57 protein-coding genes and 1 tRNA gene (1 of these 58 running past the window's edge) are annotated in these 57671 nt (G+C 27.9%); 28 read left to right on the top strand and 30 right to left on the bottom strand.

Annotated features, from left to right (window positions below; translation table 11 throughout):
- Window positions 1-1665: the 5' portion of a gliding motility-associated C-terminal domain-containing protein gene (locus WC223_00960; GenBank protein ID MFA6922798.1), read on the bottom strand. 1593 nt of this gene lie to the left of the window's left edge; only the first 1665 of its 3258 coding nucleotides appear in the window; it begins with the start codon at window positions 1663-1665; its stop codon lies off the left edge, out of view.
- Between the two features lie 350 nt (window positions 1666-2015).
- Between WC223_00960 and WC223_00955 the strand changes: the two genes are divergently transcribed.
- Window positions 2016-2597, top strand: a complete 582-nt coding sequence (locus tag WC223_00955; GenBank protein ID MFA6922797.1) for a flavin reductase family protein — start codon at window positions 2016-2018, stop codon at window positions 2595-2597.
- An 11-nt stretch (window positions 2598-2608) separates the two neighbouring features.
- Here the strand turns inward: WC223_00955 and WC223_00950 are convergent.
- Window positions 2609-2680, bottom strand: a tRNA-Gly gene (locus tag WC223_00950).
- Between the two features lie 139 nt (window positions 2681-2819).
- On the opposite strand from WC223_00950, the gene WC223_00945 reads away from it, so the two are divergent.
- The 9 genes from WC223_00945 to WC223_00905 all read left to right on the top strand — a co-directional run bounded on the left by WC223_00945 (window position 2820) and on the right by WC223_00905 (window position 13519).
- Entirely contained in the window at window positions 2820-4322 is a 1503-nt protein-coding gene (locus WC223_00945; protein MFA6922796.1) for a hypothetical protein, read from the top strand.
- Window positions 4323-4345: 23 nt separating this feature from the next.
- A complete protein-coding gene (locus WC223_00940; GenBank protein ID MFA6922795.1) occupies window positions 4346-5416 on the top strand; it encodes an exostosin family protein in 1071 nt (356 codons plus the stop codon).
- Between the two features lie 251 nt (window positions 5417-5667).
- On the top strand, window positions 5668-6957 hold the full coding sequence (locus tag WC223_00935; GenBank protein MFA6922794.1) for a hypothetical protein: 1290 nt from the start codon (window positions 5668-5670) through the stop codon (window positions 6955-6957).
- A gap of 63 nt (window positions 6958-7020) precedes the next feature.
- Window positions 7021-8520, top strand: coding sequence for a glycosyltransferase family 39 protein (locus WC223_00930; protein ID MFA6922793.1), 1500 nt, complete (start codon window positions 7021-7023; stop codon window positions 8518-8520).
- A 61-nt stretch (window positions 8521-8581) separates the two neighbouring features.
- Complete coding sequence (locus tag WC223_00925; GenBank protein MFA6922792.1) at window positions 8582-9250, top strand: hypothetical protein; 669 nt, start codon at window positions 8582-8584, stop codon at window positions 9248-9250.
- Window positions 9251-9274: 24 nt separating this feature from the next.
- Window positions 9275-10225 (top strand): polysaccharide deacetylase family protein, encoded by a 951-nt coding sequence (locus tag WC223_00920; protein ID MFA6922791.1) that lies wholly within the window; start codon window positions 9275-9277, stop codon window positions 10223-10225.
- Between the two features lie 250 nt (window positions 10226-10475).
- Window positions 10476-11987: a glycosyltransferase family 39 protein gene (locus WC223_00915; GenBank protein ID MFA6922790.1), complete on the top strand. Its 1512-nt coding sequence runs from the start codon at window positions 10476-10478 to the stop codon at window positions 11985-11987.
- A gap of 57 nt (window positions 11988-12044) precedes the next feature.
- Window positions 12045-12641: a class I SAM-dependent methyltransferase gene (locus tag WC223_00910; protein ID MFA6922789.1), complete on the top strand. Its 597-nt coding sequence runs from the start codon at window positions 12045-12047 to the stop codon at window positions 12639-12641.
- Window positions 12642-12646: 5 nt separating this feature from the next.
- Complete coding sequence (locus tag WC223_00905; GenBank protein ID MFA6922788.1) at window positions 12647-13519, top strand: hypothetical protein; 873 nt, start codon at window positions 12647-12649, stop codon at window positions 13517-13519.
- Here the strand turns inward: WC223_00905 and WC223_00900 are convergent, their stop codons facing one another.
- Window positions 13520-14707, bottom strand: a complete 1188-nt coding sequence (locus tag WC223_00900; GenBank protein MFA6922787.1) for a glycosyltransferase — start codon at window positions 14705-14707, stop codon at window positions 13520-13522.
- Entirely contained in the window at window positions 14704-15723 is a 1020-nt protein-coding gene (locus WC223_00895; GenBank protein MFA6922786.1) for a glycosyltransferase, read from the bottom strand. Before WC223_00895 ends, WC223_00900 begins: the two co-directional genes overlap by 4 nt.
- Before the next feature lie 212 nt (window positions 15724-15935).
- Here WC223_00895 and WC223_00890 point away from each other — a divergent pair, with 212 nt between their 5' ends.
- Both WC223_00890 and WC223_00885 read left to right on the top strand, forming a co-directional pair.
- Entirely contained in the window at window positions 15936-16919 is a 984-nt protein-coding gene (locus tag WC223_00890; GenBank protein ID MFA6922785.1) for a beta-1,6-N-acetylglucosaminyltransferase, read from the top strand.
- 4 nt (window positions 16920-16923) lie between these two features.
- Complete coding sequence (locus WC223_00885) at window positions 16924-17667, top strand: methyltransferase domain-containing protein (GenBank protein ID MFA6922784.1); 744 nt, start codon at window positions 16924-16926, stop codon at window positions 17665-17667.
- 3 nt (window positions 17668-17670) lie between these two features.
- Here the strand turns inward: WC223_00885 and WC223_00880 are convergent, their stop codons facing one another.
- The 20 genes from WC223_00880 to WC223_00785 form a co-directional block, all read right to left on the bottom strand.
- On the bottom strand, window positions 17671-18513 hold the full coding sequence (locus WC223_00880) for an alpha-1,2-fucosyltransferase (GenBank protein ID MFA6922783.1): 843 nt from the start codon (window positions 18511-18513) through the stop codon (window positions 17671-17673).
- Complete coding sequence (locus WC223_00875) at window positions 18510-19802, bottom strand: hypothetical protein (GenBank protein ID MFA6922782.1); 1293 nt, start codon at window positions 19800-19802, stop codon at window positions 18510-18512. The genes WC223_00880 and WC223_00875 overlap by 4 nt, the downstream gene beginning before the upstream one ends.
- Window positions 19792-19914 carry a hypothetical protein gene (locus WC223_00870; GenBank protein ID MFA6922781.1) on the bottom strand — a complete coding sequence of 41 codons (123 nt, stop codon included), beginning with the start codon at window positions 19912-19914 and terminating at the stop codon, window positions 19792-19794. The genes WC223_00875 and WC223_00870 overlap by 11 nt, the downstream gene beginning before the upstream one ends.
- A gap of 17 nt (window positions 19915-19931) precedes the next feature.
- A complete protein-coding gene (locus tag WC223_00865; GenBank protein MFA6922780.1) occupies window positions 19932-20669 on the bottom strand; it encodes a family 6 glucosyltransferase in 738 nt (245 codons plus the stop codon).
- 1 nt (window position 20670) lies between these two features.
- Window positions 20671-21549: a glycosyltransferase gene (locus WC223_00860; GenBank protein MFA6922779.1), complete on the bottom strand. Its 879-nt coding sequence runs from the start codon at window positions 21547-21549 to the stop codon at window positions 20671-20673.
- A complete protein-coding gene (gene asnB, locus WC223_00855; protein ID MFA6922778.1) occupies window positions 21542-23365 on the bottom strand; it encodes an asparagine synthase (glutamine-hydrolyzing) in 1824 nt (607 codons plus the stop codon). Before asnB ends, WC223_00860 begins: the two co-directional genes overlap by 8 nt.
- Window positions 23366-23374: 9 nt before the next feature.
- Window positions 23375-24373, bottom strand: a complete 999-nt coding sequence (locus WC223_00850) for a methyltransferase domain-containing protein (GenBank protein MFA6922777.1) — start codon at window positions 24371-24373, stop codon at window positions 23375-23377.
- Between the two features lie 4 nt (window positions 24374-24377).
- Window positions 24378-25250: an alpha-1,2-fucosyltransferase gene (locus WC223_00845; GenBank protein MFA6922776.1), complete on the bottom strand. Its 873-nt coding sequence runs from the start codon at window positions 25248-25250 to the stop codon at window positions 24378-24380.
- The gene (locus WC223_00840) at window positions 25247-25984 is read right to left on the bottom strand and encodes a class I SAM-dependent methyltransferase (GenBank protein MFA6922775.1); all 738 of its coding nucleotides are present in this window, start codon (window positions 25982-25984) and stop codon (window positions 25247-25249) included. The genes WC223_00845 and WC223_00840 overlap by 4 nt, the downstream gene beginning before the upstream one ends.
- 30 nt (window positions 25985-26014) lie before the next feature.
- Window positions 26015-26902, bottom strand: coding sequence for a glycosyltransferase family 2 protein (locus WC223_00835; GenBank protein ID MFA6922774.1), 888 nt, complete (start codon window positions 26900-26902; stop codon window positions 26015-26017).
- A gap of 41 nt (window positions 26903-26943) precedes the next feature.
- On the bottom strand, window positions 26944-27939 hold the full coding sequence (locus WC223_00830; GenBank protein MFA6922773.1) for an FkbM family methyltransferase: 996 nt from the start codon (window positions 27937-27939) through the stop codon (window positions 26944-26946).
- Window positions 27940-27964: 25 nt separating this feature from the next.
- Complete coding sequence (locus WC223_00825; GenBank protein MFA6922772.1) at window positions 27965-28975, bottom strand: glycosyltransferase; 1011 nt, start codon at window positions 28973-28975, stop codon at window positions 27965-27967.
- Window positions 28968-29441: a GNAT family N-acetyltransferase gene (locus tag WC223_00820; protein ID MFA6922771.1), complete on the bottom strand. Its 474-nt coding sequence runs from the start codon at window positions 29439-29441 to the stop codon at window positions 28968-28970. Before WC223_00820 ends, WC223_00825 begins: the two co-directional genes overlap by 8 nt.
- Entirely contained in the window at window positions 29438-30385 is a 948-nt protein-coding gene (locus tag WC223_00815) for a hypothetical protein (GenBank protein MFA6922770.1), read from the bottom strand. Before WC223_00815 ends, WC223_00820 begins: the two co-directional genes overlap by 4 nt.
- A complete protein-coding gene (locus WC223_00810) occupies window positions 30382-31071 on the bottom strand; it encodes a WbqC family protein (GenBank protein MFA6922769.1) in 690 nt (229 codons plus the stop codon). The genes WC223_00815 and WC223_00810 overlap by 4 nt, the downstream gene beginning before the upstream one ends.
- Window positions 31068-31430 (bottom strand): winged helix-turn-helix transcriptional regulator, encoded by a 363-nt coding sequence (locus WC223_00805; protein ID MFA6922768.1) that lies wholly within the window; start codon window positions 31428-31430, stop codon window positions 31068-31070. Before WC223_00805 ends, WC223_00810 begins: the two co-directional genes overlap by 4 nt.
- A 15-nt stretch (window positions 31431-31445) precedes the next feature.
- Entirely contained in the window at window positions 31446-32552 is a 1107-nt protein-coding gene (locus WC223_00800) for a DegT/DnrJ/EryC1/StrS family aminotransferase (protein MFA6922767.1), read from the bottom strand.
- A gap of 20 nt (window positions 32553-32572) precedes the next feature.
- Complete coding sequence (locus tag WC223_00795; GenBank protein MFA6922766.1) at window positions 32573-33409, bottom strand: methyltransferase domain-containing protein; 837 nt, start codon at window positions 33407-33409, stop codon at window positions 32573-32575.
- Between the two features lie 11 nt (window positions 33410-33420).
- Window positions 33421-34671, bottom strand: coding sequence for a polysaccharide ABC transporter ATP-binding protein (locus tag WC223_00790; GenBank protein ID MFA6922765.1), 1251 nt, complete (start codon window positions 34669-34671; stop codon window positions 33421-33423).
- A 170-nt stretch (window positions 34672-34841) separates the two neighbouring features.
- Complete coding sequence (locus WC223_00785; GenBank protein ID MFA6922764.1) at window positions 34842-35534, bottom strand: FkbM family methyltransferase; 693 nt, start codon at window positions 35532-35534, stop codon at window positions 34842-34844.
- 695 nt (window positions 35535-36229) lie between these two features.
- On the opposite strand from WC223_00785, the gene WC223_00780 reads away from it, so the two are divergent.
- From WC223_00780 to WC223_00730, 11 genes are all read left to right on the top strand, one after another.
- Window positions 36230-37075 carry an ABC transporter permease gene (locus tag WC223_00780; GenBank protein MFA6922763.1) on the top strand — a complete coding sequence of 282 codons (846 nt, stop codon included), beginning with the start codon at window positions 36230-36232 and terminating at the stop codon, window positions 37073-37075.
- A 225-nt stretch (window positions 37076-37300) separates the two neighbouring features.
- The gene (locus WC223_00775; protein ID MFA6922762.1) at window positions 37301-38785 is read left to right on the top strand and encodes a hypothetical protein; all 1485 of its coding nucleotides are present in this window, start codon (window positions 37301-37303) and stop codon (window positions 38783-38785) included.
- Window positions 38764-39855 (top strand): glycosyltransferase family 2 protein, encoded by a 1092-nt coding sequence (locus WC223_00770; protein MFA6922761.1) that lies wholly within the window; start codon window positions 38764-38766, stop codon window positions 39853-39855. Before WC223_00775 ends, WC223_00770 begins: the two co-directional genes overlap by 22 nt.
- 48 nt (window positions 39856-39903) lie before the next feature.
- Complete coding sequence (locus tag WC223_00765; protein MFA6922760.1) at window positions 39904-40953, top strand: ATP-grasp domain-containing protein; 1050 nt, start codon at window positions 39904-39906, stop codon at window positions 40951-40953.
- A complete protein-coding gene (locus WC223_00760; protein ID MFA6922759.1) occupies window positions 40940-41494 on the top strand; it encodes a hypothetical protein in 555 nt (184 codons plus the stop codon). Before WC223_00765 ends, WC223_00760 begins: the two co-directional genes overlap by 14 nt.
- A 226-nt stretch (window positions 41495-41720) precedes the next feature.
- Window positions 41721-42929 carry a DegT/DnrJ/EryC1/StrS aminotransferase family protein gene (locus tag WC223_00755; GenBank protein MFA6922758.1) on the top strand — a complete coding sequence of 403 codons (1209 nt, stop codon included), beginning with the start codon at window positions 41721-41723 and terminating at the stop codon, window positions 42927-42929.
- A 65-nt stretch (window positions 42930-42994) separates the two neighbouring features.
- On the top strand, window positions 42995-44149 hold the full coding sequence (locus WC223_00750) for a glycosyltransferase (protein ID MFA6922757.1): 1155 nt from the start codon (window positions 42995-42997) through the stop codon (window positions 44147-44149).
- Between the two features lie 199 nt (window positions 44150-44348).
- Window positions 44349-45743: a radical SAM protein gene (locus WC223_00745; GenBank protein MFA6922756.1), complete on the top strand. Its 1395-nt coding sequence runs from the start codon at window positions 44349-44351 to the stop codon at window positions 45741-45743.
- A gap of 21 nt (window positions 45744-45764) precedes the next feature.
- Entirely contained in the window at window positions 45765-46784 is a 1020-nt protein-coding gene (locus tag WC223_00740) for a glycosyltransferase (GenBank protein MFA6922755.1), read from the top strand.
- Between the two features lie 7 nt (window positions 46785-46791).
- On the top strand, window positions 46792-47475 hold the full coding sequence (locus tag WC223_00735; protein ID MFA6922754.1) for a methyltransferase domain-containing protein: 684 nt from the start codon (window positions 46792-46794) through the stop codon (window positions 47473-47475).
- 21 nt (window positions 47476-47496) lie between these two features.
- Window positions 47497-48444, top strand: a complete 948-nt coding sequence (locus WC223_00730) for a hypothetical protein (protein ID MFA6922753.1) — start codon at window positions 47497-47499, stop codon at window positions 48442-48444.
- Here the strand turns inward: WC223_00730 and WC223_00725 are convergent.
- The 5 genes from WC223_00725 to gmhA form a co-directional block, all read right to left on the bottom strand.
- Window positions 48441-49577 (bottom strand): hypothetical protein, encoded by a 1137-nt coding sequence (locus WC223_00725; protein ID MFA6922752.1) that lies wholly within the window; start codon window positions 49575-49577, stop codon window positions 48441-48443. The two genes, WC223_00730 and WC223_00725, sit on opposite strands and share 4 nt — an antisense overlap.
- Complete coding sequence (locus tag WC223_00720; protein ID MFA6922751.1) at window positions 49577-50398, bottom strand: hypothetical protein; 822 nt, start codon at window positions 50396-50398, stop codon at window positions 49577-49579. The genes WC223_00725 and WC223_00720 overlap by 1 nt, the downstream gene beginning before the upstream one ends.
- The gene (locus WC223_00715; protein MFA6922750.1) at window positions 50398-50973 is read right to left on the bottom strand and encodes an HAD-IIIA family hydrolase; all 576 of its coding nucleotides are present in this window, start codon (window positions 50971-50973) and stop codon (window positions 50398-50400) included. Before WC223_00715 ends, WC223_00720 begins: the two co-directional genes overlap by 1 nt.
- Window positions 50933-51634, bottom strand: coding sequence for a nucleotidyltransferase family protein (locus WC223_00710; GenBank protein ID MFA6922749.1), 702 nt, complete (start codon window positions 51632-51634; stop codon window positions 50933-50935). The genes WC223_00715 and WC223_00710 overlap by 41 nt, the downstream gene beginning before the upstream one ends.
- A gap of 150 nt (window positions 51635-51784) precedes the next feature.
- Window positions 51785-52378 carry a D-sedoheptulose 7-phosphate isomerase gene (gene gmhA / locus WC223_00705; protein ID MFA6922748.1) on the bottom strand — a complete coding sequence of 198 codons (594 nt, stop codon included), beginning with the start codon at window positions 52376-52378 and terminating at the stop codon, window positions 51785-51787.
- 234 nt (window positions 52379-52612) lie between these two features.
- Between gmhA and WC223_00700 the strand changes: the two genes are divergently transcribed.
- Entirely contained in the window at window positions 52613-52888 is a 276-nt protein-coding gene (locus WC223_00700) for a hypothetical protein (protein MFA6922747.1), read from the top strand.
- Between the two features lie 102 nt (window positions 52889-52990).
- On the opposite strand, the gene WC223_00695 is transcribed toward WC223_00700, so the two are convergent.
- Complete coding sequence (locus WC223_00695) at window positions 52991-53659, bottom strand: hypothetical protein (GenBank protein MFA6922746.1); 669 nt, start codon at window positions 53657-53659, stop codon at window positions 52991-52993.
- A 132-nt stretch (window positions 53660-53791) separates the two neighbouring features.
- Here WC223_00695 and WC223_00690 point away from each other — a divergent pair, with 132 nt between their 5' ends.
- The 4 genes from WC223_00690 to WC223_00675 form a co-directional block, all read left to right on the top strand.
- The gene (locus WC223_00690) at window positions 53792-55048 is read left to right on the top strand and encodes an oligosaccharide flippase family protein (protein MFA6922745.1); all 1257 of its coding nucleotides are present in this window, start codon (window positions 53792-53794) and stop codon (window positions 55046-55048) included.
- 4 nt (window positions 55049-55052) lie between these two features.
- On the top strand, window positions 55053-56345 hold the full coding sequence (locus WC223_00685) for a hypothetical protein (protein MFA6922744.1): 1293 nt from the start codon (window positions 55053-55055) through the stop codon (window positions 56343-56345).
- Window positions 56332-57255, top strand: coding sequence for a glycosyltransferase family 2 protein (locus WC223_00680; protein ID MFA6922743.1), 924 nt, complete (start codon window positions 56332-56334; stop codon window positions 57253-57255). The genes WC223_00685 and WC223_00680 overlap by 14 nt, the downstream gene beginning before the upstream one ends.
- A gap of 27 nt (window positions 57256-57282) precedes the next feature.
- A partial coding sequence (locus tag WC223_00675; protein ID MFA6922742.1) for an NAD(P)-dependent oxidoreductase occupies window positions 57283-57671 on the top strand: 389 nt, incomplete at its 3' end.

Raw genomic sequence — 57671 nt, 5'->3', positions numbered from 1 at the left:
TGTTACAACTGCTGAAGTAGTTGCCGAACACCCTAAAGAATTTGTAATGGTGACTATATATGTTGTTGTTGCTGATGGACAAACAGTAATAGTAGAACTTGTTTGTGGCGGACTTGTATTCCACGTATAAAAACTTCCTCCTGTTGCCGTAACTGTTGTACATCCTCCGTTACAAACTGAATTTCCCGTAGCTCCAAACGCAGTAAAAGTATTTACAGTAACAACTGTTGAAGAAGTGTTGGTGCATCCCGATGAATTTGTTCCTGTAACATAATATGTGGTTGTAGCTGTGGGGCAAACTGTTATTGCAGAGCCGTATTGCACAGGGCTTGTACTCCATGTATATGTTAATCCTCCAGTTGCAGTAACTGTTGTGCATGCTCCACTGCAAATTGAGTTTCCTGTTGCTAATACAGCAGGTGGTGTATTAATAGTAACCACAACAGAAGCCGTTCCAAGAAGACCACATAACTGAAAATCAGGAACACCTGTAACTGTATATGTAGTAGTAATTGTTGGAGAAATTGTTACGCAACTCCCTAATCCGCCACCATTACTCCATGTAAAATTATTTCCCCCGCTTGCACAAAGAGTGGTAGATGTTCCCAAGCAAATGTTATTATTTGTAGAATTTGCACTAATAACAGATACACCACTGCTTGCTTTAATTGTATAATCACAAACATCCCCGTTCCTTCCATCTATCATAATGTAATAATTATTACCTGGAGTTAGCCCCGTTAAAGAAACAGTTGTACCAGGAGGTGGAATGCCAGTAGGACTAATATATACTGCATCTGATACTAAAGTAAAATTGTTACAATTTGAACCATTATATACTGCAAATTGAATTCCATTATTGGTACTGTTTGTGCAATTACTAACAGTTACCTGCAAGTTAACTGCAGAACTGGCTGCCTGAAAAATAAGCCACGAATTGTTATCAACAGCACCATTGAAAAGGGCACAGGTAGTAGGATATGAAAAGTTCCCGTCGCACATGGCTCCTGTGGTTCCCGGCAAATCGCGGGAATACCAATAACTTGTGTTTCCGCAATAGTTTGTTAAATCACAAATAGGTGTAGCGTTTTGACACGAATCCGCAGCGGGCTTGTTTCCATTACAATTATCGGGAGGACAACCCACAGCGACCCTGAATCCATAACCTGCGCTTGCAGAAGCAGATGTCCATTCAATAGTTATATACTCCCCCATAGAAACAACTGCACTCCCGTTTAAAGCTGGATATGAAGCTGTAGTTGTATAAGATAAATCTGTATAATCAAATAACACAGTGCCTCCTGTGCCAATTCCCTCATATACTTTTAAGTGGTCGGTGCTTTTTATATCAACGTGCTCAATTGGAACATGAGAAACATCAGGAGCTAATTGACTAATCGTTCTGAAAGAAAATTTCAATTTGGTATGATTTGCTGAGTGCAAAACAACAGTATAATATTCATTTGCAGCATATGTTACCGGGTGATAATTAGGAGAAGGAGATGTAGAGGCGTTTGCTCCGCTCGATGTAATTTCCATACCTGTTGTTAGGTCTATGGTTTGCCCGTTTACCGTAGGGTCACTGATTGGTTTACGTGTTCCGTCTTGTGCAAAAATGAAACTTCCAATTAACAGTAATGCTGAAGTTAATATTGATTTTTTCATGATGAATTTTATTATTATTTTAAAATAAAAATGAGTTATACTGTTTAGTATGTAAGTTGGTTTGGTTTTTTTTAGAATTTTACTGTTAAGACACTAATTAATATAAAAAAGTTGCATTAATGAGTACATTATTATTTTTATTTAGTAAAAATTTAATAGAGTATGTTTAATAACATTAAAAAATTAATGTAACAAAATTAAGAAAAATAAATTACAACTTAATAATACATATTAATAATTTTTTTGATTAAAAAAACATTCATCTGTTTTATCTGTTTTTATATATATTTAATTTTAATATTTTTGCTTTTTATATTGTTAATTTGTATTATTGATTAAATTTTATAAAAATGAAAAAGCAAATAGGTCCTTCGACCACATTTTTTCCCATGCCTGCTGCTTTGGTGGTAACGGGCACTGCTGAAAATCCAAATATAATTACTATTGGCTGGATAAGTATTGTTAGTGGTAATCCGCCAACAATCGCCTTTTCACTGTTAAATAAAAGACATTCATTGCAACTAATAAGAAAAAATTCTGTCTTTACGGTTAATATTCCTCCGGCAGATAAATATAAAGAAGCCGATTATTGCGGAATAGTTTCCGGAAAAAATACGAACAAGTTCAAAGATGTGAATTTTACAGCAATGGAAAGCTTAAAAGTAGATGTGCCGCTTATAAAAGAATGTCCGCTGAATATGGAATGTAGAGTTATAAAGGAAATGGAACTTGGCGAAAGAATAATTATTTTTGGTGAAATTCTCGAAACACACGTTGATTCGGATAAATTTAGTAATAATAAGATTGATATAAAAAAAATAAATCCACTTGTTTATTGTTCGACAATTCGTGAGTATTGGACAATAGGGGAGAAGCTTGGTTTGGGATTTAGTGCCGGAAATTATTTTACAAAGAAAACAAAAACCGAATAAAGATTTTTTTGAGCGGAAAACGGGATTCGAACCCGCGACCCTCGGCTTGGGAAGCCGATATTCTACCGCTGAACTACTTCCGCTTTAATGCAAAATTAAAATTTTTAAATAATTAATTGTGAAATTTGTTATCTTTTCTGTTTTTGCTTGCGTATAAAATAAATTAAAAATCATTACTTTTGTGAAAATTCCTTTCAGGAAATTATTTTTTTATTTTTGTTAATGAACAAACAATCGATAAATATCGATATTTCTATTCAAAAAAGCATAATAATTATTTTAATAATTTTTTTTATAAAATTATTAACAGTACTTTGGTTATCTTCTCTTATAAAAAAGCAATCGCCAAACTTAATTCATGGCATAGCATCTTATTCTGGCGATGCTTCATCATATATTGAACCGATAGAAAATTTTCTTCAGAAAAAATCATATTACTGGTGGAATGGTGAAAGAAAAGTTTTTGCAGGAAGAACTCCGTTTTATGGTTTGTTTTTTCTTTTTTTTAGATTATTTTTTTCTTATGAAAATGCTTCAACAGCAGTTGTGGTATTTCAGGTATTGCTTGAAAGTATAGCTATTTTTGTTTTTTCAAAAATGATACTTGCACTATTCCGGAATATTTTGTTTTTCTGGACATATATCATATTCATGCTGTTCAGCTTTTATGTAACTTTTTATAGTTTTACATTGTTGACAAGCAGTATAACAGCTTCATTTGTCATTTTTGCAGTATATTTTTATTACAAATACATTGAAGAAGGCAGAAAAATAAAATACCTTATTGTTTCTTCATTTTTTCTGGGGTACATTGCTACAATAAAGCCTCCTTATATATTTGCTTATTTGCTAATATTTGCAGATTTAATAATGTATTACAGAAAACTTTCTTTTTTTAATGCAATTAAAGTTTTATCGAAAAATTGTATTATCATCTCGGTACCATTTTTTATGTTAATTACTCCATGGACAATTCGCAACTATTTGCTTTTTAAAAAACCAATTATGTTTTTTGAAACTAAAAATGCGGGTTATATGATGCCGGAAGCCGATTTGGCGTGCCAAGCACTAATTAGGGCATGGGGTGAAAATTTTATAAATTGGGATAAAAAAACTGCGGGGAATTATTTTTGGCCATGGATTTTTGGAAACGATTATACCCTTCCCGATTTTGTCGAAAGCAGTTCATGCACAAAAAAAGATATAGAAAAAACCCGTGATTTATTATTGGAATTTAAATTGCATAAAAACGACTCACTTGAAAAGTTCATAGTTGCAAGATTTAATCAACATAAACAAGCTTTTATCAGAGAAAAACCCTTTCAGTATTATTTTTTATCATACATACGGCTAATAAGGAATTATACAATTCACAGCGGTTCGTATTACCTGCCAATAAGTAAGAATTTCAGCTACTATAAACCCTATCAGTTTTATATAAAATTTGTCCAATCACTTTTGTATTACATTGCTTTATTATTTGGAATTACCGGATTAGTAATGCTTACTATTAAAAAACGAAAATATTTTATTTTTTTATCAATTCCTTTGTTTTTAATTATAATATACCCTGTCATTTTCAGATATTGTGAAGCCCGTTACTTTATGCCATTCTACCCTTTTGCTGCTATGGGCGTAGTGTACTTCATAATGTTTTTTCTTAGAAAAATTAAATTTTTTAATTCTTTCATAAGTAGATATAATATACCTGATAATAAAGTGTAGAGATTAAAACTTATTTTTACAAGATGGATTCAACAAAAATTAAATTGTTTACGGATTTTAATATTGCAAAGAATAATATTGAGAATTTATCATTTATTTTAACATCTATTCTTTTTAATGACAATAAAAATAATCCATGTTCTCAATCAAATTTCGGTTTTGAACTGGTGCATGAACCAGATAATGCCGACTTTTTTATTTTGCCAATAAACTGGGAATGGCTTAAAGCATTGAATTTACTCGAAAAGTCGAAATTCCTTATAAATCTTGCAAACGAAAAGAATAAAAAGATAATTGTATTTTATTATGATGATGATGATAAAGATATAGGTTTAGAAAATTCGATTGTTTTCAGAACTTCATTAAATAAATCAAAACAGAGAACCGCAAATTCGATAAATTTTGCAATGCCTTCGTGGAGAGAAGATATAAAAGTAATAAATTTTAAAGATAATTATTTTTTAAGCAAAAAAGAAGAAAAACCTAAAATAGGTTTCAGAGGTTGTTCGCAGCCTATTGATGCACTGGAGATATTTAAAAAGAAATTAAAAAATAATATTAACAGGGTTTCTTATAAGATTTCAAAAAAATGTTTGTTGCATGAAAAGTGGTATTACGATGGTTATAAATTCAGAGCTGATGCATTAAAAATTTTGAAAAATAATGATAAAATAAATTCAGATATAACAATAACCAGTATGTTTGGCGATAAAAAGCTTACCATGTCGCAGAATAAAAAAATGTTTATCGATAATATAATAAATAATAATTATGTGCTATGCACAAGAGGAGGAGGAAATTATTCCTATCGTTTTTATGAAACTATTATTTGCGGAAGAATTCCTGTTTTTATTAATACCGATTGTGTGTTGCCTTATGATTTTTGCATCGACTGGAAAAAATATGTAGTTTGGGTTGAAGAAAACGAAATAAATAAAATCGACAAGATACTTTTGGATTTTCATAACAGCATTTCCGATGAGGAATTTTTAAATCTTCAATTGAATATAAGAAAACTTTATGAAGAATATATTTCACCGAGCGGCTTTATTAATAATATACACAATCATTTTGAATATTTGGAGTTGAGATAAACCAAACAACCTGAAATCAGAAATTTTGATAATATTTTAAAAATAAATATGCTGAAATATCCATGCAAACAAAAAAAATGCACAAACCGTAAATGATTAAATGAGCAACGCAACTTTTAACAAAGTAAGGCATGGATATTCACGAGCAGGTTGTGCGGTTGGCTTTTGCGGGAGTGAGTAACTAAAAAAGTTTATTAACTAAAATAGAAAATTAAAAGCAGAAATTTTAATTGCTTACAAAATTTAAAAGCATGAAAAAAAATATCAAATTAATTGTTCCGTCCTTAGTTTTTATTTTAATACTATTTGCTTTTTATAAACTTGATGAAAAAGATTTATTTAATAATTTGAAATTTGCAAATCAGGGATTCAGGATAAATGCACTAATTAAAACAGATGAAGCATTTAATAAAACCAATACATATTTGTTATATTACCTTGAAAATTCAAATGATAAAGGAGAACGTGTAGAAGAGTATAATCCTGTTGAGCTTTTTGGCGATGATATGGGTATTTATTTTTTTGTAGTAGCAGTAAAAAATAGTTTAAATATTTCAACTATCCCTAATGCTTATTTATTATTATTTTCTCTATTTATTATTTCCGGATTTTTTGTCGCTACAATAGGATTTTCTTTGTTGTTCGATGATAAATTGAGCAAAATATACTCTTATTCATTGTATTGCTTGTTATCTTTGTTTTGCTTCTTTGTTATGAATGTTTATATTCTGTCTTTTTTTATTATTTCATTTATTCCTTTAATAATATATTTTTTAAAAAAAGCTGATAGCAGTAAAAGCAAGTTGTTTTTATTGATATTGTTTTTTATAGGAGTTTTTATTGGAATTTCAAATAAATTCAGAAGCAATTCAGGAACAGGTTTATTGTTGTTTTTTATTTTATATGTTTTGTTTTATAATAAAAATAACTTTAGCATTAAGTATAAAATTATTTGTTTGCTATTTATTACAATGCCTATATATATTCCTTCAATATATTTTAATCATTTAATTAATAAAAGAAACAATTGGCTTATTGAACATAAGTATGAAAATAAAATTAATTTAGTAAATAACAAACATGTTTTATGGCATAGTTTATATTTAGGTATGGGTTTTGGTAATAATAAATATGGTATAACATGCCATGATACCACGGGTTTTAATGTCGCAAAGAAAATAAATAAGAAATTAGAAATTGATTTTTACAAATATCCTAAAGAATATGAAGACATCATGAAAAATGTGTGTTTGAAAATAATAATAAATGATAAAATATTTTTTTTGAAAACATTATTTCAAAAATTCATATATGTTTTGATGTTTATTTTCATTTCGTTTAATTTAGGAATCTACTATTTCTTTAAAACAAAATCTTCATTTAAAACAATTTTAATTTTTCTGATTACTTTTGGTTTTTATATTATTCCCGGAGTATTGGTATATCCTTTTCCGATGTATTATATTGGTGGGATAAGTATTGTTGTAATTGCAAATATATTATTGTTTGAAAAATATATTAAAAGTATAAGAATAATTTGATTTTATATGATTTTTGAATAGGAAATATATCTTAATAATTAATTAAGAAAATAGATACAACTCATGAGATATAAAAAAGAAACATTAATTGCTTTAACAATATTCATAGTAGCTTTTGCTATGAGAATAATTTCAATAAATAGTACACCAAAGAACTGGGATGAATATATTATTACGTACACTTCTTCAAATAACCAGATACTTTATTCTTCTTCCACTTTTGATAACAAGTCGTTTATTGAAAATAATATTACAAAGGTTATAAATAATAACTTCTTTTTCGAATCGGGAAATTGCTTGTTGTATAATATTGTTCTGTATTACTGGTCATGTGCATTCGGAAGCAGCGATTTTGCAACAAGATTGCTTTCTGTAATTTGCGGTGCATTAGTTGTTTTATTTACTTTTTTGCTTGCAAGGAAATTATTCAATATAAATGTAGCATACATCAGTTCTGCGATTGCTATTATACATCCTTCGCTAATTCAATTCAGTGCGTTATCTCGTACTTATGAGTTTGCGACTTTGCTTTCGCTTATTTCGTCATTTTATTTTGTTAAAATAGTTTATGAAAAAGATAAAACAATAAATTATTTTTTATATATAATTTCAACTATTGCATTACTGTTTGCGCATTATTCTGCTTTCTATATAATTATAGTTCATGCACTATTTGCAATTTTATTTTTAAGAGACAAAGTTAAATGGAAAAATCTATTGATATGCGCTGCAATTGTAATAGTGGTTTTTCTTGCATGGTATTTTGCGTATGGATATAAAGGGTTTCAGCAGATAGCATACAGAAGTGAAATGAGGCTGAAAGATGCAAAAGAAATGAATAAATGGACTAAAGTAATAAGCATTAAAATTATGATTTTATATACATATCAGTTATTTACATACCTCATTGGCGACAGTTTGCATTGGGATATGCTTGGATGGGGCTATAAAATGAGGTATCTGATTTTAGTTCTTTTCATACCCATAGTTTTCATTTTATTCTCATTTAAAAATATAAAAAAAAATGAAATGAGTAAGTTGTTTCTGATTTTTACTACTGGTTTTTCATGTTTTTTGTTGGCTGACTTGATAGCAATTAAAACAGGACACACTGCTTCTTTTGCAAAACAATATTCGCAATTTTCTATCCCTTTTATAATAATTTTTTTATCAATAGGAATTTATGAAATGTTTTTCATGAAAAATATTTTTAGGTATATCCTTTTTATTTTGCTTGTAGTGTATTTTGGCATAATGATAATTTATGATTTTAATAATTATTTTGTATCAAAGAATAAATTTTTCAGTGTGATTGCAAAGAATATTGATAATGCTTATGAAAAAAATGATACTGTTTGTTATTATTATGATACTGATGCCCAACAAACAAATTTTCATCTTAAATCAAATAAAACAATAATCCAAAAAGTTGACACTTCAATAAATATAAATAAAGTAATGCTTTTTAACAGAAAAAATAATAGAAAAATTGAAATTTTTGATTTTACAAATGCAATAATTGACAGACCTTTGAATAAAATGCTTAAGAAAAAAAGTAATTGAAATTTAACTTACGGAGTGCCTCAATGTCACTCCGTAAGTCAAAATATAAAACTAAATAAACATGGAGTACAAAACAAACAATCAAAATATTATCTATTTAAAGTGGGATAATAAAGAACATGTGAAAGCAGTGAGTAATCTGCACATTAAACTATTACCCGAAAGCATTCTTTCAAAACTCGGCTATTTATTTCTTTCAAAGTTTTATTATTCTAAACTTACAAAGAACAATTTAATTGAAGTTTATCTGTATAAACAAAATGAGGAATATGTTGGATTCGGTTCATGTACAAATAAACCTTTTACATTTATGAAAGAAGGAATGAGGAAATATTTTATTCTGGTTTTTGTATTGTTAGGGATTATTATGGTATCAAAACCCAATAGAATAATATTATTTTTGAAATTTTTATTAAAAATGAAAAAAGATACATTATTGGGGAAATTACAACAAAATGAGTATTGTTATAAAATGGGTGAGTATTTGTCATGTGGAGTATTGGAGAATTTCCGAAAAAGCATCGACCCGATTGAAAAAATAAGTATTCCAAATGTAATATTGAAAACTGTTATAGCTCATTTTAAAATAAACAATATACAAAACATATTGGGACGAATTTTAAAAACTAATGACAGGGCAATAAAGTTTTATCAAAAACACTCAGTGATTTTTATTCAATCTGATAACCCAAATGAAGTTGCAATTATCATACAAACGAAAAGCATTTGATACTAAAAATTAATAATAGAATAGATGAATAATCATAACGAACGAAAACTAATTATCACTGTTGATGTGGATTCACCGGTAAAACTCATGAATTTCTATAAGATTAATAATGTGGTTTTCGATCAGAATAAGCTTGAATTGTTTTACAAAACAGCTTGGAATAGAGCATTGGACTTTTTTAACCAGCGAAATATAAAAGTTACTTTCTTTGTGGTTGGAGACGAGCTTGAAAGCAGTGAAGCTATTAAAAATATTATTTTGCAAGCGCACAAGTATGGTCATGAAATAGAAAACCACACCTATTCTCATCCTTTTGGGTTGGCAAATTTGCCTGAAGAAAAAATAAAGGAAGAAATTAAAATGTGTAATCAAATAATAGCGAAAATAACCGGTATTACTCCAATAGGTTTTCGCTCTCCCGGCTGTAGTGTCAATTCAAAGGTAATTAATATTGCTGTAGATTTGGGGCTTAAATATGATTCTTCGGGATTTTGGTCAATTGTGGTGCCTATTATTAGAATCTTGCATGGAGCGCTTTTTAAAAACGGACTCAATAATGCAGATTTCGGAACTGTTACTAATAAACTTGAACAATATCCATACACACCAAGTGCAAATAATTGGTTGGTTCCAGATGCGAAATCCCATAAATTTTTGGAATTGCCATTTTCAAGGACTAATGTACTGGGACTTCCGTTTTATAATAGTTTTAATTTATGGGCTCCTTCCATATATTCAAACTATATTTCAAAAAAAATAAATAAGCCGTATATGATGTATTTGTTCCATATAATTGAATTTATGGATTTGAGTGATGGTATTCCTAATGAACTTGCGGTTCACCCAAATATCAAAATTTCCGTTAAAAATAAAATACAAAAATCGGAAAGAATAATATCTAATTTAATGGAACGATATGAGTTGATTAATACCCGTAGCTTTGTGAATTCTTTTTTTAACGGGAATGTACATTAAAACAGATTAAATGCTGCGAAAAATAAATTATAAGAAACTAAAATTAAAATATATGAAATATCCATGCAAACAAAATAGGTTGCAGAAACCGTAAATGATTAAAAATTCAGTGCTGTTTTCAACGAAGAAAGGCATGGGTATTCGCGATCAGCATGTGTTTAGGTTGTGGGGAGGGAGCAACTAAAAAAGTTAAATAAACAAAACATCAAATTAACAGCAGTAATTTCAATCACTTACAAAATTTAAACAGATGAAATTTAACAGAGAAATATTAATTGTTTTATCAATATTCATAATGGCTTTTGCTGTGAGAATAATTTCAATAAACTATAACTCCAAGACATGGGATGAGTTTATGATTACATACACTTCTTCAAATTGTCAGGTGCCTTTTAATACTTTTTCGGCTTTTGATAATAAGTCATATAATAATAATAATATCAAAAGTGTTATTAGTAGTAATATGAGATGCGAATCGGGAAATTGTTTGTTATATAATATTATTCTATATTACTGGTCATCTGTTTTTGGAAGCAGCGATTTTGCTACAAGGTTATTTTCTGTAATTTGCGGTGCATTAGTTGTTTTATTTACTTTTTTACTTGCAAAGAAATTATTCAATATAAATGTTGCATACATTAGCTCTGCGATTGCTATTATTCATCCTTCGCTAATTCAGTTCGGTGTGCTAACTCGTTCATACGAATTTGCAATTTTACTTTCACTTATTTCATCATTTTATTTTGTTAAAATATTTTATGAAAAAGATAAAAAAATAAATTATTTTTTGTACGCAATTTCATCTATTGCGCTGCTGTTTGCACATTATTCGGCATTCTACATAATTCTAGTTCATGCATTATTTGCAATTTTATTTTTAAGAGATAAAGTTAAGTGGAAAAATCTTTTTATATGTGGTGTGATTGTGCTCGTTGTGTTCTTGTTATGGTATTTTATTTATGGATACCAGGGATTTCAATTGATGACTCAAAGAAATGAAATGTGGCTCAAAGAAGCAAGGGAATTTGATTTGTGGGAAAAAGTTATAAGTATAAAAATAATGATTTTATATACATATCAATTATACACATATTTGATTGGCGACTATTTACATTGGGATATGCTTGGCTGGGGCTATAAAATGAGATACCTTGCTCTAATACTTTTAATCCCGATGGCTTTTATTTTGCTTTCTTTTAAAAATAAAAAGACATTTGAATTAAAAAAAATATCATTAATTCTAACTCTTGGGTTTTCATGTTTTTTATTGGCTAATATTTTAGCTGTTAAATCAGGGCACACTCTTTCTTATTCATTTCAATATTCGCAATTTTCTGTTCCTTTTATAATAATTTCTTTATCAATTGGAATTTACGAGATATTCTTTGTGAGAAATATTCTTAAGTACTTCCTTTTTGTTTTGTTCACAGTGTATATCGGTGTAATGATAATTTATGATTTCAATACTTATTTTGTAACAAGGAATAAATTCTTCAATGTAATTGCAAAGAAAATAGATAATGTCTACGAAAAAAATGATACTGTTTTTTATTATTATTTTACCGATGCGCAACAGACAAATTTTCATCTTAAATCAAATAAAACAATAATTCAAAAAGTTGACACTTCAATAAACATAAATAAAGTTATATTACGCAACAGGAATAATAACAGAGAAATTGAAATATTTGATTTTACAGGAGGAAAAATTAACAGACCTTTGATTAGACCGTTAAAGAAAAAGAAGGTAGCAAAATTATAGAAAACGTAAAGAATAAATAAAACCAAATAATAAAAAAAATAAAATATTATCATTAGCATGAATAGAATTGAATTGATAAATTATTTAATAAAAAGATATAATTATAAAAAATATCTTGAAATAGGATGCAATAAAAATGAATGTTTTGATAATATAATTTGCGAAAATAAAATTGGTGTTGACCCATATAATGGCGGAAATGTCAGGATGAATTCAAATAAATATTTTTTATTGAACAAATTAAATGTTTTTAATAAACAAAATTTCGATATCGTTTTTATTGATGGGCTGCATTATTCTGTTCAGACATACAAGGACATTAAAAATTCTTTAAAAATTCTGAATAAAGCAGGAACAATTATTGTACATGACTGCCATCCCATAAATGAAAAAGAAGCATTATTTCCTGACCAGGGAACTAAAAATTGGAACGGTGATGTTTGGAAAGCTTTGGTTTATTATAGGCAAAATCCCGATATTGATATTGTAACTGCCAATTTTGACTGGGGTTGCGGCATTATTAAAATAAGACAAAATACTGATATAATTAATTTAAATAAAAAATATACCGAACTTACTTGGAATGACTATATTGAAAACAATGAAAGATGGCTTAGATTAAAAAGTTTTGAGGAAATTGAAAATTGGTTATAAAAAAAATGGAAGAACCCGAAATTACTTTTTTCATGGTGGTAACTAATAAGTGTTTATTAATTACCGATTATACAATAAAAAGTTATGAGAAATTAAAAAATATTAATTTCAGGTTATTGCTCTATTCAAATTGGATTGATGAAGAGTTGAAAAAAGTTCATTTTCAAAAATGGAGAAAATATAAGTTTGTTGACATTATTGAAAATACGCATCAAACTGATGATAAAAAACCTAATCGTAAAACTTCAAAATATCATTTGATGGGACCCTTTGACAGAAATGATGTTGTTTGGGATAATGAGCTTTCAAAAATAAATACACCTTATGTTGCAACTGTTGATTCTGATTTTGAAATACTGAATCCGAAATTTATATACAGAATGCTTGATAAATTGAAAAGTGATATCAATTTAATTGCAATATCAACTGATTATAATCCATTGAATGAAAATTATTACGATACATACTCCGAAAGCTATATGACATTAAGTGAGAGATGGAGTCCATGGTTTTGTATTTATAAAAAAGGTGCTTTTAAATGCAGAGTTTCTCATTTATATCATAAGGAAATTATAAATGGTAAAACAATATCGTGGGATAGTTCGGGCTATTTTCAGAAATCATTGAAAGAAGATTTTGGATACAAACTCGAAACTCTTGAATGGAAATACCAGCCATGTTTTATTCATTATGAAAATTTTAACAAGAATACTCAACTTACAAAAAAAACTATTGGCTTATATAGATTTGTGAAAATTCTCGGAAAAAGGGAGCTTTTTGGTCACGGAGCGCAAATATTTATTTTTCTTTCAAAACTTCTTCATAAAATATTCTTCAGAAAAATTAACAGAACAAAATTTATTACGTGGGAAAAATAATCAGAAAATATTTTTCAATTCATTAAGATTATCATCTTTATATTTTTTTATAAATTCAAAAGCATTTTTTGAGGTTTTGTTGTATGATTCAATGTTTTCGAGCAATTCAACAACTCTATCAGCAAATTTTTCGGGTTTGTCTTCAACAAAAAAGGCAGTATTAATTCCTTCTTCCAGTCCTTCTGCACCTATTGATGTTGTTACTAAAGGTTTATTATGAAACAGTGCTTCAACTGTTTTGATTTTTAAACCTGTTCCTAAAATCACAGGATTAACAACAACATCACAGCTATCATAAATATCATTTAGCTTATCAATATTTCCGAGCTTTCTAATATTTTTGTTGTCATCAATTAAATTGCAAATACTACCTGCAACTAAAAGTTCAACTTCAGGATTTTTTTTAATGATTATAGGGAAAATATTTTCGAGGAAATAATTATAAGAAGCAAGATTTGTATTATTTCCGGAAGCAATATAAAGTAATTTATTTGTTGTTTTTTCTTTTGGTTTGAATTCGGAAATATCAAGTATTCTTCCTACTGATATAACTTTTTTATTTTTTAATTTTTCCGAAAAATAAACCTTTTCGCTTTTTTGAACGGCAATTATAACATCAGCACGTTTTAATCCTTTTATTTCTGCATTTGGTGAAAATGAAAACCACGTATTAGGTAATCTTTTTTTGTGAAATATTAAATGTCTGTTTGCAAACAAATCATGCGTTTCCAATATTTTTAATACATTTTTGCCAAATATTGTTAATGCCTTTGAATAAAAAACATAATTAACAATAACTGCTTTGAAATTTTCTTTTGATTGCAAATCTTGCAGAAACTCATTAATCCCGTCATCAAAAAAATCATCAATTTTATTTGTATAAAATTTATTTGACTTGATTTCGAATAAGAATTTCTGTTTTATTTTTTGAAAAATATTTTTTGGAGCAATTGGTGCAAAAGGAAATTTATTTTTAGATTCGAAAGTAAAAAACCTCTCCCTAAATATTTTTCCCATTTCATCAATGTACAGTTGTTTTGTATCAAAACCCGGACTATTTGCGATATATAAAAAATGAACATCCATGCCGATACTCTTCAAGTTATTGCAAACATTATTAACTCCAAAGCTGCTTCCACCATTAATGGGATGTGTGTGAACCGGTGATATTACCAGAACTTTTTTCATTTCCTTTGTAAATTTCTTTTTAATTCAAGAATTTCAGAATAATGCTTTTTTAATCTGAAATTTATTTTTAAAAGCGATTTTAATTCTTCGAAATATTCTACTGCCTCAAAATGTTCGATACTTAACTTGTTTTTAAATAAAAAGAAATTAAAGTATTTCTGAAAATCTTTTAGCATAAATAAAAACCTGTCAAACCATAAAGGTAGCTTCAGATATTCCGAGGGATGAGTGTCATAATAGAGATAATATTTGTAAATATTTAAGAGAGGGTATGTTTTTCCATTTCCTTTATAAAATTTTTTTAAATATGTTGCGGTTAATCTTTCATTCGGAGTAAAATGTTTTAATTTAAGGTTTTCATCATACCATATTTTATATCCTGCAATTTGCATTGCAATACAAATTTCAACATCTTCACCTGAAGAAAAACTTTTTCCTTTTCTGCCAGTTGTAAAGCATCTGAATCCTTTTGCTTTTATATAGTTCCAGCATTTTTTATTTACAATGAAGCCGGCACCGTAAACATATCCTTTTATTTTTGTTATATCGCCTGAAAATGTATTTTGTTTTCCTATAGCATAAGCGTTCTTGAATTTGCTGAACCATTCGGGAAAATCAATTTCGGCAATTGGTTCACTATACCCACCCAAAACAGCAATTTCGCTGTTTTTGCTCATGATATCGAACGCAGTTTTAATATAATTTTCGTCAAGATAATTGTCATCATCAACAAAGCAAACAAAATTATATTTTGCAGCTTCAAATGCTTTTTCTCTCGCAAAAATTAGTCCCTGTCTAAATTCATAAACAACTGAAAAGGGAATATTACCGCCGGAATCTTTATATGACTTTAAAGCCGCTTCTTTCGTATTGTCAGAAGAATTATTGTTTATAATAATAATTTCCCATTTGAAATTTAAATCAACCTTTTGATTGAATAAATGTTTCAAAGTATGAGGTAAACGCTTTTCGCTGTTGTAACAACAAACTGCAACTGATATTCCTTCGTTAATCATAATTCTTGTAAAAATATTAAATATTATTAAATATCATTAAATATTTTATTAGTTTAATTGTTTTAAATTTGCATTTATAATCATGAGTTGTTAATAGTAATTTTAACAATCATGGCTTTGAACTACAAACATAGAGCAACGAGATAGAATTGAAATTAACAATACATAACAAATATTTTTTTTCTAATATTGCATTATAGAAATAATTTCAGATGAAACTTGTTTATTTAATATTAGCACATAAAGAACCCGAACAATTATTTCGTTTGCTCTCACGTCTTTCTTCGGATGATACGATTTTTGTGATACACTTTTGTAAAAAATCTTCCAATAAAATATTTAGAGAAATAAAAAATAAATATTGCAATCACAAAAATGTATTTTTCTGTAAAAGGGGAAATGGGGCTTGGGGCGAGGTAGGAATTGTTAAAGCGGTATTTCATTCCATAGTGCTATTAAATGAAAAAAATATAAATTATGATTATTTTAATGTTATAAGTGCTCAGGATTATCCTTTGAAATCAAATGAAAACATTAAGAAATATTTTAAGGATAACTATGGAAAACAGTTTTTGAAATACTGGAAAATGTTACCTGCTGAAAATGGCGAATATGCCGAAGAGCAAATATGGAAAGAGTTTGGTGTAAGAAGAATTGAAAAGCGACGAATGAAAATTTTCGGCAAATATTTTTATATTCCCGATAATCATTATATGCCACACAATTTTTTTGTGAATCTGAAAATTTTTATTTTCGAGATCCCAAAAAAAATCGGAGAAAAGACATTAAAAACAGATTTGATGAATTTTATTTTAAGTGCTATTTTTCCAAAGCATCGTAATTTTCCTGAAGGCATTGAACCTTATGGTGGCAGTCAATGGTGGAGCGTAACAAAAGATTGTGCTGAATATATTCTGGAATTTTATAAAAAAAATAAATTTCTTATAAGATTTTATAAACGTACGTTGCTTTCTGATGAAATGTTTGCAGCAACCTGCCTCATGAATTCGAGATATAAAAGTGAAATTGTAAATGACAATTTAAGATATATTGTTTTTAATGAAAATAGTTCACATCCAAAAACATTTACAATAAATGATTTTGAGGAATTAATGAATTCAAAAAAACTTTTCGCAAGAAAATTTGAAACAAATATTGATAATGAAATATTGAAATTAATTGATAAAACATCTTGATTTTATGAAAATTATAAAAAAAATATTTTTATTTTTTGATGTTATTTTATGGAATGTTCCAACAAAATATTATGAGAAATATAAATTTAATAAAAAGCTTAAAAATGCAAAAAATAAAATTAATGAATTTATCAAAAACAACAAGATTCCGAAGCTTCAAATAGGTACTGGAGGAAAATCCCATTTTATTGATGGATGGCTGAATACCTGTATTTGTGATTCTGGGAAAACAATTTATCTTGATGCTACCAAATCATTCCCGATTGAAAATAATAAGTTCGACTATATTTTCTCTGAACATTTTATTGAACATATTACGTTTGAACAAGCTGTATTTCATTTAAATGAATGTTTCAGGATTCTAAAACATGGAGGTAAAATAAGAATTGTTACCCCTAATCTTGAAGCATTAACAATTCTTCACAATAACAATAATATTACTGAAATTCAAAAAAAATATTTAGAAAATACTTATGAAATGTGGTTGAAATCTAATGATTTTCCTAAACAGAGTGAACTTTTTGATGTTTTTACTATTAATAATTTTTTTTATAGCTGGGGTCATAAATTTATTTATGATTTAAAAACTTTGAAATACGTAATAAATAAATGCGGTTTTAGGAAAATTAAACAATGTAAAATTGGTTCCAGCGAAGACGATAATTTAAATGGCATAGAAACTCATCATCTTGATACTTCAATAGAAATGAATAATTATGAAAGTATTGTTGTAGAAGCTATAAAATGATATTTAAATTTTTGTCCAATTTTCGGATATTAAATTAATTGTATTCCAGTTATTATAAAACCATTTATCAGTAGCTATAATAGTTTTATAAGGATTATTATTCAGCCATGCCGCCCACCAGCTGAACGAACTGTTTGCTGTTATCTGATGTTTGCATAAGCTCATTAATATAAGGTCTTCATGAGGTTTATGGGATTCGATAAAAATTAAATCTTTTATTTTTTTAAATTCATTCTTGCACCATTCGATATCATCTGAAAACATAAAATAAACGGGAGCGGATGTTTTTTTTGAAATTATTTCAAATGCTTTTTTATAATATCCTTCAGAGTGAATGTTTCGGTAATTATTTTGTCCGAATTTTGAATTCACATAGTCGCCGCGGCGAACGTGAACTGCAACAGAATTGAGGGTTTCGGTTTTATTTAAAATATGTTCGAAATTTTTGTTGAAGTCATTTGCGTATTTTAATGTAAATTCTTTTTGTATGATATTTTTAATTTGAAAGAAATATTTTTCGCTTTGCCAAAAACCGTCAAGGTAAATGTTGTTATTGTATTTTTTCAATACTTCAGCATCGTATTCAAAAAATCGTTGCTTTATTATAGTGTTGTTTTGTGAAAAAGCAAAAAACCTTTTATTAATAATTTTTTTAATTTCCTTTTCTGAAGCAATACTTTCTGAAATATTAAAATTATGCAGTTCGTATTTTCTGTTTAGAGAATCTTTTTCAAATGAAGAAATATCAAGCTTTAATTCCATATTGTTCAATATTGCAATATGTTTTCCTATCGCATATTGGAACATTTGATTGCCTATTCCGCCTTGAAGTTTAACTATTATCATTTATTAAATAATATTATTTTTTCTTTGATGTTTTCAGGCATGGTAATAACAATTATATATAAATATAGTGAAAACATTACCCATAAAGACAACTCTCGCAAAGTAAACAATAAGACATTAAATGAAAATATTCTATTCCATTTAAATAATAAAAAATAATCTACAGCAAAGTAGTAATAATTAAAACTAACTAAAATTGATGTTAAAATAATTAAACATATAAATTTTAATTTTTTTTCGTGTTTTATCCAATAAAATATCTGTGGCAATGTAAATATCAGAAAAATTAATCTGTAATCAAAATTATATCCAAGAAAAAAACTACCGATATAAACAGAAGTTCCTATTCTGAATTCATTAATATAAGGGCTTTTAAAAGCTGATGAGTTTTTATTCTTTATAGAAAAATAAAAAACGCTCAGAAAAATTAAAATAACTACAAATAATGAAATGCCATGAAAATATTTTAATAAATATAAATATTCAGCTTTGTTGTGAATTGCCAATGAATTTGAAATGAACAGTTTTATATAATCAACATAAATAAACATTCCGTATGAATGCCATATTGAATTGTAGTATTTGTTTTTCATATTTAACATAAAGGAAATATCACTAAAAAATAAATATGAATAAATGCCAAATGCTAAAAATGAAATCATTAATATTTTAACAAAAGATTTTTTTTTGTCAGCGAAAACTACTAATGTGAAAATTGTATAATATTTGAGAAAAACAGATAATATAATATTAAAGACAGACAAGAATATTTTATTTTTTTTGAAAAATAAAAAAGATAAGAATAACAATAAAAAAATAATCAAATCAGCATTAGCCCTTTCGATTGCTAATATGAAAGGAAAAGAAGTAATAGTAATAAAGTAAAATAAGGATTCCACAAATCCTATTTTTTCTATTATTTTAAAAATTGCAATAAAAAACAAAGTAATAAAAATAATACTTATAATATTTGTATGAGATTCCTTAATTCCTAAATAAGATAGTAGAAACCAAATTTTAGGGTATCCAAAACCTAATGACATACTATTAAAATCAGTAAAAATTGAATAATGCCTGTTACGAAAAATCTCACATGCTTTTGCAATACTCCTGAAATCGGCAAAGCCAGGTCTCTCTGGACTTATATTTAACCATCCTTCCCATGTTCTGGCATAATCGTTCCATGCAATAATATTATAAATTACAACCGCAAAATAAGCAAGTATTCCGATAGCAAGTAGCCATCTGTAATCAGAATATCTGAAAATATTTCGATAATTAATTTTCATAACTTTCAGATGAATTACCTTTATTAAATGTAGGAAGGTGAAATTTTAATTCTTTGTTGCCCAATATTGTCAATGATTTTTCTTCTGTGTATTGAAATAATAGATTTTCCATTTAATTTGGTGGTTTTGCTATTGTCTCAAATATTTATGTCCACCATAGTTACGTTTGTCGATAATTATTATTTTCGTGAAGTTACGTGTTGTCATACCCTCTGCCGCACAATAAAAATAATCAAGAATTTTAGCATTCTTACCTATTAAATATCTATTCCAATGTGACTCATCGTGCCATGCTGCAATAATATTTTTTTCTAAATCCTTATCTGTATTTTGTTTTATGGTTTTAATTAATTCAATAAAATTTTCTGTTTTTCCTCCAATAAATCCTGACATGAAATAATATTCGCCTTCATTATCATTAATATAAGCAGTAGATAAGGGATTTTTTTCATAAAGAAAATCTTTTCTTTCTGTACCATATGAATGTGGATGCTTAACAGCAAGCAGACCTTCTTTTTTCGGCAGAATTTCTTCATCAATATAATTAATGAAAACTAAATTTGCATTACAAAAAAAGAGGTAATCAAATTCTTCAAATAAATTTAAACAATTAATAAATATATGATATCTTTTTAATGCCATGTTCGGCCAACCAAGATGCTCCTGAAAAATCTTGTGAATCCTTTTGTTTCCGGGGAAATGTAATTTGGAATCGGTAAAGATGAAATAATGTTTTTCGCAGTTTCTTAAAAAATATTTTTCACAGGTATAATAGAACTTTTTAAAAAATAAATCATATTTTCCTGTACATAGATATAGTATTCCTACTTTTGTTTTTTTCTTTCTATTAAATAAATTACTTGGCATTTTAATAATATATTTTTTTTATTATTTTATACTCAATTATTGAATAAAAATAATTGTATGCATGTTTAAAAATACTTTTAATTTTATTCAGGTAAAATATTTTTATTTCAATTAATAAAAAGAAAGAAACCTTTAAAAATATAGTGTTTATTTTTAATTTATAGAATTGATTCTTCAAAAAATTATACCTCAAAATTATGCTTTTTTTTCCTTTGTTTTTATTTTCACTAAAATTAGAAACAGAAGAATTGTGAACTCTGTATTTGAGCAAAACTTCATCGAGCTTTGCTATTTTCTTTTTATCGGATATTAATCTTAACCACAAATCCCAATCTTGCGAAAAATATGGTTTTTCCGAATATTTGTATTCAATCAATATCTCTTTTCTGATTAGAACTGTTGGATGTGCTATACAGTTGGCTTTAGGCAAAAAATAATAAATATCACGATATGTAATATTGTTATTATCATTATCCCACATGCTTGTTTCTTTACTTTTTTCATTGATTCCAATTATTTTGGCAGCAACAAGACAATATTCAATATTATTATTTAAAAAATAAAATTGCTTTTCTAATCTTGTGGGCAATGAAATATCATCTGCATCCATTCTGGCAATATATTTTCCTTTCGCTATTTCAATCCCTTTGTTTAATGATTTTGACAATCCTATATTTTCATTATTGTCAATTAAAATAATTCTTTTGTCATTGTATGATGAAATAATGTTTCTTGTATTGTCAGTTGAAGCATCATTTATTATTAAAAATTCAAAATTAACGAATGTTTGGTTTAGAATGCTTTCAACGGACTCTTTAATATATTTCTCGCAATTATAAACAGGCATTAAAACGGTAATATCAGGAATATTTTCAGTCATTTGTTGTGGAAAAATTTTGCTTTTCAAACCAAATAGATAAAATCAGTAATATCCATGTTTTGTAATTATCTTCGCTATAACAAGTCATTGTATTTTTATAATCAAAAATAGAATATATTTTAGAATTTTGATTTTTCAGAAATTTTTCTTTTAATTGAACAACATCTTTGTTTTTTAACCATATTTCTACCGGAGCACCGAAACCTTGTTTTCTTCTGTTTAAAATTGATGGAGTTAATCTATCAGCAAATGCCTTACGCATTATCAATTTGTCTTTTTCGGTATTCATTTTAAAACTTAAAGGTAAAGATATGCAAAATTCAGCAAAATTAATTTCTAAGAAAGGTGTTCGCAATTCCAAACTATTTGATAAAGAAGCTCTGTCTGTTTTAGTTAAAATATCTCCCGGTAAATAATTCTGAATATCTTCAAACAAGACATCATTCAAAGAGTCAACTTTTTTTGCTTCAGTTTTAGAATTATTATTTTTAAGAATACTTGAAATTTCCGAGTCATAAAAATATAAATTTGTAATATTATATAAATCCTGAATTGTTTTGAAATCCTTCTTTAATTTAAGTTGCTCGTAATAATTGGATAAAGGGAGATTTAATTTAAACTTATAATTAAATTTATCAATTAAATGCATGAATTCAAAGTAACTGATTTTTCTATTCAATGCTCTTTCCAATTTAAAAATTCTTCTATACCAAAAAGAGTAACCGGCTAAAAGTTCGTCGCCACCGTCACCTCCCAAGATAACTTTAACATATTTTTTAGCTTCTTTTGAAATCAGGTAGGTTGGAATATTTGAAGAATCGGCAAATGGCTCGTCATAAATATTCTGCATTTCCAATATTAGTTCGGCTATATTACTTTCTTTAACCTGCAATTCAACATGATTTGTTTTGTATTTTTTCGCAATTTCTTTTGCAAAAGGCAATTCATTAATAGCTTCACCGAATCCGCATGAGAAAGTATGAACATTGTTGCTGAATTGACTTGCTGAAGCTACAATGCTTGATGAATCAACACCGCCGCTTAAGAATATTCCAACAGGGACGTCAGCAACCATGCATTTATTTACGGCTTTGTCAAATAATTCAGTGAATTGTGAAACTGCATCATTGAATTTTATTTTTTCATTTGTTTGGGGTAAATGCCAATATTTTTCAATGATTAAATTTCCTTCTTTATATATTAAACAATGAGCCGGGGGTATGGTATGAATATTTTTATAAATAGTTTTTTGAGGGTGAACATATAAATGTTTTAAATAATGAACAAGAGAGTCAATATCTAATTCCGGAGATACAAGATTTGTCGATAGTATTGATTTGATTTCTGATGCAAAAATCAGTTCGTTATTTTTTCCTAAAGCGTAATAGAAAGGTTTTTCGCCGAATCTGTCTCTTGCACAAAATAATTGTTTTTCGTTATTGTCCCAAATAGCAAAAGAGAAAGCACCGGGAAGATATTGAAGCATTTTTGTTCCGTATTTTTCATGCAATGCAAGAATTACTTCGGTATCGGATTTTGTTTTAAAATTATAATCTTTAATTTTTTTTTTTATTTCATCGAAACCATATATTTCACCGTTGAAAGTTATACCGGTATTTTTATTATTGTTCAGCATTGGTTGATTGCCGGTGAAAAGGTCGATTATGCTCAGGCGCGTGTGCCCCAGTAAACAATTATCAAAGTGCAAAAAACCTTCGTTATCAGGACCACGATGATTAATTATGCTGAGCATTTTCTTCAAATGCTCAGTATACTCCTTTGAATTATTTACAACTATACCTGCTATTCCGCACATATAAACATTTTATTTGATACCCGAAAAAGATGATTTAAAAAAATCAGTATTTTTAATGTCGGAACAGTTAGTATTAGTGTACCACGAAAATACTTCCTCTTCGGTATGAGCTGATGCATATTTAGGAGTTATGGAATCGAATACATCCAAAATCCTCCATCTCTTATCAGGCAGATACAGTACAGGAAACCAGTTCTGTTCTAAATAATATTTTATTTTGTCTCCTCCATATTTTGGTACTTTTGAAAAGTAAGGGAAATACTTGAAAAGAAATGTTGCGGAAAACTTAGCGTATAATATTGCCAGATTGTAACCGAATAAAAATCTGGTGATTTGAATAAGTTTTCTGAATCTTCGGACTGATTTAAAGTCGTAATATCCTTTTTTTGTATACACACAACATGCCAAATATGCTCCTTTTTTTAATGTTTTATGTAGTTCTTTAAATGCAGAAAATGGATTAGGTGTATGATGCAATACTCCTATAGCGTACCCCATATCAAATGCATTCTCTTTAAATGGCGGATTCAAAATATCGCCTTGTATTATTAAAACATTTTTGTCATTTATAAAATATTCTTTCGCCGGCTCAACTGCCAAGCTCATATCTATTCCAACAACAGTTCCTCCTTTTTTTCTAACTACATCTATAAATCTTCCGCCGCCGCATCCGAAATCAATTATTAATTTATTTTTAAAATATTCATCTGGCAAGCTTGTTATTTTCTCGAACATTTTTGTTGTCCAATTTTCCATTGGTTTTCCAATATTCTCTGATTCGTATTGAACTAAAGCCCATTTTTTCCATTCAAATCCGAAACTTTTTGCATAATTTTCTTTTGATACAAATCTTGGAATACCTTTTAAAATAGGGTATTTATATTCTTTATTTTTTGTTGTTAAAAATCCTTCCTCTACTGTGCCATTATCAAATAATTTAGTTGTTTCAAGGTATAGTGATTGTTTGGTGATAGGGCAACATAGAATATCTAAAAATTTTTGTTCCATGGTTTTATAGTTTTATCCAGTTTTGTAAAAATAATTCTTTTGTTTGATATTTATCGGTATTTAACCATTTTTGAGGAGCAATAATTATTTTATCTTTATTTGCACATAACCATGCTCCCCACCAACTGAATGTGCTGTTTGCAATAATATGATGCTTGCAATTGAGCATTAATCTCAGGTCTTCGTAACTTCTATCTGCATTATGTTCAATAAAATCAAATGTATGATTTTCTGATTTGAAATTTTTCTTGCACCAGCTAATGTCGTCTGAAAATATGTAAAAGTATGGATTGGATGATTTTTGAGATATAACCTTTATTGCTTTTTCATAATATTCCATATCGCATAGTCCATGATATATATCTGAAGCAGGATTGTATCTTCTGATGTGAATACTTATAGATTCTGTGGATTTTATTTTTTCAATAGATTTTAAATTTATTGAATCGGGATTTTGTTTGAAAGCAAATTCTTTTCTGATAATATTTTCAATTTCCGAAAAATATTTTTCATTTTGCCAAAAACCGCATAAAAGTGATTTTTTTGGAGAATTTAAAATTTCTTCATCATATACAAAAGGTTCTTTTTCATTCACGATTTTATATTGCATTATTTTTTGAATAATCTTATTTAAGCCCTTTGTGGCTTTTGACATAGTATGATATTTTGCAATTTCTTTATCTGTTGCGAAATTTTCGTTTATTTTGAAAACATTTAATTCATAATCCCTAAAAATATAATCTGCGTTTTCCGGTCTGGCTCTGAGAAAACTCAAATCAAGTTTTAGCAAAGTGTTATTTTTAATTGCCAAATGTCTGCCCAAAGCGTATTGAAACAATTGATTTCCGAGACCACCTATTAATTTAACAACAATCATATTTTTACGGCTTTAATATTAAAACCAAAACATAATAAATCAGAAGAACCTTTGTCTGTCATGCTTAACTTATATAAAAGGTTCATAACTGTTTTTAATGAATTTTTTTCTTTCTTTGATAGTTTGAGTTCAGAATATTTATTTGGTATTCTTAATGATAATTCCTGATTCAAAAAATCGAAATAGTTTCCATTTGGTAAAATTTCAATTATTGATAGTGAATTTTCCTGTAAATATTTTTCGAAAAAATATTTATTAAATCCCGAATAATAGTGATAAGGAGCGAAGTGTGTTAAACTTGCAAATGGTGCGGTTATAATTAGTTTTCCATTTTTTTTCAATATTCTTGAGAATTCTTTAATAGCTGAAATGGGAGCGGGAACATGTTCTAAAACTTCAATACACAAAATAGCATCAAATGAATTGTCAGCAACAGGAATATTTGTGATATCGGATATTATATCGATTTTATCATTATTCCATGTTTGTGTTTGCAAGCCGCAATTATTGCCCGTACCTTTATATTGCCCGAAATCTTGCGAAACATAGTTTAGATGGGAACAAAATTTTTTATATTGCAGTTCTCCGGCACCGGCATCTAATATTTTTTCTCCATGAGGAATTTCTTTTAATGTTTTTTCAAGCCATGCTTCTCTGTTTTGAACATTAATTAAATTTGCGTTATAATTACTTTTTTTGTTTTTAGTAAATAATTTATTAAAAAAATATTTCATTATTATTTTATTTACATTTTAATATTATTCTTATGCTATCTTGTGTTTTATATGCTTCAATATTTTTTTTATAATCTTTTTTAAAAAAAAATCATTTGAGGTTTTTAATTTAATAGGTCTGTTTTTAATATTTTTAAACCAATTATAACGATGTTTTTTGCTGAAAATATAATTTACATCCCTATCATCAATTAAATGTAAAAAAGGTATTAAAACAGAAGTAAATGCTAAAGATAAATTTCCTTTGTCGTAGTTTAACACAAAATGAGAATTGTAACCATGTCTGTGCAAATAAAATGAGTTTTTTAAAGTCAGCATTTTGCTTCCTGTAGCAAGTTGTCTTAAACCAAAAGCCCACGAATCAATGGTTTGATTAATCAAAGTTGGTTCGAAATATTTTCCTGCTTTTATCCAGCTTTCTTTTGTAAACATATAATTTCCGCTTGAGCAAGGAGCTTTTTCTCCTTCATTAATAGTGTCAATGAAAGTTATTTCTTCGTTTAAAATCCATTTGTTAGTTACGTTTTCTATATTGTTTATAAAGTAATGGATTTCGCCAAATGCGGCAGCATCTATTTTGCTTGACAATAAAAAATCTTTAAGTTTCGGAATACTATCGGGAGCTAAAACATTATCTGAATCTAAACAAAAAATTAAATTATTTATTGAATTATCAATTCCGGTATTTCTTCCGGCAGCCGCAGTACCCTTATTATAATTATGTTTTAAGAGTTTTATTTCTTTATGTTTATTTTGTAAATCTAAAATTATTTCTTTAGTATTATCTGTTGAAGCATCGTCAATAATTATTATCTCATCACCGGAAATTATGTTTCCTTTATAAATAGATTCTATTGCTTCAGCAATTGTTTGTGAACAATTATATGCGGGAACAATAAAACTGACGTTATTTTCCATAAATTAAAAATATGTTTTTTTATCTGCTACTATGTGACCTTTTACAATGTTTTTCTATAAAATTTCAATAAAATTGGCGGAATAAAATCCTTAATAAAATCTTTTTTATTATTTATTGATGATTTTTGTGAAGAATTATTTAAAGTACATAATTTATTTTTAATTAATTGTAATAAATAATCTTTAATTTCATCAAAGAAAGATTCATTAAATCTTTGCTTTCCCAAATATGCTAATTCTAATGCAAACGGTAATTGATTTTTAATAATTGAAAAAACTATTCCAAGCAAAAAATCTCTTTTTGTTAAATTGTTTTTTTTGAAATTATTTATATATGTTATTTCCGCACAAGTAGGTGAGTATTTTAATATTGACTGAAGTTGGAATTCATTCATATCATTAAAAAATAATTCTTTTATTGTTTTATTTATTTTTTGATTTCCACCTATATTTATATCAGAAATCCAAAAATTAGATTTATCCATGAATTCCAATAAATGATATAATTTATCTTCATTTTGGTAAGCATCAATAATGCCCGGTTCGAAATCTGCAACAAGTATGTTAGAATAAATATCTTGTCCCAAGCTTTTAAAAATCATTAAATCGGTGCCTTGGGAATCTGTTTTAAACCAATCAATTTGTTTAACATTTAATTTGTTTAAAACAGTTTGCAGATTAGTAGATTTAATTTTTACGCTTTTTTCAATTTCAAAAAACTTGTAGAAACTCCATTCTTCCAATTGCTTGTTTAATGGTTTTAAAGTACTTGAACAATATGGTGATTTTGTTAAAAAGAAATCAGTTAATTCTTCATTGCTATCAACAACAATTGAGTTAAATGTATAAAGTTTTTTGTATTTTTTTTCTTCGTTAACAATATAGTCAATATCTCTGTTATCGGCATCAAAAGCAATACAGATTGAATATGGAGCTATTACCCTCCAATCTTCGGGTAAATGAGCCGAAGCTCCGATATCAATTAATACCGGAGGGTTTTCAGAAATCTCATTATGTGATAATATTTTGTTTGTCATTTTTTTGTTTCTGTTAATATGCTAATCATATTCTGCATTTATTTATAAAAGTAATAATAATTTGTTTGATTTTTATAATACTGTTTTTACATAGTGTTTTCTTTGTGTCTTTTTTTATTTCTTTTGTGAGAAATGGATAATTACCAAAGTAATATTTTAATGTTTTTAATGAAAATAAAATTGCTTTTATTGATTTGTTGTGCTCGTCAAAAGTTTTTGCCAAAACATAGTAACAATAAATTCTTTGATTATTCAAAAGCATCTTTTTTTTATAATCAAAATATTTATCTATTGCATCAATTATTTTCAGTGTATTTTTATACGGAATACCGAGCCATTCTTTATTCTGCTTTTTTGCTTCTTTTATTCCGGCATCGGTTGAATTTCCACTGATTGTTCTTCTGTAAACCCCCATAGGTTCTTTAAAATATTTCATTTTTCCTTTGCTGGCGCATAATATTTGTGATATCCAGTCAAGGCTGGGCAAAGTATAAAATAAATCAAGTGAGTTTCTAAATATTTTATTTCTGAAAATTAAAGAGCATGTTGCGCCTCCACTTCCAAAAGCTAATAAATCATCAAGTGTTATAGTTTCCTTTTGTTCTCTGCCAAGCCATTCGATTTTTTCGCCTGTTTCTTCATACTCAACAATAGCATTGTGAGAACATATTGAGTATTCAGGATTAGCTTCTAAAAAATCAACTTGTGTCTTTAATTTGAGAGGGCTTATCCAGTAATCATCGCCTTCAAGCATTGCAATATATTTGCCGGTGCATGCATTTAGCACTGCGATATGGTTAGCCATTGGTCCAATATTTCTCTCATGAAGCAGTAATTTAAACTTATCCGGATACTTGTCTGCATATTTTAAAATAATATTGCGGGTATTGTCTGTTGAGCAATCTTCACCTATAACAACTTCAAAATCAAATTCGACTTTTTGCATCAAAATGCTTTCTAATGCTTTTGCAATATATTTTTCATGGTTATAAGTAATCATGAAAACTGAAACCATACGATTTAAGCATTCAGTCATAATTTTTTATTTCCATTTTTAATTCATTATCAGATTTTGATATTATTTTAAAACCGCATTTTTCGTATGACCTAACAGCGGCAATATTTTCGGGATTTACTGTCAGGTATATTGTTTTTATTTTTATTTTTTTAAATCCATAATCAATAATCAGTTTTGTTGCCTGCGTTCCAATTCCTAATCCGTGATATTTTTTTTTACCTATGAATATATGGAATTGTGCATTATCTTTTGTTATATCTGTTAGCTGAACATTTCCTACATATTCCATTTCGTTTCCAACACAGATTGCAAATCTTTTTTCATTGTGTTTAACAATAACTTTCTTAATCCATTCTTTTTCGATTTTTAATGTTATTTTTTTGTCAGGCTTATTTCCAGTGTATTTCCAAATATCTTCATCATTTCTCCATTTATAAGATAATAAAGCATCGCTTTCTTCGAGTGGTCTGATTGTAACTTTCATTTTAAAATCAGGTTGATTATTTCTTTTAAATTTTCAAAATTATATCTTTGGTCAATGGGTAAATGAATAATTTGTTGTGCATATTTATACTCCAAACTATCTTTATTAGTCCATTCCGACACATTTTGCCAATATGTTGCAATAAAAATTTTATGTTTGAGAAGGTTTTGTTTTAAGTCAGATTGATTAGACAAAAATGGATAAACCATCGGAACAAGTTCTTTGCAAAAATCAATTTCAATTTCGTTATAATTTGATAATTGTTTGTGTAAAAACAAAAAATTTTCTCTTCGTTTTTTAGATACGGATTTATAATCAATATTACAAAGCAAAGCTTGGGTTAATTTAGACATTTTTTTTATGGGCTGTCCAATCATATTATTTTCATTATTTTTAAAATCATTAAATCCGGTTTCAGCACCATAATCTATTCTTTTTATTAAATGAGTAAATCTGCTTTCAGAATGGTCTATTGGGAAAGCGATATCATCAGCACCATCAATATATAAGTAAGCACCGTCCGGAACACCAAAAAATTTACGACATGAATAAAATGTCGGGATATTAGCTGTTGGTTCGGAAAAAAATGCTTGTGAATTATCAATAATCAAATTATTGCATTTTTTTGCAATTTCACAAATAAAAATATCTTTTAACCCGAAATAATTAATGTATAAAAAACCATCTTCACGTTTTAAAATTGAATAATCAAATATAGGTTCAAAATTTTTATCAACTGAATAAAATTCATAAAGAGTTTTGGTTTTTTTTAATGGTTCAAGAATAACATCACAAGTGTAATACGGGACATGAACTTTTTTGTATTTTTTTAATTTTAAAATTAATTCCAAGGCGTTTCTTCCGGTATTTAAAGCAATAGCATAAGGGTGAAATTCTTTACCCTTACGAAGTTCTAATTCGAAATATCCTCCCGTAGAGTTCATATTAATTCATATTGGTTAAGCATTCCTGCAATTTCTTCTTTTGAATTAAACATCAATATATCTATAATTGAAAGACAAGATACAAATTCATTTTTAAATTGGTTGTAAATTATTGGTTTTGATTTTATGAATTTCAAGTATATGTTATTTTTTAAAAAAATCTCTTTAGAGTATAGTTCTTGTCCTCCAATAGAATTTATATAAGTGGAAGTATTCATTTTTTTGCATATATCAATTACTTTGTTCTGTCCTTTTATATCGTTGTTTTTTATTAAAGTTGACGATAAAATAAATTCAGTTTTAATATTAAGAAAAGCAGCTAATTTATTAATGCTGTTTTTAAGAAAATAAGATAAATTTTTTTCATTAAAAAAAATAATTTCTTCGATTAACGAAAATGTATTATTATAAAATGGAGCTTTTTTATATGCCATTTCAATTGTTTTTAATATCTTATTTCTATTATCATGAATTTCGATGTCATTAATAAATTTAAATGAACTGGCTTTTTTTAAATTTAGTGTAATTAAATGTTCTTTGCTGTTAAGTAATATGCGGTTTCGGTTAATCCAACCTTGTTTTATAAAAGTTACATCATCGTAAATTACAAATTTATCAACAGCATTTATTAGCTGGAAATATCCAATATACGGGAAAAAATATGGTTGCATTATAGCTAATTTCATTTTATTACCTCCCAATGCCCGCCTTTGTCTGGACCAATTCTTCTGATTATATTTTTACTTTTTAGTTTATTTATATATTCCTTCACGATTGTAACACCTTTATTACAAATTGCAGATATGTCAGGAATTGAAATTGAAGGATTGGCTCTCATTAATTCGATTATTTTTTTTAATACAATAACATTGCCACCTATATTTTTCAGGTCGGTTTTTTTGTTATTGTTTTGTCTCGAAAATACTGTAACTCTAAATCCATGTTGGAAGTTTTCAAAAACAGGGGATGGGCATCCATAATTTAAAAATGCATTAGTTTCGCTTTCTGATTTGGGTATTTTATATGTTGTTTTTTCTTTATTCAAACCGTACTGCAAATTTTATTCGGAAAATTTATTGATGATTTTACAAATATATTGTACTTGCTCTATTTCCAAATCGGGATAAATAGGCAGACATAAAACTTGCTCTGCTTTTTTATATGCTACTGGTAGGTTTTCACGGGGAGATGAAGAAAGTCCGTTATATGCCGGAAATTCACTGATTAGCGGATAAAAATATCGGCGGCAATAAATATTATTCTGTTTTAATTTTTCGTAAATTTTATCTCTTGAAATTCCGTATTCACTTTGGTTAATAAATATCGGAAAATAAGAGTAATTGTGCTTCACATCTTTCATGCTTTTTAAAAAACTTATTCCTTTTATGTTTGCAAGAGCACTTTGATATGTTTCTGAAATTAATTTTCTTTTTTCAATTGCTTTATCAATATATTTCAAACTCAATAAACCAAATGCAGATTGAAATTCGCTCATCTTTGCATTAATTCCGGTTCCTATAACAGTTACTTCGTCCATAAAGCCGAAATTTTTCAGTTGGTCTATTTTTTGTTTTGTTTCTGCATCATGACTTACTATTGCTCCACCTTCAAATGTTGTAAAAATTTTTGTTGCATGAAAACTAAGTATCGATAAATCTCCAAAGTTTAAAATACTTTGCCCGTTTTGTTTTACACCGAAAGAATGTGCTGCATCATAAATTACTTTTAAATTGTTTTTTTTTGCAATTTTTTGAACTTTTTCTGTCTGGCAGGAATTGCCATAAACATGAACAGGGAGTATGGCAGTGGTTTGTGGTGTAATTGCGGATTCGATTTTTTCCGGATCTATATTGCAATAGTCATTTTCAATATCAACAAAAACCGGCTTTATGTTATTCCACAAAAGAGAATGAGCTGTGGCAACAAAACTGTAAGGTGTTGTAATTACTTCTCCTTTTATGTTTAAAACTTTCAATGCTGTTATTAAAGCCAGAGTTCCGTTTGCAAATAATGAAACATATTTGACACCAAGATATTCAGATAATTTTTGTTCGAATTCTTCATGAAACTTTCCGTTATTTGTAAGCCATTTGCTATCCCAGATTTTTTTGAGATATTCTTGAAACTCTTCTAATGGAGGCAGGTATGGTTGGGTTACATTTATCATAACTTTACTAAGTATTTAATTTATTTTTCGACAATATATAATATGGAACCCTTTTTTATTCCGCATTTTTCAAATACATCTGTTCCGAAATAATCCATTCCGTATTGTTTAACTTTAAAACCAGCAAAGTTGAGCTTCTTTACAAATCCATTTTTTGAATATATTCTTACATGGTCTTTCTGTCCAAAATGTTTCAACCGTTCATTTTCTGATGTAATGTTGTGATTTTCGTAATCTTCCGTTAAAGTTAGCAATATAGGCACATTTATAATTCCCCATCCGCCTGGTTTTAAAATCCTGTAAAGTTCTTTCATTGCTTTTATATCGTCAGCTATGTGTTCCAAAACATGAGTGCAAATAAATATATTATAAGAACAATCATCATATATTCTCATATCAGTTAAATCAACAGTGTCATTAACATTTTTATCGTTTAAATCAGCACTTCTATATTCAATAAATTTAAGGGTTTTCAAATAGTTTGCAATAACAGGTACAGGAGCAAATTCTATAAGTTTGTGTATTTTACTTGTATCAATTTTATTAAAAAAAGATTTTAAAAAAAGCATGTATAATCTTGTGCTATCACCTGTATTGCATATAGGACAAGAACTATTTTTCAAGTTAAGTGTTTCGAAGTTATAAATAGAATGAATGAAATTATTTTCATCTAATTCATCTAAATGCCATTGTGGAAAACGATTAAAAATATTTATGGAATTACCACAAGCAGGACAATAATAAGCATTTATACTATCATTTTGCTGAGTATTTTTTGGAAATTTCTCTAAGTTAATAATTTTCTTTTTTGAAATGTTTTTTATTGAAACAGGAATTACTTTTTTTAAGAATTGCATGTTTTTATTCTTTAATTGTTAACCTTAAAATAATCCCATTTTAGAAAAGTAGGTCTGACAGCACCTTGCCACTTTCCAAACCAAGCGGTATCTTTTCTTGATTCATCATGTACTTCGAAAAATGCAGCTTCTTCATGATAAAACAAACATGTTGAATCATCCTTAACATACATATTACTTATGTAATATTTGTCATCATTTAAAAAATTCTCGGGTATGTAGCAAATTGCTTTATATAGTCCTTTATCTAATTTTTCGGATTTTGATGCAACATTAAAAATAAGTACACCGCTAACTGAAAATAACATTAAACTAATATTTATTTTATTTTCAAGCAAATTCCAGAATTCTATTTCGATTTTAACAGGTGATGAAACATATATACATGTGTTGCTTACATTTGAATCATTTTTCAAAACATTTGTTTTTCTAACCCTAATAAAATCATTACCCGGGGCATCTTTGATATTGTTCCATGAGTTATCGGGATTATTTTCAATTGCTTTTGACAAATAAGTATTAATTACAGAAGCCGTGTCGCCAATACTTTTAATGGTACCATCAGATAATAAAATGCATTTTTCACATAAACTTTGTATGGCAGTCATATTATGACTAACAAACAAAACCGTCCTTCCTTCCTTTGCAACATTACTCATTTTACCCAAACATTTTTTTTGAAATTCAGCATCCCCCACTGAAAGAACTTCATCTATCACCAATATCTCCAGTTCAAGATGAGCTGCAACGGCAAATGCCAATCTTACATACATTCCGCTTGAATATCGTTTTACGGGAGTGTTAAGAAATTTTTCTACTCCCGAAAAATCCACTATTTCATCAAATTTTTTAGTTATTTCTTTTTTTGTCATTCCAAGAATTGTACCATTCAGGTAAATATTTTCTTTGCCGGTTAATTCAGGATGAAAACCTGTACCAACTTCGAGCAATGAACCTACTCTGCCTCTTGTTAATACTCTTCCCGATGTGGGTTCCGTTATTTTGGAAAGTATTTTTAATAAAGTGCTTTTGCCTGCTCCGTTTTTTCCTATAATACCTATAACATCGCCTTGCTGTACATCGAAACTAATGTCTTTCAATGCCCAGAATATTTCTTCTTCTTTTAACGGTCTTAATGTATCAAAAAGATAATTGAATGGTGATGTTAAAGTACGAATGAGATTACTTTTTGCTGAATACTTTTGCTTATTTAATCCTATTCTGTATTTCTTGCTTATGTTTTCTACTTTAATAACTGGCATCCTGCAAATATAATTAATTTAGCTATTTTAATAATTTTCAATAAATTTATTATTTATACTTTAAACTATTAAGCATATAATGTATGTTATATACATGTATATGATAAAAACATTCTATAGCATTCATATTAATTTCAATTTAATGATTTTAGTTTGATTAATGAACAAAGTTAATGATTAACAGCATAGAATACACTTTCCCAACTAACTGGACTGTGATGTCCGAAATACAATTCGTAACTTGGGTTTAGAGATTTAAGCTTGATTGGTATTTCCCATAAATCGTCGGTTTTGTGATAAGCAGAGATTGCGAGCCGGGGCTTAAATTCTTTAATGACTTTAGCTGCTCCTTCAATTGCATCCATTTCAGCCCCCTCAATGTCCATTTTAATGAAATCAACACGATTAAGATTGCGGTTTGCATAGTCATCTATGCTTATACTGGCAAAAGAGTTGATGGCTAAACCGCCAGGAGCAATTTTATCCGAATCTTTCTTGTCTCCATTCGTAACAAACGTACGATTACTAACCGATAGTTCGTTGATGTGAAGCACATGAGCCAGCAATGGATTTAGTGAAGATTGAAGTTGGCAATAGCGTGCGTGAAGCGGTATTGGGTCGAACATGTGAACTTCGCCATGCATGGCAACAAGTCCGGCGAATAGTAAAGATATATCTCCGATACAGGATCCACAGTCAAGAACAACATCTCCTTGTGTCGGGGATATATCAATGGAATTTCGTTTTACAAAATATTGGCGATAACTGTTGAGCAAAGTTAAATTTTCTTTACATGTAACCACTTTTATTGGTGCTATATTCGGATGTTCTTTCAATTGTATTTCAAAAATCCTTAACGCCATGCCAACGTAGTCATCAGGGAGGTTGGAATTGTGAAATGGTTTTTCATCTATGATATCAAAAAAATCGTTGAAATCAATACGGGGAAAGTAGAATCGTTGATGCCCGGTTAAGCGGAGGACAATAGTTTCATCACAAAGAAGTTTACTTAAATCGTCTTTAAGTAAAGATCTGGATTCCCATAATCTTTCTGCATAATTGCTGTTCAGCCATTCTTGTGGTTGAGTACGCTGCTGACATCTAAGCATAAGTAAAGTCTGCTTGGTCATATCGCGAAAGATTTGAACGCGCTTGATTTTATCATCTACTAATGTCCAAGGAAATTCCGGATCAGTTCGGGGTTTAGGATTAGTATTTCTATAAAAGTCAATTTGCCAGTTAATGCTATTAATCCAATTACGACTACTGCTATTCATGGTTTTCTCTATTTAGGACATTACCTAACAATCTATTTATAATTGGTTTTTGGTTTAACAGACAGAATATTAGTTTGTACAAATACATCGTTACCGCTTCGGTATTTATAATTTTCTTTTAATGCAGTACAAAGTAAGCTATTTTTTTTTAGATTTACAATACACGGTGAATCTACATTAATTTGAAATGTTTTGCACAGAATTGTTTTAACGAAGTTGGACAAACTATTTTAAATCCTTCGTTTTTTTGTATCTTTGCTTTTTTTTAATTCAAATTATTTATGCTCGAAAAGGGACAGGAATATCATGTGATTGAAAGAACCAAAACTCTTAAAATTATAAATATAAGAGAATTGCTTGACAACGGCTATCTGACTTATATGTTATTTGTCCGCGATTTGAAAGGAAAATATAAGCAAACAGCATTTGGTCCGTTGTGGATTATATTTAGTCCTATTATTAGCACAATAATATTCAGTTTTTTATTTCAAAAGTTAGGAAATCTTTCTTCGGATAATGTTCCATATTTTCTTTTTACTTATTTAGGATTTCTTATCTGGACGGTTTTCAACCGGAGCGTTAATGCGTCTGCAAACGGATTGAAGCAGGAATCTTCACTCATGTCGAAAGTGTATATTCCAAGGTTGATTCCTGTTATATCTGGTACCATGTCGGGGTTAGTTGATTTTTTTGTGTCTTTTGTAATAATGTTTTTTTTCCTGTGGTTTTATAAAATAAGTATTTCAATTAATATGATTTTTCTGCCCTTAGTAATCATAGTAACTATTTTCTGCGGATGGAGCATGGGATTGTGGTTTGCAGGTCCTTCAATAAAATACAGGGATATATCTAACTTGGTTTCTTATTTGGTTTCTTTTCTTTTGTATTTTTCACCTGTTATTTATTCATCAAGTGAGCTTATAATGAGAATACCGCCGAAATGGCAGATTCTATATTTTATGAATCCTTTTACATTTTTTGTTGAAGCATTCAGATGGTGCATTCTTGGAACACCTGTTCATATCGGAAATAATGTGTATATTGCGTATGCTTTTTTATTTATTCTTTTTTTCGGAGGGCTGATTAATTATAATAAATGGGCAAGAACTATTGTAGATATCCAATAAGATTATCTTTAAAAACCAGCCCCTTTTCATCGGACTTCAAAATTCAAATTCTTATTAACAAATAGTCAACTCAAGTTTGAATTTCTTGTTTGCCTTGATATACGGGTTTATTAGAGATGCCCATGAGTATATAAGATAACTTTTCAAACAATTGAAATTTAGTTGCTGTTTTTTTATTGGTTATTTTGTTTAGTTTTGTTATAAATTTTTAAATATTAAGGAAAAATGAATCATTATATTGGAAAAAAAACAATTAAATATTTTCCTTACTTTTTAGTTATTTGTGTATTTCTATTCACAAGAATTCCATTTTATGTGCTGTTTCCATTACCGGATTTAAATGAAGATTTTCCGGCATACTTTTTTATGGCAAAGCAACTCTATTATGGTCAATTACCCAGATTTGATGTTTTGCCCGGTGCATTCTCTTTCTTTTGCTATTTGGTTTTTTGCATAAAAAGAAGTATATTTTTAGTAATGGTACTTCAAAGTTTATTATTTCTTTTTGTCTCTTTATTATCAATACGGTTAATTGAAAAGCATTTTAATAAATTCAAATTCTTTTTTATCTTTTTAATTTTAATATTAATATCTGACCCGAATAGTTTAACATTTGAAACAAAAATGATGACGGAATCGATAAGCCGAACTATTTATTTTGTTTTAACAGTTTTACTTGTAATTTCTCTTTCAAAAAAAACAATTACAAATGGCATATTGATTTCAATATTTATAATTCTCGGTTTATTTGCTCGTTCTGAAGGTATTTATACTTTTATTATTCCGGTCTTTTTTATAATTCTTTATTTTATTGATAAGTCGTACAAGAAAATTACAAAAAGTGTATTTGTTTCCCTTATTATTCTTTGTATTACGTGGTCTTCTGTTAATCTGTTTGTTTACAAAACTTTGTTTATACCCGGTAGTGCTTATGAGATTAAGTCATTAAAAGCGGGTGTACGCATTAATTTATATAAAGAGTTAGGTTATCCTATTTATAAACTTAACCCAATTCAATTAGAAGGAATAAAACAACAAGCGACTGAAGACAAAACACGCTCTTTAAATAAAAAAGAAAACAATATTGTTTACAGATTTAAAAAATTTAACAATGCTGATTCAGGTAAAAGATTATTTTACTACTATGAACCAATTAAAAGATACTTTTATATATGGGGCTTTAATAACTGCACTGACACAATAGGATATTCAAGGTTGTATTTTTATTTAATACCGGAGGATTACAAACGTGCTGATGATTTTAATAAATTTACTTTAAATGAATATAAGGAAAATTTTTTAATAAAACATGAGCCATTCTTTTTCAGATATACAAAATGCGCTTACAATCTTGAAAGCGAAAAGGGTTTTGGATTTTGGTGGAATAAATGGCTGGGAGCTGTGAACTTGTTTCATAGAATATATGTGCAGGTGTTTGCTATGAAGTTTTGGATTTTGTTATTTATTACAAGTTTTATTTTTTCAATTATACAAATAATTAAGAAAAAGAATGTTGAATTAAATATTTTAATTATTTTTCTTTTCTTTATAAGAGAATTAAATTTAATTGTGCTTGCATTGCATGCAGCTTTGTATTACAGGTACACTTTTTACACGGAATTTATTGTTTATCTTTTATCAATATTTTTATTCTATAATTTATACATTATATATTTAAATAAAAAAGAATGCTCAACAATAAAACCATAGCAGTAATAGTTCCCGCCTATAATGAGGAAAAGCAAATAAGTATGGTGATAGAAACCATGCCTGATTTTGTTGACAGGATAATTGTTGTTAATGATTGTTCGAAAGATAATACTGCCGATGTTGTAAAAAGTTATTTTGATAAAAAAGAAAACCCTGAATGTGAATTAAAAAGTAGAGAATTAAAAAAAGAAAATAAATATAATAGGGCGGAAATATTACAGCAGGAAAAGATTTTAGATGCAAAAAATTTATTTCCCGAATCAGAAGTGATATTTAAAAATTTAGATAGCAGGATTATTCTTATTAATTATAAAAAAAATCAAGGTAATGGAAAAGCTATTGCCAGAGGATATTTATGGGCACTGGAAAATAGAATTGATTGTACTGCCGTTATGGATGGCGATGGACAAATGGACCCCAATGAACTTATTGATATTTGCAAACCAGTTATAGAAGAAAATATTGATTATGTTAAAGGGAATCGGCTTATTCACCGAAGTGCATGGCTTATTATGCCTAAGTCAAGGTATATTGGGAATTCCATTCTTTCCATATTTACTAAGATTGCTTCGGGTTATTGGCGGGTTTCCGACACTCAAACCGGTTATACGGCAATGGGATTGAAGGCACTTGAATCAATTCGTTTAAATGAAATATACAGGAGTTATGGCTGGCCTAATGATATCATGGTAAAATTAAATATAGCTTTTTGTACTTTAAAGGAAGTCGAAATAAAACCTGTTTACAACATAGGTGAGAAATCAAAAATGAAATTAATTAAAGTAATTCCACGGATTTCATGGTTGCTTTTTATATCATTTTTTAAAAGATTGTGGATAAAATATCTTTTTCGCGATTTTCATCCTTTATTTATATTATATCATCTTGGCTTAATATTGTTTTTAATATGCATACCATATATGTTGAAAATTTTTAAGGCGGTTTTATTTGGTTATGACATATCTAATCTTCCAATATTAGCTTTTGTTTTTTTATTTATCACCGGTATTCAGTTTTTGTTGTTTGCGATGTGGATGGACATTCAGGATAATGAGCGGTTGTATAAATAAAAATAAAATAATTATTTTATTTTAATATTTTTTCTTAATTAGTGAACTATGAAAATTTTAATTAGCGATATTACAAGTTGTAAATCAATTATTATAGCTAGATTTATTAAAAAAAATTATAATTCATTAATATATAGCTTTGATTATAGAAAAAAATCAAAATTCTTTCATACGAAATATGTTGACCATCATTATGTAATAAATAAAAATAATTATATTGACGAAATAATTGAAATTATTGAAAAAAACAAAATTGATTTATTTTTACCAACAAATAACAATAATTTAGAAATTATACTGAAAAATTTTAATGGCAAACCATATTTTAATTTTTATGGTTCATTCGAGTCCTTTGATTTATTAAATGATAAGTCAAAACTATATTTAATAGCAGAAAAATTGCAAATACAACAACCTGAAAAATTTAATAATATACATGAAGCAAAAATTCCTTTTATAATAAAACCCAAAAAATTAAGCTCTTCAAAAGGAGTAAAATATATACTTAATGAAGCTCACAGGGAAAAAGTTTTAAGTGAAATTGAAAATTCTGATGACTATGTAATTCAACAATATATTAAAGGAAATGGTGTTGGGTACTCAGGTTTTTCGAAAGAAGGGAATATCCAAATGGGATATGGACATAAAAGAATAATTGAATATCCCATTACAGGGGGCGGAAGTGTATTCAGAGAATCTTTTTATAATGATGAAATAAAAGAAGTTTCTGAAAAGTTACTAAAATACACATCGTGGTCTGGTTTTTTTATGTTTGAATTTAAATTAAGTGACGATAATCAAATTTATTTAATTGAATCAAATCCCAGAATTTGGGGTGGTATTAATCAAGGTTTGGTAAATAACATTAACTATTTTGAGCCATTATTAGGAAAAATTGATTTGCCACCTCACAAAAAAATGATTCGTACTTATTTTTCTCCTTTAATATATTTTTCTTTTTTTCATTATATCATAAACTTGAAATTGGCTCCTGTTTTTAAATTTATACTCCACTTCAATTCAAATAAACCAGATGTCTCATTTTTTAACGACCCATTAGGATGGGTTAGTTTATTTTTAAAATATGAAAAAAATTAATGCTATTGATTTAGACGATACATTATTGAAAACAAATTCTTTTAAAGAATACTATTTAATGTTTCTTTTTAAAAGTAATTTTAAAATATTTTTATGTTTATCATTCTTTGGGTTATTAAGAAAATTAAATGTAATTAATAAGAGTGTTTTTTTTGTTAATTTGGTTTATTGTTGTAGGAAATACAAGAATTATAATATAAAAATTTTAAAACTAACGGAAAATGTACTTTTAAAAATTAATCAAGAAGTTTTTACACTTATTAAAAACAATATAGATGAAAATACTATTTGTGTTATATGTACGAATTCTCCATCAGATTATGTTGTAAATATTGCCAAATACTTTAATTGGGAATATTTAGCAAGTGAACTGAATAATAAAACAAATGAATTTATATTTATGGATGGAGAAAACAAAAAAAAGTATTTGCTTAATAAATACCCGAAAGAAAATTATCTTTATAATTTTGCTGTTTCAGATTCTTCTGATGACGATGTAATGCTTGATTTATTTAGTAAATCAATTAAAATAGAAAAGTAATTGGTTATTTAAACTAAAGTTTATTATCCGGTTATCACTTCACCTAAAGACACTATTTGGACTTTAATTTTTTTTTTACAACATAAAAATTATTTTTAAATCTTTTTATGAAATTATTTGATGTTATACGAGAATTTGTTTTGTGGTAATTAAACATTATTTTTGTGCCACGTTGTATCAGATAAAAATAATAAGTTAATCAAATCAAAGATTTTAAAAATAAATTATGATTCCTTTTTCTCCACCTTATATCGATGACGACATAATCAATGAAGTTGTGGATACGTTGAAATCCGGCTGGATAACTACCGGTCCTAAAACAAAATTATTCGAAAAAGAGATTACGGATTATTGTGGATGCAAATCAACTGTTTGTGTTAACTCAGCTACAATTGGCCTGGAGCTTGTTTTAAAATGGTTTGGAGTTACCGCAGGAGATGAAGTAATTATTCCTGCATATACATATTGTGCAACTGCTAATGCTGTGGTTCATTGTGGCGCGAAACCTGTGATGGTGGATATTAATAAAGAAGATTTTAATATAAATGCAGAAAAAATAGCTGATGCAATTACATCGAGGACTAAGGTAATTATTCCCGTTGATATTGGAGGATTGCCATGTGATTATGATGAAATTTATAATGTGGTAAATCAAAAAAAAATATTATTTAAAGGTAGTACCGAAATTCAAAAGCAACTTGGAAGAATACTTATATTAAGTGATGCTGCACATTCTTTTGGCGCCAAGTATAAGGGAATTATTTCAGGTGCACTTTCAGATGTTACCGTTTTTTCATTTCACGCAGTTAAAAATCTAACAACATCAGAAGGTGGTGCCATTACCTTTAATCTTCCCGAAACTTTTGATAATAAAGCTATTTGTGATTTTTTTACAATACTTATACTTCATGGACAAAACAAGGATGCATTATCCAGAAAAAAAACGTCAGGATGGAAATATGATGTTTTATTCAACGGATATAAAGCTAACATGACTGATGTTCATGCATCAATTGGGCTGGTTCAATTAAAAAAATATAAATATATAATTGAACGAAGACAATTTATCTTTAAGCAATATTCCGATGCATTGAGTTTATTTCCTCGGTTTGAGATACCAATATATAAAAATTATTTTATTGAATCGTCTTATCATCTTTATCTATTGAGAATTTTAAATATAACCGAAAATATGCGTGATAGTATTATTGAATCCATTTTTAATAAGGGTGTTTCTGTAAATGTTCATTTTCAGCCATTACCAATGCTTACAGTATTTAAAAATAATGGATATTCGATTAATGATTTTCCGGTTTCATACGAAGCATATTCAAGAGAAATAAGCTTGCCTGTTCATATGAATCTTTCTGATTCTGATGTATCAAAGGTAATTGATGTGGTTTTTAAATCTGTTCACGAAATTATTAATGGATGATTATGCGAATTTTTAATATTTTGCTTTCAGATTAATTATTTAATAATACCTATTTTTTATTTCTAATGAACATTTGTATTGCAACCAGTTCATTCCCGATTAACCGCAAAGAGATATATCATCATTACATTGAGGATTTAATTAAAATTCTGCTTGAAAACACACACACGGTTACTATTCTAACTCAGGATAAAAAGGGTGAAAAAGAAAATTTGTTTTCCAATGTTGAAGTAATATGGTTTCCGTGGAAAATGACCGAGAAAAATGTATTGGCAGAAATTTCACTAAGAAAATATAAAAACATTATTTCAACATTTTCATTGCTGTTCAATGGAATTAAATATTGCAGGAAATTAACAAAAGAAAAAAATATTGATATTTTTATTTGTCATTGGATTATTCCTTCGGGATTTTATGTTTTTATAAAAAATATTTTTTTTGCGAGAACACCATATATATTGTGGTCACTTGGCTCCGATGTGTATAAGTATAAAAATAATATTTTTACCCGAATGATATTAAAATTCATTATTAATAATTCAAAAGCTGTTTTTGCTGATGGTTATGAATTATGTGAGATTATTAAAGAAATTTCAAAAAAAGATTGTCTGTTTCTGCCAACATTCCACGAAATTGAAGTACCTGAAAACATTGAACATTCCGAAAACAAAGAAAAACAAACTACTTCATTTCTTTATGTCGGACGTTTATCGCACGTAAAAGGTATTGATATATTAATTAATGCTTTTAAATATTTAAATAAAAATCATAATCCGAATTTTATATGCAATATAGTGGGTGATGGAGAATTACTGCAATCGCTCTCGGAAATGGTTAAGCATAACAATCTGGAAAATAAAATATTTTTTAAAGGCAGAATTGCTGATAATGGAAAACTTTCGGAATTTTTTTTGAACGCAGATTGTGTTTTGCTCCCATCACGTTCCGAAAGTATTCCTATTGTTCTGAGCGAAGCATTGCAATTTAATTTGCCGTTAATTGTAACTGATGTGGGTGATATGGGTAAAATTGTAAACGAAAATAATATTGGTTATGTTGTTCCTTCGCCTGAACATATATTATTTGCTGAAGCATTAGCAAGGTTTATAAAGAATCCTGTTCGTTTGGATAAAAATAAAACGAACGATATTACAAAAAAATTATTATTCAAATATAATTATCAATGTTTGCTGGATAGTTTAAATTTAATTGAAAATTAAAAAGAAATGAATTGCAAATTGAAAAAGGATAACTTTTATTTCTACTTTTCTACTTTCTGTATTATTGTTATCTTTGACTTTAAATGATACAAAATTGAAAAAGGTATTACATTTTTGCTTTTAAAATGAATTTTCTTTTTAGCAGTTTTTAAATGTTTGTTTTGTATACGGTATATTTAGTTAAGAAAAAATAATAAAAATGATGAAAGATGTTTTGTTAATCAGACCAAGGTTGGAGATTGTTGACTATGGCAGTGTGTCTCCGCCATTAAGTCTGGGATATTTGGCAGCAGCTTTAATAAAAAATAATATTTCTGTTGTAATAATTGACCAGGTAGCTCATAAATATACACAAAAAGACCTTCTGCAAAAAATCACCGAACTGTCACCAAAGATTATCGGGTTTGGAGCTTATACTCCCGAAATACTTTCAGTTTATGATGACGTTAATGCAATTAAAAATAAATTTCCTGATATTAAAATAATACTTGGCGGACCTCATCCTTCTGCTTTACCACAATTAACAATGCAGGAAAATAAGAATATCGACTTTATTGTTGCCGGTGAAGGAGAAATTACAATTGTTGAGCTTGCCAAAGCAATCATTAATAAACAAAATAGCTATGATGCAATAAATGGAATTTATTACAGAAATGGAAATGAAATAATTCACACATCTCCAAGAGAATTAATTAAAAATATTGACGAGATAAGCTTTCCTGAATATGACTTGCTTGATATGAATATGTACACATATTTTCAGAAGGAATTCAGTGGTTTGCGTTCAATGAATATGTTTACTTCCCGCGGTTGTCCTTTTCTTTGCACCTATTGCTCTCATGCTGTATTTAGCAGGTTAGTGAGGTATAGAAGTATAGATAATATAATGGATGAGATTTCAATATTATATAATAAATACGAAGTAAGGTCAATTTCTTTTGTGGATGATTGTTTTACACTTAAAAAAAGCAGAGTTATTGAAATATGCGACCAGATTATTAAAAATAATTTTAAAATAAAATGGTCGTGTTTATCTAATATAACAACCATAGATGAACCTTTGTTGAATAAAATGAAAGAGGCGGGTTGTTATAAAATTTCTTTCGGGGTAGAATCAGGCAACCAACAGTTACTTGATAACGTTCGTAAAAATCAAAATCTTAATCAGAGCAAAAATATTATTAAACTTACAAAAAAAACAGGTATTCAAACATTGGCTTTTTTCATGATTGGACTACCCGGTGAAACTAAAGCAACCGTAAAACAATCTAAGAAACTTGCAAAAAATATCAATCCCGATTTTATTTCAATTTCCATATTATGTCCATTACCCGGTTCTGATATTTATGCTGAGCACAATGATATTTTGCCTAAAAACTGGGCGAACTATCAGTTAACTGCTTTTGATAAATTGCCTGCTGCAACAGTTTCGAATTTATCCGTAGTTGAATTACAAAAAGAACTTAAACGTTTTTATAGAAACTTTTATCTTAGCCCTCAATATATTTTATCAAGTTTAAGAAAGGTTAAGAATCCTAAAGATATTTTCTTTTATATTAAAAAAGCTTTGAAAGTTGGTAAATATTGGATTTAAATAAAAGAAAATTTGGCTGATATGAAAATTTCTGTTGCTATTCCCACATATAAAAGAATCAATGATTTAAAAGAATGTTTAGATTCAATTCTAATACAAACAATATTACCTGTGGAGGTTATTGTTGTTGATAACGAAAATAGTCCGACAACAGAAGATGCAATAAATTTGGAAATTAAAAAGTTTGAATCAAAAGGTATAAAATTAAAATATATAGCTAATACAATTGAGAACAGTTTAACTGTTGCAAGAAATTTAGGAGTTAAAAATACCACTGGTGATATTGTATCATTTTTAGATGATGATATGGTCTTATACCCTGAATATTATCAGGAAATAACAAGGGTTTTTGCAATGTATCCGGACGCGCTCGGCGTTGCAGGATATCCTGTAATAGAATTTAAACAATATGAAAAAGCCGCACTTTTATTGATAAATATTATTTCCCGGTTATTTTACCAAAATTATTATTCAAATAACAAATTTAAACTAAATCCTTCACTTAATCCTTCAATGTTGCTACCAGGAGTCAAATATAAAAAAAATATTTTCGCAAACTGTCAATGGATATCGGGTGCATCAACAATTAAAAAAGAAGTTTTTAATGAATTTACTTACGACGAGATTTTAAAAAAATATTCATGGGGCGATGACCATGAATTTGGATATAGAATTTATAAAAAGTATCCGAATTCTTTATTTTTTAATTTGAATGCTAAATATATTCATAAAGTTACTCAAACTGGAAGGGCATCAAATAAAGTCAGTACTTACGGTATAGAAGTTTATCATTTATACCTTTTTTATAAAATAATGGATAATACAATAAAAAATAAAATAATATATGCTTGGAGCCGAATAGGTAAAATATTATTTAAAATAATATTTTTATTTTATTTTGGTAAAAGATATAGATATAGAAGAACTAATTTTATTGACATCATATACATCATTAAAGCATATTTTTATTGCTTTAAACATCTTGAGAAAATAAAAAAGGGAGATTTGGAATTTATTAACAAACAAATTATGAAACAATAAAATCAGGATGAGAAGAAGTAACAGCCTACCCAGAAATAAAATAACTGATAGAGTTAATATACTTCGAAATTATATTCGGGGAAAAACAGTTTTACATATTGGTTGTACAGATTCGCCTGAAACAAAAGAGAAAATAGAGAATCATTCGCTATTACATTATGATTTAGTAGAGGTCGCTAAAAATGTTTCTGGTATTGATATAGATGAAGAATCAATAAAAATAATGAGAAATAACGGAATTGATGATGTTTATTGTGAGGATATTTACAAGTTAAATGAAAATAAATTTATTAATGAGAATAAATTTGATTATATTATATTTTCTGAGGTTATTGAACATTTGCCAAATGCTGGGTTAGCATTAGAAATATTACATAAATTCATTGCAAACACCAATAAAGAAACAATTCTAATTATTACAGCACCCAATATTCATAATTTCTTTTTTAGAATTATTGAAATGCTGAAAAATAAAGAAAGCGTTCATCCCGACCATTATTGTTATTACAGCTACAGCACACTTTCAAAATTACTTAGGGATAGTGGTTTTGCAATTATAGATTCCAAGTATGTTCTTTATCGCAAAAAAAGTATTATTTATAAACCATTTCTTGGGATTATGAATCTTTTTACAAGCTCATTTATGCCGTATATTCTTTTTAAATGCAAAATCAAACAAACTAAAATTTAATGACATATTGTAATAAGAATCATGATAAAATCAAAATTTAAATATATTGGTATTATTATATCAATTCTGTCTTTAATATACATATATCATGTTATTAAGAATTCAAAGTTTGAAACAATTCCTTTTCATAAATATTCATTAATCTTATTAATAAGCACATTTTTTTTATTTTCAGTAATTAATATAATAAGTATTTTTATTTGTTCTATTATTTGGAAAATTATTTTGGAATTTATTAGTCGGAAAAAATTAAATAATAAGGAAATAATAAATGTATATTTAAAATCAAATATTTCAAAATATTTACCGGGAAATGTTATGCAATATGCAAGCAGAAATTTTTTAGGTGAAAAATTTGGTTGGGATAGGGAAAAAATCATATATAGTAGTGCATTAGAATTATTTCTTGGCACTTTATTTACTTTTATTCTTTTCATTATTTGTATTATTTTAACAGGCAAAGCCGATTTGAACAGGTTAAGCTTTTTAATAAATAAAAATTATATTTATTTATTTATATTTATAGCAATTATTTTTAATGCTGGTATCCTATTTTGGGGGCTGAAAAGCAAGAAATTATATTTGCTTTTTACAAAAACTAATTTCAGGGAAATTAAAAGGTTGCTATTAAAGTGCTTTTCGTTATATTTTGTTAATTCTGCTATCAATATCTTAATTGCCATCTGGGTCTTTTACTTATATTCAGAAACTTTTCTTTCGTTAAACAATATGATTTTAATTGCGGCATCAACTGTTATTGCCTATTTTGTGGGCTTTGTTGCAGTTGGTTCTCCAGCCGGTATAGGAGTCAGAGAATCTATTATGATTATTTTGCTGTCACCCATTTGCAATCCGGTTTCAATTTTAATTGCTTTGGCTGTTTTGCGGTTAACAAGTATAATTGGTGATGTATTGGCTTATTTTATTACAATATTTTTTTTTAGAAATAAATATCTCAAAATACACTAATTCTGATTTTTTATAAAATCCCTGAAGTATAAAAAGTGATTTGATAAATTGAAAAATTTCGAAAATGTATCATGGCTTTTCTTTGAGAATGATGGATATTTTTGTTTTATTTTATTAATTGCATTTGTTAACTCGTTTATGTTTTGTATAAAAACACCGCAGTTTTCGTTCTCAACAAATTCGCCTAATTCTTCATTCCCTACTATTATAACGGGAATGCCGCACCTTAAATATTCAACCATTTGTCCGCATGATTTGGAATAAAAATGATTATTTAATGTTTTTGGTCTGTTTCCGATTATTCCGATATCTGAATTTGAAATAATTTTTCGCATTTCAATAAATGAAGATTGAACTTCATGATAAAAAACTTTTTTGCTTGCCTTTTCTATCATCTCGCTCAGTTCATCAGAAATACGACCTAAAAAAGTTAAATTAATATTGTCTTTTGCTTTTAAGTATTCATCTAAAATATCATCGGAAAACCTTTCATTGCTTATAAATCCTATTTGGAGCAGATTTATAGTTTCAAAAAAATCTCTTTTTGATTTATCGAAAGCTATATTAATTGATGTATTATCAGTATTCAGTGAAACGGGAAAATAAAACTTTTTTATGTTATGAGTATTTAACACGGAATCAAGAACAGCTGCTCTTGCATGGTCTTGAATTATTATCAGGTCGAAATTTTGTATGTTTTTTTTGTTATTATTAATTATTTCACGAATATGTTTTGATTCTACGTATAACGGGTGGTCATTAGTTAAAATATCATGTGACCAAAAAAATAATTTTGTTTTGCCTTTAGTTCCTATGGTTTCGGATATATAATTAATTGCTGAATGGTCAATTACTATAATTATATCAAATATTTTGCTTTCGAGAATTTTCTTAATCTCACTTTTAATAGTATTAATTTTTAAATCACAGTTTTTAATAAATTTTATTTTTTTTAAAAAAGGAAGTCCTATTGTTTTTTCTGTTTTATAATAAGATAAAAATCCCCTGTCATCTTTTCCATAATAAACTAAGTCGAAGTCGTTACCAATTAAATTTAAAAACTCAAACAGATGAGGATACATCTGCTCGCAAAATACATTATAACCAATTACGAAAATTTTCTTTTTATTCATTATTTTTTATTTTCACTTATTTCAAATTTTTCATTTTTATTAAAAATTAATCTGCAATCAATTTTTTTTCGTTGTTCAGTAAAATAAACAACTTTTTTTTCTTCTCTGTTTACAAGTGGCGGATAATCTTTATTTACGGGTTTTGGAATATTTTCACACAGAGCTGCAATAATTGTGCTGTCGTTATTTTTTAACATGAACTCCGGTACTTCAATATAATTATCAACATAAATTATTTTTTCTCCTGTTTTTCTGGTTTCTGCTTTTTCTGAAATGGAAAATTTAATATCAGAATATGAATTTATCAGGAATAAGCTGAATTGCTGCTTTAATCCTAAGCAAACATAATCTTTCAGAAATCCGTTTTTATTGTAGCAAAACAGCCAGTACATGGGACCAACTCCATACACAATATCTTTTTGCTCCAGCAACCAAATAATGCCGATATAATCCGATGCAATATTAAATTTACCGATGCAAAAAAGTTTTCCGTTTTGTTCGGGAGAATAAATATATATTGGTTCATTAACTGTCCAATCAGTATTCCGCCATCGTTTATTTATTATTAATTGATTTGTGTCCACATCAAAAATTTCGTCGTAAGCATTTTTATAATTATTCAAAACCGATAATGGTCTTAATACAAAATCCCAGCAATTTCTTTTATTAATTAATGTTTTCTGATGAAGAATTTCAGATGTGGAATCTATAGGCAATTGGATTTCGGGGATTCCTTTCAGGAACGTATTCCACTTATTTTCCTGCCCTTTTGAGAGGACTGCTGAATAAAAGATAAATATTAAAATAGCTGATTTTTTCATTATTTTTTTAAGTTTTCTGAAAAATTTAAAAGGTTTTTAAAGCAAAAATCCACAAATTGAGGATATATTCTGCAAATGTCAATGCTATCTGATAATAAAACTTTGAGCATTCCTGATTTAAAACCAAATCTCATATCGGAAATCGAATCGCCTGCAATGATTGATTTCTTGAAATTTATTTCCGGAAATTCTTTCTTCGCTTTTAAAGCCATTCCAATATTGGGTTTACGGCAAAAATTATTTTCTTCGGCAACAGAGGTGCAAAAATATATTTTGTCAATTCTTCCATTTTGTTTTTCAATTTCATTGAGCATTTTTGAATGGATATCGTTCAGTGTATTTTCGCTCATTATACCTTTACCAACTCCCTGCTGATTTGTAACAATAATTATTTTTCCGAATATTTCAGAAAAAGTTTTTATTGCATCAATGCTGCCATCAATAAATTCAAATTCATTCCAACTTTTAACATAGTCATTTGGAATAAGCTTATTTATTACTCCATCTCTGTCGAGAAAAAGAGTCCATGACTTATCAATATTTAAGTTTTTTAAACTCAGTTTGAGCTTTTTCATAATCTTCGGGTATTCCAATATCTAAAAAATAATTTCGGGAAACAAAACCGTATATTTTTCTTTTGCTGCAAGATTTTTCGATATAATCTTTTTCAAAAGAAAATTTTCCGGATAAACCGGTATTTTTAAATTTTTTTTTATTCATTAAATAAATGCCTCCGTTAACAAATCCAGATTTTGCTTTTGTTTCTTTTTCGGAAAAGCTAAGTATTCGGTTTTGTTTGTCAATGTTGACTATTCCGTAACGCGAGACATTTTTAATAGATTTAAGAGCAATAGAAAGTTCGGCTTTGTTTTTTTTATGAAACGAAAAAAAATCCTTAAGATTAATGTTGAAAAATGAATCGCCGTTTAAAATAAGAACTTCATTGGTTTTTGAGTATTTCATTGCAAACGTAATTCCGCCGCCTGTTCCGAGTGCTTTCTTTTCTGTTGCATATTTGATATCAATGTTTTTGTATTTTTTTTCGAAATGCTTTTTTATTATTTCATGTTTATAACCAACTGAAAGAATTACATTTTTTATTTTATAATGAATTAGATAATCAAGAAGGTAATCAAGAAATGGTTTTGAATTAATCGGAGCCATTGGTTTAGGCACGTTACAAACAACTTTCTGAAGTCGTGTTCCGAAACCACCTGCCAGAATTATTGCGTCCATGAATTGTTGAATTGAAAATTATAATTTATTAGACATTATATAAGTTAACTTATTGCAAACAAATTTATGAAATATTGTGGCAAAACCGAAGTTGGAAGTTAGAAAAATCGCAAATTTCAAACATCCAACCTCTGATTTCCAACTTCGATTTTATTTATTTTTCTCGAACATTTGTTTTTCCACTATCTCACAAATTATGTGTCCGATTAAAATGTGAATTTCCTGTATTCTTGGTGTATCGCTTGAAGGAACATCAATTAAAAAATCACAGTATCTTTTCATCTTTCCTCCGTTTAATCCCGTAAAACCGACAGTTATCATTCCCTGTTGTTTTGCAAAGTCCAAAGCATTAATAATATTTATTGAATTTCCTGAGGTGGAAATACCAATTAAAACATCACCTTTATTTCCCTTAGCTTTAACTAAACGTGAAAAAATTTCATTAAAAGAATAATCATTTGCAACTGCAGTGAGATAAGAAGTATTTGTATGTAATGCTTCTGCATCAAGTGGTTTGCGGTCTAAATAAAACCTGCCTGATAATTCGGCAGCGAGATGTTGTGCGTCGGCAGCACTTCCGCCATTTCCGCAAAGAAGAACCTTGCCTCCGTTTTTATAACATTGAGTTATTGATTCTGCAATTTTCTCAATGTTGGCAACTGTTTTTTCATCATTGAGCAGCTTTTGCTTTAGCTCAACGGATTTGTTTATTATTTCTTTGATTGTTACTATAATATTTGTCATCTTAACTAGTTTAAAATAATACAAACGTAATTAATTTATTAATATTTTTTAAGGATTTTACTATTTTTAAATGAAAAATGAAAAAAAGTATATCAAACTTTTAACTTTTCTTTCACTAATGACAATTGACATAATGACTGTCTTAACGAAACTCCAAGTATAGAACTATAAATAATTTAAAAATTCACATAAATTCCAAAATTTTATTTAGGTTTGTGAAAAATTTTAATAAAGATGGCACATACCGAAACAAATACAAACCTCAGCTCCGAAGAAATCAAATTTAATGAATATATCACCCGAGGTGAAGATTTTTGCAAAATCGAAATATATCGTAATGCTAAAGAATGGTTTCATAAAGCACTTGAAATGAACATTAACAATCCTCTGGCAAAGGAAAAGATTGAAATGTGTGATAATAAAATCAAGCGTGAGAAAAAAATGATATTTTCAATAATTGCAGCAGCTATTCTGATTATCGCAATTGTGGTGGGATTGAAAATAATATAACCAGCATAAGTAAGATTTTTTTTAATCATAGCTTCGAGACACAAGCTATGAGCTACGAGAAAAAAGCTAAATTGCAATTAACAACAAACGGTTTATATTTTTTCAGAAAGCATTGAGTATTTCCTGTTTTTTCTGTTCGTATTCCGACTGTGATATCATGCCTGTTTCCTTTAATTTATAAAGTTTCTCGAGTTTTAGTGATTGCAGTTCAATTTCTCCTGCTTTTTCGCTGTTTTCGGGAGACATGCTGATTGAAGGTAAATTTTCTTTTTCGGAAATAAATTCTTTTTGCTCAAGTTCTTCTGAATATTTTTTTGCTATTTGCTTTTCTATTTCGTATTGCTCTTTATATTTTAACATTTTTCTGCGTGAAATAAAGAAAAATACGAGAAAAATTATTGCCAGTGCATCAGATGCTGCCGCTGCTATTATCATATAAATAATCCAGTTCCATTTTTTTCTAACATCATTTTTTAGTTCTGAATTATCTTTTAAAATGGTTTCAATTACCGAGCTGTCGGTTTTTATTTTTTGAATATCGTTTGAATATAAATCAATGATATCATTGTCCTGTGCAATAACTTCATCCATTTTTTCAATCAGGTCTTGCATTTTAGTACGACTCGAATCACTACCAAGTTGCTTTTCTGCTTGCTGGTAATTGCTGTAAGCAGAATCCCTTTGCTTGATGAGGGGTTCTGCCTGAGTTTGACACTGAATTTGATTTGCAAATGCAAAAAGTAATAACAAAAATAATATCTGATTTCTCATAAGAATTGGATTTAATATGATTACAAATTTAATATTTTTTGTTTTGACAATGAATAATAACATATTTTTGTTTCCGAATAATTAAATTATTTTATTTAAGTTTGCATAGATTGTTTGCTAAATACAGAGTTTATGCATAATGGAATTTTAAAGTCAGAATTTGCAAAGAATATTTCAAAATTAGTTGCAGGTGCGGCGATTGCTCAGGCAATTCCATTTTTTGTTGCTCCTGTTCTTACAAGAATTTATTCTCCTTCCGATTTTGGTTTTTTTTCAATTTTTATGTCAATTGCTGCGGGAATAACTGTGATTTGTACTGCTCGCTACGACCTTGCGATTGTTCTTCCCAAAAACAATGATGATGCTCAAAAACTAATAGCTCTGAGTTTTTTTATTTGTTTATTCGTTTCTTTTTTTTCTTTTATATTAATAACTATAATAATGTTTTTTGAAAATATACCTATTTATTTTTTTCTTGTTCCTTTATTCGTATTCACAATAGGATTTAACCAAATATTTATGTATTGGAACAACAGGATTAAACAATACAAGCAAATATCATCCAATAGAATAAATAATGCAATATATGGAAACGCGTCTATGCTGGGACTTGGCTTTTTAAAAACCGGCATTATAGGATTAATTATCGGCACTTATATAGGTGTAATTATTTCAACATTTGTATTTGTAAGAAAGGACTTAAAACAATTATTTAAGAATATAAGAGCATTTAAATATTCAGAAATAAAAAAAATTGCCATACATTATAAAGATATGCCTAAAACAAATATAATACAAGCTGTAATTGACATGTACCAGTTAAACGGATTAGTATATTTAATTCCATTTTTTTTTAGTTCAACAATTCTCGGATTATATTCATTTGGAATGAGAATTTTACAGGCGCCTGTAAGCCTTATTGGTTCATCGATAGCTCAGGTATTTTATCAGAATGCCTCAGAAAAATATAATAATAATGAAAATATTTATTCTCTTGTAAAAGGAACAGTTAAAAAAGCAGCTATAATTGCATTGCCTTTGCCAATATTGCTTTTGTTTGCGGGTGAAGATTTATTTGCTTTTGTGTTTAGCGAAAAATGGCGTGTGGCTGGATTGTATGCGAAAATTTTATCCCCGTGGATTTATTTTGACTTTATTAGAATGACGATTTCTCAAACTCCCATAATATTAAATAAACAAAAACAACTTGCTTCTATATCTGTTTTCGGGAGTTTAATTATTACGCTATCTGTCTTGTATGCCGGAATAATTGAAAAAAACATAATAATTGGTTTTTATTCAATTTCAATTTTATTTTCTTTGCTCAATATTTTTATTATATACTGGATTTGCATAATTACTAAACGAAATTTAAAAACAAAAAATTAGAGAAATGAAAATTGTTTTTTTAAATTTACAAAATGATAAAAATAGAATTATTATATTAAACCTGCTTGTTTTTTTTATTTTCGAAACTTTATTTATTAGTTTAAGAACTCTTGTTATTGGTTCTGAAGCATCAAGTTCTACTTTTGCTTTCTTTATTTCAAGCTTGCCTGATATTTTAATGTTTTATCTTTTAATTTTAGTTGTTTTAAAAAATAAAGAGAAACTTAAATATTCATTTTTTACAATTTACGACAAATTAATTCTACTTTATATTATTACGAATATTTTATTGGGAACATTTCTTGCTCATAACCTAATCGTATCACTTTATGCAATCAGAATGACATACTATCCCATGCTTTTTTATTTTGTTGCACGAGTTGGATTTAATACAAATGAGAAAAGCTTTGATGATTGCTCCAAATATTTGGTGAATTGGTATTTGATAGTATCAGTTATCGGATTAATAATTTATTTTTTCTTTCCTGCTATTGATAAATACATGACACTTGAAGCTACAGGAATTGAAGGTGTTTATTATATTAAACGCATTGGTTCATTGTATTGGTCTCCTGTTATATTTGGTGCATTTACGACTTTTGGTGCTATTTATATTTATTTTAAAATTCTACAAAAAGAAACCATTTCTCGATATATAATATATTCTGTTTTTTGGTGTTGTATTTTCCTTACCGTATCGAGAGGAGCAAATATTACATTTTATTTGGGCTGGATTATTTTAACAATAGTAACAAAAAAATATCTCTGTTTTTTAAAAACCTTATTATCAATGATGGTTGTTTTTTTTATACTTTGGATTCAGAACCATGATATGTATAAGGTTTTGTTTTTTATTGGAGATTCGACTGTAGATACAGTGTTTTTAAAAAAAGGACTTACCCGTGTTGACTTGTGGCTTGCAGCTTTTAATGATTTTGTTAGAAATCCCATGGGTTACGGGTTAGGTAAAGCCGGCCATGTTGCTGTCAGATTTTTTGGTAGTTTTTCAAAAGAAGCTGCAACATATTCTACTGATGGGTGGTATTTGAAATTGGCAAATGAAACGGGAGTTTGGGGATTAGTGAGTTATGCTACGATAAGTTTAACTTTCTTAATAAATTCCATCAAATTTTTAAAAGCTAACAAAAACACTTTTCTTATGTTTATGTTTATTTTATTTATTATGATTGCAGCTCAAAATGTTGTCAGTAATATACTTGATTTTTATTCGTTTTCTTGCTTGTATTGGTTGTTAATAGGGTTTTCACAAAATATTTTAATAAATGGAAGAAGTTGAAACTGTTGATTTATCAATAGTAATTGTAAGTTATAATGTAAAAGATTATTTAATTAAATGTCTTGATTCTATTTATAAATATATAAGTAATTCCATTAACTTTGAGATAATAGTTGTTGACAATAATTCAAAAGACACTAGCCCTGATATTATTGAAGAAAAATTTAATAAGACAATATTGATAAAAAATAATTATAATGCGGGATTTCCTGCCGCAAATAATCAGGCATTTAAAATTGCAAAAGGAAATTTTATTTTAATGCTTAATCCCGATACTGAATTATTTGATGATTCGGTAAATAAATTATTTTTATATATAAAAAGTAACACGGACATTTCAATTATTGGTCCTAAAATTCTTAATACAGATGGTTCTCTTCAGCAGTCAATGTGGAGGTTCCCTACTATCAAACACATATTCGCCGAAAGTTTTTACCTGAAAAATTTAATTAAAGATAAATATTATAAAGATATTAATCAAATCATAGATGTTAATTCATTATCCGGCGCTGTATTAATGTTCAGAAAAGAATTATTTAATATAATTGGAATGTTAGATGAAAATTTATTCTGGATTGAAGATGTTGATTTTTGTTATAGAACAAGGCAAAGTAATCACAGGGTAGTGTATTATCCCGAAGCACAAATTCTGCATCACATTGGACAAAGTGCAAAAAAAAATTACAATGTTTCAATATATAACCAGATTTTTAATAAAATAAATTTTTTTAAAAAGCATAATTCTACGTTTCAATATTTTATTGTTTGGGTTATTAGTTTTATTCATGTTTTTTATAAAATCATTTTATTCTTTCTGATAGCATTATTTAAAAATATTTATTATAAAAAAGCAAAAGCATATTTGTTTACTTTTAAGTTTTTTTTAAGAATAATTTATAGATTTGTTTAATCTTTATTTATTGATAAAAAAGCAAAAATGAAATTATTAATAACCGGTGCTACTGGTTTTATTGGTCAGCATTTATTCGAAGATATTTTTTTTACAAAAAATAATATCGAAGTAAGAATATTATCAAGAAATATTAATCCGGTTTTGAGATTTTCGCAGAAAGTAGAAATATATAAAGGTGATTTATCTGAAATTTCAACTATTGATAATGCATTTTCTGGAGTTGATATTTTAATTAATCTTGCCGCAGAAATTAAAGATAAAGTGAAATTTGAATCAACGAATATTCTTGGAACAAAGAATATAATATCACTTGTGAAAAAACATAAGATACAAAAAATAATACATCTGAGCAGCGTTGGAGTTGTTGGCGCACAGTACAGTCAGATTCCTATAGAAGTTGCAGAAAATACGGA

The organism is Bacteroidales bacterium, assembly GCA_041671145.1.
Classification (GTDB): domain Bacteria; phylum Bacteroidota; class Bacteroidia; order Bacteroidales; family JAHJDW01; genus JAQUPB01.
Note: the sequence above shows the minus strand (reverse complement) of the source record. Positions and strands in the feature narration are given on the sequence as shown.

Coding starts and splice junctions, on each gene's coding strand:
- WC223_00870 (MFA6922781.1), bottom strand. CDS start 19,914: ATGGAAAATCTATTATTTCAATACACAGAAGAAAAATCATTGACAATA.
- WC223_00955 (MFA6922797.1), top strand. CDS start 2,016: ATGAAAAAGCAAATAGGTCCTTCGACCACATTTTTTCCCATGCCTGCT.
- WC223_00925 (MFA6922792.1), top strand. CDS start 8,582: ATGGAGTACAAAACAAACAATCAAAATATTATCTATTTAAAGTGGGAT.
- WC223_00730 (MFA6922753.1), top strand. CDS start 47,497: ATGATAAAATCAAAATTTAAATATATTGGTATTATTATATCAATTCTG.
- WC223_00795 (MFA6922766.1), bottom strand. CDS start 33,409: ATGCAATTCTTAAAAAAAGTAATTCCTGTTTCAATAAAAAACATTTCA.
- WC223_00790 (MFA6922765.1), bottom strand. CDS start 34,671: ATGCCAGTTATTAAAGTAGAAAACATAAGCAAGAAATACAGAATAGGA.
- WC223_00810 (MFA6922769.1), bottom strand. CDS start 31,071: ATGAAATTAGCTATAATGCAACCATATTTTTTCCCGTATATTGGATAT.
- WC223_00745 (MFA6922756.1), top strand. CDS start 44,349: ATGATGAAAGATGTTTTGTTAATCAGACCAAGGTTGGAGATTGTTGAC.
- WC223_00945 (MFA6922796.1), top strand. CDS start 2,820: ATGAACAAACAATCGATAAATATCGATATTTCTATTCAAAAAAGCATA.
- WC223_00920 (MFA6922791.1), top strand. CDS start 9,275: ATGAATAATCATAACGAACGAAAACTAATTATCACTGTTGATGTGGAT.
- WC223_00725 (MFA6922752.1), bottom strand. CDS start 49,577: ATGAATAAAAAGAAAATTTTCGTAATTGGTTATAATGTATTTTGCGAG.
- WC223_00740 (MFA6922755.1), top strand. CDS start 45,765: ATGAAAATTTCTGTTGCTATTCCCACATATAAAAGAATCAATGATTTA.
- WC223_00765 (MFA6922760.1), top strand. CDS start 39,904: ATGAAAATTTTAATTAGCGATATTACAAGTTGTAAATCAATTATTATA.
- WC223_00835 (MFA6922774.1), bottom strand. CDS start 26,902: ATGGAAAATAACGTCAGTTTTATTGTTCCCGCATATAATTGTTCACAA.
- WC223_00700 (MFA6922747.1), top strand. CDS start 52,613: ATGGCACATACCGAAACAAATACAAACCTCAGCTCCGAAGAAATCAAA.
- WC223_00690 (MFA6922745.1), top strand. CDS start 53,792: ATGCATAATGGAATTTTAAAGTCAGAATTTGCAAAGAATATTTCAAAA.
- WC223_00840 (MFA6922775.1), bottom strand. CDS start 25,984: ATGAAATATTTTTTTAATAAATTATTTACTAAAAACAAAAAAAGTAAT.
- WC223_00885 (MFA6922784.1), top strand. CDS start 16,924: ATGAAAATTATAAAAAAAATATTTTTATTTTTTGATGTTATTTTATGG.
- WC223_00750 (MFA6922757.1), top strand. CDS start 42,995: ATGAACATTTGTATTGCAACCAGTTCATTCCCGATTAACCGCAAAGAG.
- WC223_00780 (MFA6922763.1), top strand. CDS start 36,230: ATGCTCGAAAAGGGACAGGAATATCATGTGATTGAAAGAACCAAAACT.
- WC223_00915 (MFA6922790.1), top strand. CDS start 10,476: ATGAAATTTAACAGAGAAATATTAATTGTTTTATCAATATTCATAATG.
- WC223_00875 (MFA6922782.1), bottom strand. CDS start 19,802: ATGAAAATTAATTATCGAAATATTTTCAGATATTCTGATTACAGATGG.
- WC223_00880 (MFA6922783.1), bottom strand. CDS start 18,513: ATGATAATAGTTAAACTTCAAGGCGGAATAGGCAATCAAATGTTCCAA.
- WC223_00770 (MFA6922761.1), top strand. CDS start 38,764: ATGCTCAACAATAAAACCATAGCAGTAATAGTTCCCGCCTATAATGAG.
- gmhA (MFA6922748.1), bottom strand. CDS start 52,378: ATGACAAATATTATAGTAACAATCAAAGAAATAATAAACAAATCCGTT.
- WC223_00850 (MFA6922777.1), bottom strand. CDS start 24,373: ATGGAACAAAAATTTTTAGATATTCTATGTTGCCCTATCACCAAACAA.
- asnB (MFA6922778.1), bottom strand. CDS start 23,365: ATGTGCGGAATAGCAGGTATAGTTGTAAATAATTCAAAGGAGTATACT.
- WC223_00710 (MFA6922749.1), bottom strand. CDS start 51,634: ATGGACGCAATAATTCTGGCAGGTGGTTTCGGAACACGACTTCAGAAA.
- WC223_00695 (MFA6922746.1), bottom strand. CDS start 53,659: ATGAGAAATCAGATATTATTTTTGTTATTACTTTTTGCATTTGCAAAT.
- WC223_00685 (MFA6922744.1), top strand. CDS start 55,053: ATGAAAATTGTTTTTTTAAATTTACAAAATGATAAAAATAGAATTATT.
- WC223_00815 (MFA6922770.1), bottom strand. CDS start 30,385: ATGAACTCTACGGGAGGATATTTCGAATTAGAACTTCGTAAGGGTAAA.
- WC223_00930 (MFA6922793.1), top strand. CDS start 7,021: ATGAGATATAAAAAAGAAACATTAATTGCTTTAACAATATTCATAGTA.
- WC223_00900 (MFA6922787.1), bottom strand. CDS start 14,707: ATGAAAAAAGTTCTGGTAATATCACCGGTTCACACACATCCCATTAAT.
- WC223_00735 (MFA6922754.1), top strand. CDS start 46,792: ATGAGAAGAAGTAACAGCCTACCCAGAAATAAAATAACTGATAGAGTT.
- WC223_00895 (MFA6922786.1), bottom strand. CDS start 15,723: ATGATTAACGAAGGAATATCAGTTGCAGTTTGTTGTTACAACAGCGAA.
- WC223_00940 (MFA6922795.1), top strand. CDS start 4,346: ATGGATTCAACAAAAATTAAATTGTTTACGGATTTTAATATTGCAAAG.
- WC223_00680 (MFA6922743.1), top strand. CDS start 56,332: ATGGAAGAAGTTGAAACTGTTGATTTATCAATAGTAATTGTAAGTTAT.
- WC223_00910 (MFA6922789.1), top strand. CDS start 12,045: ATGAATAGAATTGAATTGATAAATTATTTAATAAAAAGATATAATTAT.
- WC223_00935 (MFA6922794.1), top strand. CDS start 5,668: ATGAAAAAAAATATCAAATTAATTGTTCCGTCCTTAGTTTTTATTTTA.
- WC223_00800 (MFA6922767.1), bottom strand. CDS start 32,552: ATGATAAATGTAACCCAACCATACCTGCCTCCATTAGAAGAGTTTCAA.
- WC223_00825 (MFA6922772.1), bottom strand. CDS start 28,975: ATGACTGAATGCTTAAATCGTATGGTTTCAGTTTTCATGATTACTTAT.
- WC223_00760 (MFA6922759.1), top strand. CDS start 40,940: ATGAAAAAAATTAATGCTATTGATTTAGACGATACATTATTGAAAACA.
- WC223_00820 (MFA6922771.1), bottom strand. CDS start 29,441: ATGAAAGTTACAATCAGACCACTCGAAGAAAGCGATGCTTTATTATCT.
- WC223_00775 (MFA6922762.1), top strand. CDS start 37,301: ATGAATCATTATATTGGAAAAAAAACAATTAAATATTTTCCTTACTTT.
- WC223_00720 (MFA6922751.1), bottom strand. CDS start 50,398: ATGAAAAAATCAGCTATTTTAATATTTATCTTTTATTCAGCAGTCCTC.
- WC223_00715 (MFA6922750.1), bottom strand. CDS start 50,973: ATGAAAAAGCTCAAACTGAGTTTAAAAAACTTAAATATTGATAAGTCA.
- WC223_00890 (MFA6922785.1), top strand. CDS start 15,936: ATGAAACTTGTTTATTTAATATTAGCACATAAAGAACCCGAACAATTA.
- WC223_00755 (MFA6922758.1), top strand. CDS start 41,721: ATGATTCCTTTTTCTCCACCTTATATCGATGACGACATAATCAATGAA.
- WC223_00860 (MFA6922779.1), bottom strand. CDS start 21,549: ATGACTGAAAATATTCCTGATATTACCGTTTTAATGCCTGTTTATAAT.
- WC223_00865 (MFA6922780.1), bottom strand. CDS start 20,669: ATGCCAAGTAATTTATTTAATAGAAAGAAAAAAACAAAAGTAGGAATA.
- WC223_00845 (MFA6922776.1), bottom strand. CDS start 25,250: ATGATTGTTGTTAAATTAATAGGTGGTCTCGGAAATCAATTGTTTCAA.
- WC223_00785 (MFA6922764.1), bottom strand. CDS start 35,534: ATGGCGTTAAGGATTTTTGAAATACAATTGAAAGAACATCCGAATATA.
- WC223_00905 (MFA6922788.1), top strand. CDS start 12,647: ATGGAAGAACCCGAAATTACTTTTTTCATGGTGGTAACTAATAAGTGT.
- WC223_00830 (MFA6922773.1), bottom strand. CDS start 27,939: ATGACAAACAAAATATTATCACATAATGAGATTTCTGAAAACCCTCCG.